Genomic DNA, 55773 nt, shown 5'->3' on the forward strand with positions numbered 1-55773 from the left:
ACATGGAACGGGACACGGGTCACCCCTGTGGGTGACTGCACTCTCGACAACAGCCACCGGACGTGAGATTCGATGCAGCCCCACTCAGATCAGTGAGACTCGTCCAAGCTCAGCGAGACGGGACAGACAGACCGACAGGTTGTCGATCTTCGCTGAGACGAAACCCCATCGGTGCAGCTTGCCTGAGACCGCATCAACCTTCATTGAGACAGGTCAAGGTGAATCGCCCCACATGCCGAGAACGGGCGCGATCCGCGACCCCCGCGACGACGACGTCCGGCACGCCCTGGAGGTCTACGCCGGGCAGGGCGGACGGCTCTTCGCCCCGGAGCTGGTCGGCATGGGCCCGGACCCGCGGCCCCGCTGCGGACGGAGACCCTCGACGCCGCGCTGGCATGTACCACCGGACACGTCGACCGCCTCGGCCGCCGCGCGACGCCGCCGCGGCGCAGGCGGTGAGCCGTTCGGCGTCGGCGGTGGGGTTGGTCTGGAGGGTGTCGACGTCGGGGTGGCCGGCGTCGAGGACCCGGCGCTGGTAGACCTCCTGGTGCAAGGGCGGGAGGCTGCGCACGCTCTCGGCGCCCCAGAGCCGGATGGCGTTGTGGCGCCAGTTCTGGATGGCCGTGCGGGCCTCGTGGACGGCCTTCACGTAGTTGTGGTGGGCGGCGATCCAGTGGCTGTTGGGCGCCGTGTCCAGGGCTTCCCAGCGGGTTTCCACCAGGTGCAGGGCGCGGTCGCGCTCCCGGCGGGTGGCGGTCTCGTCGGCCGCTGCCGGTGCCCGGAGGTTGTAGAGCTCCAGCACGCGCTGGAGGCGGACCAGCTCGCTCTCGAACTGCTGGACCGGGCAAGGGCAGGAAGTTGCTGAACCCAGCCGAGAGGGACCGGTCTCCGCGCGAGCTTCCGGTAGGTCCAGCCGCCGATGTCGTGCTCCTCGGCGAGCGCGCAGCCGGTGGTTCGGTCAGTCGGTGTGCGGTTGCGGTTGTGCGGGGTGGGTGTGAGGGGCGGGGGTTGCGGGTCGGCCCGGTTTGCGGCGGTTGGGCCACCAGGCGGTGATGGTGCGGAGGTAGTACTGGCGGTGGCCGAGGTCGTCGTGGCCGTCGGGGTCAGGGGCACCCGGGTCGGCGTTGAGTGCCCGGTGGAGGGCGTCGCGCCTGACGCCGAGGCGGCGGGCGAGGCTTGCGACGGACAGGGGTATGTCCACCGTCGGTGTGTCGGGGCCTGGGGCGTCTGCGTGCGCGGGCGGTGTCATGGCTGGACGTTCTCCTCCTCGGTGTCGGGGCGGTCCCAGGCGTCGTTGACCTCCCACGCTTCGCTGAACTCCTCATCGGCCAGGAGTTCAGCGATGCCGGTGACCTGGCGCAGGCGGGTGACCTCGTCGGGGTCCATGCCGAGGTGTTCGCCGATCCAGGTGTCGGGCTTTCGCAGGCGGGCGAGTTCGAGGACGATCTCGCTCATTCCGTCGACAGTGTGCTGGCCGCGGGCGCGGTTGTGGCGGATGGTGGCGGCCATGCGGTCGGCTTTGCCGGTGCGGTCGGTGTTGACGACGGTGACGGGCAGCCGTCCGCGCACGGCTGCGCGCACGGCCTCGTCTTCCTTGCCGACGCGGTGGCGGTGGAAGCCGTCGACGACCTCGTAGTTCTGGTCGCCGGAGGTTTTCCAGGCGACGACGGGCTGGGTGTAGCCGTCGGCGCCGATGGACAGCTTGAGCAGGTCCATCTCGGGGCCGGCGACGACGTTCGGGTTGTAGGCGTTGCCGCCGACCTGGTCGGCTTCGACCCACAGCACGCAGTCGACGGGCTGGTCGCGTAGCGGGGAGTGCTCGTGCAGGGCCAGGCGCAGCGCGTTGACCGTGTCGATGCGCGTGTCTTCGTCGAGGGCGTCGAGGCGGGCGAACAGGGCGCGGGCGTCGGCGAGGATACCGGCGGCCTCCGCCGGCACCGTGCCGTCGACCGGCGCCGTGCTGTCGCTCTGTGCGGTGGCGGGGCTGGTGCCGGGCGGGGCCGGTGCGGGTTCGCCGAGGGCGTCGTCGAGGGTGGGGGCGGTGGGGTCGCCGGTCGTCATGAGGACTCCTGCGGGTGGCGGGTGAGCTTGGTGAAGTTGGTGGTCTCGGAGACGGTTTCGAAGCCGGCGGCGCGGTAGGCGGCGGCGCGGGAGTGGGTGACCGTGGCGTGCAGGGGCCGGTCGCCGGCCGCGGTGACGGCGGCGGCCACCAGCTCGGCGCGCAGGTCGTTGTTGCCGGGGGCGGTGTAGAGGGACTCCACGGCCCCGGTGCGGGTGACGCCCACGAACCCGGCGGCGCGGCGGTGGCCGTCGACGGCGACGATCCACGTCTTGCCGTCGTCGTCGAACGCCGGGCCGCCCAGGGACTTGTGGACCGCGCGGCTGCCGAACAGCGGCCCCATCAGGGTGTAGAAGCCGCGGTCGGTGTTGGTCAAGGTCCGAAAGACCAGGTCAGACGGTGCCACGGTAGCCCCACTCCCTGCGCTTGATGTCCATCTTTTTCTTGTATGTCTTGTATGCCTCGCTGGAGGCGGGCGGGCTGAAACTCAGGCCCTTGCCGTGGAAATCGTTGGTCAGCAGCATCTTGCAGACCCGCTTCCATGACGGGACGCTCTTGTTCATCGGCCCCTCGTCAGGGATCACGCCGCCCGGATACCCGCGGGCCGCATACCAGTTGAGGAACACGGCGATCTTCGTCCGGAAATGCTCAGCCACCGGCGGCGTCATGTCCGCCAGGAGCCCCTGGGCGTAGCGCTCCCAGGTCAGCCCATCGGGCAATTCGATTTTGATGCGGCCGAGGATGTTGCCGGTCTCGCGGGCGTAGCGGGCCCCGAAGTTGACGCCCTCGACGCGGGCGACGACCTTCGCCCAGGTCAGCGGCTCCAGGATGTGGTAGAGCCACAGGCCCTGGCGCTGGTCGTCGCCGTAGGGCTGGCACAGCCGGGCCTGGTGGATGGAGACCCCCGCCCGGTGCATCAGGTCGTAGACCTTGTTGTACGGCGCCTTGGTCTTGCCGTAGAAGCGCCAGATGTCCTCGGTGCGCCAGTCGTAGAGCGGGTAGGCGTTGTACAGGCCACGGGAGATCCACGTCGTCCACGCCAGGTCCTCGAAGCGGCGCTTGTCGCGCCGCGCGATCGTGCGGTACCGGTTGATGGACTCGTCCGACCGGATGCCGACCAGACACCCCGTCAGCTTCCCGCCGTGCTGCTGGGACAGCCAGGTCCCGAAGGCGGGCACGAACTCCTCGAACTCCATGCCGTAGCGGTAGAAGTCGAAGTGCTCCGGGTCGCTGATGACACCGGGGTGCTCGGGCAGCGGTCGCACCCAGCGCTCTTCCAGGCCCGGCTCCCAGCACGTCCACTCCGGCTGGAACTGCGAGACGGCGTTGCGCAGGTTCAACGGCAGCGCGACCCAGTAGACATCCAGGACATCGGCGTGACGCTCCAGCACGGTGTGCAGGTAGTCGATGGTGTGCTGGTACTGAGCCTCCAGGTCGACGATCAGCACCCCCAGCCGCCGGCCGCGCGCACGGGCCTCGTCGGCGGCCAGCTCCAGCAGGACGCCGGAGTCCTTGCCGCCGGAGAACGAGGTGTAGACGACGGGGAAGTCGGTGAAGACACGCCGGATGCGGCGGCGGGCGGCGGTGAGCACGTCGATGCCCAGCCCCACCTTGGTCTTGCTCAGTGGTCGGGCCACAGAGGCGCCGCGTTCAGCCATGCTTCCACCTCCTCCTTCGTGATCCCGGTGACGGTGCCCTCGGCGGTCGCCCGCAGGAAGACGCGGTGCTGGCGGGTGCGGCTGGTCCAGTAGCACGCCTCGTAAACGGCGTTGGGCCGCAGCACCCACTCGTACTCCGCGCCCCGGCCGGAGCGGTTGGCATGGGTGTAGTCGACCGTCGCGCTCTGGAAGAGCCGCGCGTAGCCGAAGTCGGCGTCACGCCCGGTGAGTTCGGCCAGCCACGGTTTGTCCACGTAGCGCATGGCGCTGTAGACGGCCTTGAAGCCGCCGGCGTCAGGGCGGGCCTCGACGGCCTGGGCGGCCTCGCGGGCCAGCAGAGCGGCGGCCTCCACCCCGGTGGCGACCCGCACCCGTGCCCGGACACGGCCCCGGCGGCTGCGCACGCACTCCAGCACCACACCGACCATCTCCACGTACGTCTCGCTCAGCACCCGCACCCCTGCGGCCTCCAGCGGCACCGGCGGGTTGTCCGGGCGCCGCACCGTGACGGCGTCGAGGTCATCGGTCACGTACGTCTCGGTGCCGCGGCGCAGGTCCACCCGCAGCCGCCGCACCTGCCCCGCGGCCAGCACCGGCTCGTCGCGGGGCTGGCGCACGATCCACGTCGAACCGTCCACCGTCGCCGTCGGGCAGCGGCGGTGGTGCAGCGCGCCGTCGCCCCAGTAGCCCTGCTCGGGCTCGGTCAGCTCACCGCAGTCGGCGCACCAGCCGGAGGAGAGGTTGGGCGGGCCGGCCGGAGCATCCAGAGGGCAGCCGTCGTCGTGCGCGGCGCGGTAGCGGCGGCCGGTGACTTCCTCCGGCGCTTCCAGGAGCAGCGCTACGCCCTGGCCGCGCGCCACCCACCGCCCGCACAGCAGGCAGTGCTCGCTGCGCCGGTTGGGGCGGATCACCGCGGGCCGTGGCGGGCACGTGCCGGGCGTGTGCGCCACACGGGTCGTGCCCCAGGTGTCGGTCTGCAGGCGCCCGGCGCCGGCGGCGACCTCCTGGCGGCAGTTCAGGCACCGGCCGGCGTATGCGTTCGCCGCCGGGTCGCAGCGCAGCGCGCGGTGGGCGCGGGCGTCGGCGGGCAGGCGGCGGCGCACGAAGTCCACCACCCGCTTGCCCAGCGGCGACTTCAGCTCCCACTCCTTGACCGTCTCCAGCTCCCCCGTCCCGGCCCGCGTCATCCGCACCTCCCAGCGCTCCGGGAAGGCATCGACGACCAGGACGACCGCGCCGACCGGCACGTCGTAGGCGACACCCGGCGACAGCCACGCCCCCTCGAAGGCATAGGCGTCGACTCCTGCGCCGACCGAAGTGACCAGACGGCGCCACGCCTTGCGGGCACCGTCCGGCAGGGCGGGGGCGACCAGGACGGTCCGCTCCCCGCCGCTCGTGCGAGGCGGCGCCAAGGGCCGCGCGGCCGTCGTGCCCGTCATCGCGTCACCGCCACGACGGCGGCGATCTGCATGCTCATAGCTCTCCCCGGGTGGGTGTCCGCCCGCGGACGACGGGCGGTGCCTCGACGCTCCGTACGGTACGCGCCCCCACCGACAACTCGCAACAAGTGTTGCGAGTTTCAGAGAAAGGGAAGCCGGCCCGGGAGAGCGTTGTCGAGGCACCCCACCGGACCGGCACCCCCATCCTCCCCCAGCACCGCCACCCCGCACCCACCACCCGGCGTGAACGCGGCCAAAACCCGCACCCGCACCAGGCACGGGCCCTACGGTCCAGACATGAACGACGCGACGCAGTGGGTATACGGATCGGATCCGCGCCAAGGACCAGAGCCAGGGCACGAATACCGCGAACTGACAGGCGGCGGCCCGCTCGACGGCCAGTTGCTCGACGTCACCGGCTGGAGCACCGACGCCCTCGGCCGCGGCGCCTACCTCATCACCGAGGACGGCGCCTTCGGACCAGGAGGCCGCGCTGACTACGCACCGCCCGGCGGCGACCCGACCGCGCCCTGGAGGTGGGAGGGCGACGTTCCGTAGCCCCTCCACGAACGTCGCCACCGGCGAAGGTCGGCACCCAACATGGGTGCCGACCTTCTTCGTTCTCCCTCGCCGTCCTCGGCTGGGAGCAATGCTCCCGCTACAACTCGCTCCGACTGGCTTACGTGCCTTACACCTCCTGAGCACCCCAAATAGCCTTCGACGCGTTGCGTCACCGGCCTTGAAGAGCGCACGGCGCCCCGTCCCTGGCACGGCGCGGTACGGTCGTGGGGAAGGGCCGGAGGCATCAGCACTACCTCCGGCCCTTCGCGTGGACCGCGTCAGGCGCGGGTGGGGGCGATGTAGTGACGGGTGGCGACCATCAGGATCCCCATCGCGGCGAACCCGAGGAGGGGGCCGGCACCGCGGACGACGTAGACAGCCGCGCCGTCCAGGTGTGCGCCGAGGATCTGCGTACCGATGACGGCGCCGCCCACGAGGGCGAGGCCGACGGCCACCAGGAGCGTGAGGCGGACGCCGACGGGCATCCACGCCGGGCCGCGGGACGGCCCGAGGCGGGTCTTGACGTGCGCGATGTGGGTGGTGATCGCCTCGCGCTCGGTGTCGCTGACGGTGGCGGGGACGTGGCCACACGAGCAGTGGGCGGCGTAGCGGGCGGTGCCCTCGGCAGTCGGGGCGCCTTCGGTGATGACGATGCTCGGGAAGTGCCGGCCGTCGTCGATGGCGAAGCGCTTCAGGTTCATGGGGTTCCCCCGGATGCAGGTGAGTTGGTCAATTCTTGCTTGCCTGAGCCGTGTTGGTGCCTCCACCCTGACACGCAACTTCATCAAGAACAAGTGGAGTTCTGTGAGAAGTTGAATGCCCAGGTGTAGCACTGACTGCCGGATGCCGCTCAGGCGGCGCGGCTCCTCCGCTCCCGCGGTCAGAACCGAGCCGGCGCCGTCACCGTCCCGGCCGGTGACGTCCGCCCTCACTTCGGCTGCGGGCCCACACGCTGCGGGCGTGGACCGACACCGGGGTCGGCTCTCCTTGGTCGGTCAGCTCCCAGCAGCCCTCCCGCATCGTCCAGGACAGGTCGCCGGGGCCAATCCCGTCGGTGTACATCTCCAGCACGTAGGCGTCCGCCGCAGCCAGCTGCGCCGCGGCCAGGTCGGTGTACGGCTCACTGCCCTCCCACGACGGGTTGTCCTCCCACGACGGCTCGAAGACCGTCCCGGCCGCCGCAGTTGCTGCTTGCGGGGTCACCATGAGCGCGAGCGCGGCGGTCACCGTGCCGTGAAGCGTGGTGCGGACAGGTACGCCGTGGCGGCGGGCGACGTAGATGAGGTAGCGGTTGCGTTCAGGGTTGGGGCAGTCGGTCGGCGCGCCGAGCACGACCTTGCCACTCGCCACGTCTAGGCCGAATTCCACGTTGGTCGTCATGCCCGGCAGGGTGCGCAGGTCGCGGGGGATCCAGAAGAGGATCGCGGTGGCCGCGGCGCGGGCGGCGGTCTCCCAGCCGACCTGGTCCTCGTAGCGGTCGGCGCGCTGTCCGCCCCGGGACTCGGGGCTCAGGACGGTCAGCTGCTGCTCGCCGGTCCACTGGGCGGCGAGGGCCTCGATGGCGGCGGGCCGCCAGGACGGGACGGGGGCGCTCTTGTCCGGGGTGGGGCCGGCCAGGAACACGGAAGGGCCGCTGGGGAGGGGTTCGCGGGCCATGACCAGGTTGACGGTGTTCACGGGCGGGCTCCATTCTGCGCGGTTCGGGCGGTGTGCTGCGGGGTCCAGGGCAGGGGCAGGCCGTCGTCGGCCTGGCGGGGTACGACGTGGACGTGCAGGTGGAAGACGGACTGAGTCGCCACCTCCCCCTTGCTCGTGATGATGTTTGCGGCGGGGTGCTCGGCCATCAGCTCGGCGGCGCGGCGCATCACCGCGGCGGATACGTCCGGGTCGGTGCCGGCGTCTTCGACGTGAACGCGCGGCAGGACGAAGACGTGGCCTTCGTTGACTCCGCCGCTGCGCGGGCGGACCGCGAGGGCGTCCGGCCATTCGCGGACGATGACGGCCGGGGCCTTTCCGGCGGCGATGGCACAGAAAACGCAGTCCTTGCCGGGCCTAGCAGCGGCAAGCTCGTGGTCTTCGTTGTTCACGGTGTCTCCGATTCGATTCGCCGGTCCGGGGCCGGCCAGGACAGCGGCCGGCCCGGACCTTGGTGCGGTTGGTGCTCGAAGCCGTCCGCTGCGCCCGGCCGCCGAGTGGCGGCCGGGCGCGGGGTCATGCGGTGGTGTTCCGCTGGTGCGGGATGAGGGGCCAGTCGCTGCGGACGCTGTCGGCCTGGTGCTCCTTGCCGGGCGTGCGGCGGAAGTAGCCGGCCAGCGCCTCGGCCTGCTCCCGGGCCCACTGCATCTGGAGCTGGTGCAGCTGATCGAGCGGGACGCGGGACAGGTCGGGGAACGTCTGGCCCATCCGCCAGACGATGCGGCAGGCGGCGAGGGCGTCGGCGTCCGCACGGTGCGCTCCGCCGTGCTCCACGCGGTAGTGCCGGGCGAGGTCTTCGAGCTTCCGGCTGCCCCGGCGGAACTGGTCGAGGTGCTTGTCGAGGACGCGCGGGTCGACCACCGTCAGCTCCCCGCCGACGGCGTCTGCCAGGGGCTGGACCCCGTGCCGGCGGGCCTCGCGGTCCAGCAGCGTCAGGTCGAACACCGCGTTCATGACGATGACGGGCAGCCCGCCCCGGGCGGCGGCGGTGACCGCCTCGACGACCTCGGCGACGACGTCGGCGGCCAGGCGGCCATCAGTGCGGGCTCGGTCGGTGGTGATGCCGTGCACGGCCGCGGCGGCCTCGCTGATCTCGATACCGGGATCCGCGAGCCACGTCGCCGACTCGGTGGGCTGCCCACCGCCGCACTGGACAACGCAGGCGGTGACGATACGGTCCGATTCGAGGTCGACGCCGGTGGTTTCCAGGTCGACGCCGCACAGGCGGCCGGTGTGCCAGGTCACAGGTCATCTCCTTGATGCTTGCCAGCGTTGTTGCGCAGGGCGGCTGCCCGGCCTTCGTACCCGGGCCCGCTTCCCGGCGCGGGTGCTCGCCGCGCCGGGAAGCGGACCGGTGCTCTCAGGTCCTGCCCCGAAGGCACAGGTCGCAGTGGGGTGACCGCAGTCGAGGCCGTGCATGCGCTCGGTGGACTGCGTCCAGGCGTAGCCGTGACACGTCAGCCGGTGATGTCGAAGACCAGGCCGCTGGGCGCCACGGTGAGGACGGTGGCGCATCCGTCGCACGTGTAGTCGCGGTACCCGTGCGCCCGGTCCATTGCAGCCATGGGCTCGTCGCAGCAGCCGGGCGTGGTGTCGAGGCCGAGGTCGTCGCCGATGGACAGTTCGAGGCCGTGGGTGTTCGGTCCCATGAGATCTCCTTTACGGGCAGCTGGTCAGGCGCAGGAGGCAAGCTCCAAGTCGCCTGGTCAGTAGGACAGTTGGTGATTCGTTCAGGCGGTTCGCCTGGCGATGGATCCACCATGACACATAACTTCACCAAGAACAATACAACTTCAACGAGAACATGAATGCTTCGGCAGATATCTCTGGGAAACTCCGCCGCTTGGAACCAACGGCCGGGACCTGCCGCGTCTCCCCTGCCGGCCCGCAGACACGTACGGGCCGGGAATGCTGACGGCCCCGCAGGCGGGGCCGTCAGGTAGTGCATGACTGCCAATCAGTCGTCGCTCCTGCTCTTCTTCCTGCCCTTGCTCTTCTTGCTCTTGCCCTCCGTGGCGATGAACCTGACGCCGGGAGCGATCATGCGGGCCTCCCCCTCAGCGCGGGTGGTCTCGGTGTACGTGCCGTCGGGACCGGTAACGGTGCGCTTGCGTGTCCAGCCCATGCCCGTTTCTCCCTCGCTCGTGGATGTGCGGTCGTGGTGCGGATCGCCGGCCGGATCGGGGTGTGAGACCAGCCGCCGGGAACGGACGTTCGTCAGCTCAGGCCGGTCAGGGCCAGGGCGGCGACGGCCAGGGCCGTCAGGTGCGCAGCCTGATCGACGTGGGCCAGGCCGCCGTGTTTGACGAAGTCACGCTGGCCGGTGGTCTCCATCCACCAGCGCACCGGCCACCGGCGGTCGATGACGGCGTGTGTGCCGCCGATCCACAGCAGGCCGGCGGCAGCGGCCGGGACGGTCAGCGGCAGGCCCAGGACGAGGACGCCGAGGGCGAGGGCGACGCCGGTCGTCAGCACGTGCGTCCCCGCATGGACCAGGTTCGGGCCCCACCCGTGGTGGTAGCGGCCGGGATTCTCGTCCGTGTCCCCCTCGGTCCAGCCGGCCTTGCATCCGGCCTGGCGATCGGTCTGGAAGGGGTAGTCGCTCAGCAGGTGCGCGACGTACATCAGGATGAATAACGATGGGAACATGGGGTTCTCCTCCGGTGTCGAGCTGGCGGGAGGCGGGGCGGCCGGTCGGTTGGCACTGCGGGCCGCTCCGCAGTTCAGCGGTTGTTCTGGGTTGCGCCGGCTGCTCAGGCGAAGCGCTGCGCAGCGGTGGCCATGAAACGGTCGGCGGCCTCGATGGCGGACTCCCGGCGGGCGTCGAGGTCGACGGCGCCGCGCAGCGCGTAGGCGGCGCGGGCGGCATCCTCGGCGGCCGGGGCGAGCGCCGGCACGAGGATCGACACCAGCGCCTTGGGCCCCTCAATCGAGGAACGGGTGGCGTGCGACTCGGCGCGGGCGGCAGCGACGCGGTCGGCGCCCGCGCCGGTCAGGCGCAGGTCCTCACGCACGGCCATCGCCCGGCGGTGAGCGGCCACGGCCGCGGTGAAGGCGACAGCGGCCTCCAGCTCCTTGTCCCGACGGGCATCGTCCCGCTCGCCCTCGCGGGCCGTGCGGGCGGTGCGGTGCTGGAGAAGCCCGGCGACCACCGCGCCGAGCAGCGTGCCGGCGACGGCGATCAGGGTGCTGACCATGAGTCTCCTTCGGTTGTGTGGGGCCGCTGACGTCCCGGGCAGCAGCCGAGTGCCCCGGGCCGGATCCGATCCGGCAGCGTCACGCCTGGTCCGGGGCTCCAGGTCAGCCCCGGTCGCGTGTGATGAGGCGGACGTCGGGGTCGCCTTGCAGGTCTTCGGTGCTGCGGGTCCAGTCGGCCCAGGCCGCGACCTCGGCGGCGGCAAGGAGCGCGCCGGCCTGGGTCGGGAAAGCGGCGAGCACGAGGCCCTCGTAGTGGCCGATCCGCCACGGGTAGGCGTCGTCCTCCTCCCGCGATTGGCGTCCTTTGAGGCGGTTCGCCTGCCGGTGGATCCACCATGACACAAAACTTCACTGAGAACAAGATTACTTTACCTAGAACAAAAAGGCTTCACTGGCCAGATTTGGGCTACCCTGTGAGGATGGCTATTCCCGAGAAGGCGCAGCTAGAGGCCCTGGAACTCGTCGACGAACTGGGCAGGAAGCGGGCGAAACTTCTCGCCGACGCGGACGAACTGCTCCCGCAGATCAAGGAGGCGGTGCTACGCGCGGTGCAGCTCGGCGCCTCCCGCTCCCGCGTCCAGGACCTCAGCAGGGTCAGCCCCGGCCCCGTCTACCGCTGGTACCGCGAGGCCGGGCTGGAAATGAGGAAGGACAAGACAGACGACGGCGAGACGAACTGACGCCCTCTCCGTCCGGCCCGCCTTGCCGTCCGGACGCCGAAGGAACGGGCAGCGCGGCCAGCCCCAGAACCACTGCGGGCCTGTACCGGTCGACCGGTACAGGCCCGCTTCATCCTTCATGTGCGTGGAGCTGGCTCGGACTCCATCCGGATCCGGATGGAGTCCGCGTCCTCGGCCGGATCCGCAACCCGGCCGGGAGTGCCGACCGCTACCGTGGTTATGCATCACCCGGCTAGCCGCGTACTGCCGGTCGCCGCTCAGTCCGCGCCCACGCAGCGGACACCCTCGATACGGGGGCGGCCAAGGTCTCCTGGGGCCCGCGTAGATCACTGCGAGTGCGCCGTCCGTCGTCCTTCTGCGGCCCCTGACGTACGGCCGGAGGAGCGTGGGTCTGTCCGGCTGGGAGACGTCATGCCGAAGAAGCAACCGACCGCAGCGAAGCGGGCCCGCACCGCCGCCCGCACCGGCGCCAAGTACACCGCCGCCCGCCGCGAAGCGGGCGCCCACCACCGCCTTCCGCCCCACATCGGCCTCTTCGACGACCAGACACTGCCCGAGGGCGAGCGCATGGTCGTCGACTGCCTCCGGGCGCTCATGGCCCAGGGAGAGCAGCTGGCGGTGCGCATCGCCGAGCCCGATCCGGAGGTCGTCGATGCGCAGCTGCCGGCCGCGGAGCGGGGTGTGAGCCCGCAGTGGCGGCGGTGGGCGTCGGTCCAGGCCGCCGTCGACGGGTACGTGCTGCGGGAGACCCAGTACGGGCCGAACCGCTCCGGCTACACCCAGGCCAGCCGCGGGCCCCGCGTGCCGGTGCCGGTGCGCGCGGCCGACGGCACCGTGACCGTGGTGGCGATGCCCGAGTGGGCGTGGCTGCACGAGGGCCGGTGGATCTGGGCTCACACCGGCTGGCCGCTGGAGTCGCCCGGCCGGATCGTGGACCCGCCGCAGGAGTTCGCGCCGGCGCCGGCACTGCGCTGGCAGGTCGCGGTCTGGCTCGACCTCGGCGGAGGGAGAGTGCTGGGCGAGGACTACGGCGGCAGCACCTCCAGCTGGCAGACCGTCGGCTGGTGCGCGAGCCGGGCCGACGCCCGCCAGATCGCCCGCGCCTACACCACGCACCGCGGCCCCTACGCCCGCGCCGACGTCGTGGAGCACGGGACCGACAATGGTGTCGTCTCCCTCACCACGGACACCTACCTCCCGGCGCCGGACGCTCCCGAGCGCCCCCGCGCCTGCCCCGCCCCGGGTCCACGCCCGGCCTCCCCCGGCCGGTCCGAGATCCCCGAACCCGCCTGGCACCGGCGGCAGGGCAATCCTCCGGACTCGTCGCTGACCGTGTGGACCACCGCCGGCTGGCGCACGCTGGTGTGGACCGACTACCAGACCGCGAACATCGCAGCCATGCTCGGCATCGGTGCCGGCGGCCCGTACCCGTGGGCGGAGAGCTGGGGGCCACGTCACCCCGACCGGGACCTGCACGAGTGGACCCAGGAAGGCCGCAAGCTGCACGGCCAGTTCCCCGAACCCAGCTTTCAGGAACACACGAACTTCATCGACGCCGCGCGCCGTACCAGGGAAGACGCTCTGGTGGCCGCGCTCGCCGAACGGGGCGGCCTCACCCCCGGCCAGGCCGCCGCCCGTCTGGCTCAGGGCGGCCAGACGTACCGCGAGGTCCTGGACGTCGGGCAGGCAGCCATCTCCCGCGCCCTCCACCCCACCCGCCGCGCCCTGCCCCAGGGCCCCGAGCGCACCGCGATCCGGCACGCCCTGGACGACCTCACCGACCATCATCTGCTGCCCGCCGACGCGGAGCGCCTCGCCAATGAGCAGTTGGACAGTGAGGCCGAGGCGGACCGCCCGCCCGAGGTGACCGCCTGGTGCCGCCGGGCAGTCGCCGAGTACATCGCACCCGCCCCCGACACGGACGCCGTCTGCCGCCGAGCCGCCACCCGCTGAGCTGTAACCAAGCTCCCCGCACGGCAGCGGTCCCGCCCTCCCGCCGGGCCCCTACGTCCGTACAGGGCCCGGCGGTTGAACGGTTGGGTCAGGCGATGGCGGCGCTGCCCACCCACGCGTAGACCAGATACTCGCCGCCCTCCTCCATCGCCGCGAAGGCCAAGTCCTCCACCGCGCCGTAGTCGCCCTCCTCCCACGCGTTCAGCAGCGGCCCCCACCGGTACTCGGAGATGCGCACCTCGCCGGGACCGAGGACGCGGCGGTGCTTTTCCTGCACGCGGCTCTGGTCGAGGGGGGTGACCTGGATGGTGGCGCCGCGGCCGCGGTCGAACTCGCGGCGCACCGCGCGGCGGGCGCCGCCCTTGCGGGCCAGCGTCGCCTGGTATGCCTGCTCGATCCGCTCCAGGCTCGCCGGGCGGGGCCGGCGCCGCCCCTTGGACCAGTCATTCACATCGCGCGGCTTGATGCCGTGCTCGGCTGCTGCCTCGCGTGCCGGGCCGGTCTTGGCGAGCGCGTTGAGGCGGGCGTTGAGCCCGCGGCGGGTCGTGATCGGTGACTTGATGCCGCGCACGCGGCCGGCCGCGGCCTCGTCGAGGAAGGTGCCGATGGCCTGGCCGAGCGGTGTGCCGGTCGCGCCGAGCTGGCCGTTGGGCACGTAGCCGGGGATGCTGGAGCGGCGGGCCCCCGGCCCGCTGGAGCGGGACGCCTCAGGCATCAGAATTCCCCTCATTCTCATCGGTCTTGATCTTCATGTTGCCGGGATTGCTGCCCTCGGTGAAAACCGTCCACGGGTCGCCGATGACGTGCAGTTCGTCGGTGCCGCCGGTGTGCACGATGTCCAGTCCGCCCTTCGCGGCCTTGAAGGCGCGCATGTGCAGATTCATGAAAGCCCTGGAGCGGAGGATATTGACGTGGTCGCGGCGCGTACGGCGGTTGTTGCTGCTGCTCCCGCCGATGGTCGAGGCGAATTTCGCGTACATCTTCTTGATGAGGAAGTCCCGCATTTTGTCGCCGCTCGCCTTCGCGGAAGCGCGCTCGTCACGGAGGAATACGCGGAGGTCTTCGAGGAGGTTTTCGGTGGCGTGCGCGGTCCACGTGCGGTGAATGCGCGGCGCCTCGCACAGGCGGCCCTGCTTGTCGCCCGCGAGGTCGAACAGCCGCATCAGGACCGGGTGCGGGACGATGATCCGGCCCCGCTCCAGACGGTTGCCGAGCGGGTGCGGGAGGTCGGCGTGCTCCCATTCCACGTAGTCGATCTCGTACAGCCCCGAACGGGTTTTACTTTCGCCCTTCGGGCGGTATTCCGACGGGTCGTCAGCGTGCACTCCGCGGTCCTCGTTGGAGGTGAGAGCCTGCAGCGGCAGCCATGCCTTGAACGCGCTCAGATAGGCGCACGGGACATCCAGACGGACCACATCTGCATCGTCCTGGTAACGGTACGGGTCACCGAACTTCGGGCGGGCTTCCCACACTTCGGCCCAGCCGCCGTTGCCGTCCTTACCTCCCGGCGTGAAGCCGTCGAGGGTCTTTTGGTGGACGAATCCCTTCTGGTAGCGGGTGCCCGCCCGGAAAATGTCGAGCAGGTCCATCACCGCCGGAATCGCGGCCTTCTCCAGACGCGCCATGGCTTTTTCCGGGTCGCCCTTCGCGGCCTTGAGGGCCTTCGCGACGACGGCCTCCATCAGCTCCAGTGCCTGCGCGGTCCGGCGCTCCGCAGGCACCGGCTGCACCGGACCACCCACCGCCCGGACCGCCGCAGCGGACTCGACCGGCGCCTCGTCGGCGGGGACTTGCTCCGCGGGGGCCGGCCCGGCCGGGGCCGGCTGCTCGTCGAGGTGGGGCTCGTCGGCCGCGTCCTGGCGCTCGTCGGCGTCGGGCGGCTCTACGGTGGGCGCCATGGATGCCTTCGAGCCCGGCGAGCTTCCCTGCTTCTGCGCACGTCCGCGGTCCGGCGGGCATTGGGTCGGGTGCGGGGTGTCGCGGTCGCTCGTGGCGGCCATGGCCGGGGAGTTGTGGCATTCGGATGCTTCGTTGACGTCCGATGCGGCGGTGTCGCGGGCGGCATCGGCGTTCGAGGAATCGGGGCAGTCGCCGGTGGATGCTCGCGCGTCGCTGGGGCTCCCCGCCCCGGCCTCCCCGGAGAGGCCGTTTACGGCCGTCTGAGCGCCTGCGGCGCCCACAGGTGCCTCCTGGGCCGGAATGGCGCTCCCGTTGCGCGAGGCGGCCGTGTAGAGATCTTCGAGGCGGCGTGCGGCGGGAAGGAACGCGGGGGCGGCCGTGTAGCGGGGGACGTACTCGCGCGGCACGACTTTGACGGTCGATCCGTCGGCGCCTTCGGCAGCCATGTCCACGAACCGGCTGTAGTGACCTTGGAACGCGGCCGTCACGGTCGACGTGGGCCCGTTGCGGTGCTTGCCGACGATCAGGTCCGCCTCCCCCGCGCGGGGGGACTCCTTGTCGTAGGCGTCCTCCCGGTGCAGCAGGATCACCACATCGGCATCCTGCTCGACCGATCCGCTCTCGCGCAGGTCGGCGACCTGCGGCATTTTGTCCTGGCGTAGTTCGGGGCCGCGGTTGAGCTGGGCCAGGGCCAGGACGGGAACGTCGAGTTCCTTGGCCAGCTTCTTGAGTGACCGGCTGATCTGCCCTACCTCCTGCTGGCGGTTCTCGCGCGAGCGCCCGTCGTAGGTGAGGAGCTGGAGGTAGTCCACGACGATCAGGGCCAGGCCGCCGTACTTCTGGGCGGCACGGCGGGCCTTGGTCCGGATGCTCATCACCGTGAGGTCGGGTGAGGTGTCCAGTTCCAGCGGGGCGCCCTGAATAGCGGGCATGGCCTTGGCGACGCGGTTCCAGTGTTCTTCGGTGAGGGTTCCGTCCTTGAGGTGGTGCAGGGGCACGCGGGCCTGCGCGGCAATCAGCCGCTGGTGCAGCTCGCGGCGGTTCATCTCCAGGGAGAAGAACGCGACGGGCCACCCGTGCTTGATGGCACAGGTACGGGCCGCGTCCAGCCCGAACACGGACTTGCCCATGGCGGGGCGGCCGGCGCCGACGATGAGCTGGGAGGAATGGAACCCGCCCGTAAGCCGGTCAAGGTCGGAAATCCCCGTGGGGGCCCCGGTGATGGTGCCGGGCTTCATGTCCTTGAGCGCGTCGATGGCGTCCACGGTGTCGTCCAGCCCTTCGCCGATGGGGGCGAAGTCGTCGGCCGGGGCCTCGTGGGTGAGGGCGAACACGTCGGCCTGCGCAGCATCGACCGCGGCGGCTGCCTCGCCTTCGGCGGTATATCCGCTCTGGGCGATCCGGGTACCGGCCTCGGTCAGCCCGCGGAAGACAGCGCGGCTCCGGATGATCTCGGCGTAGTAGGAGGCATTCGCCGCGGTCGGCACTCGCTGTACGAGGGTGTGCAGGTACGAGGCGCCACCGATGCGGCCGATCTCGCCCGTCTTCGTGAGGTGCGCGGCCAGGGTGATGGGGTCAGCCGGCTCGCCCGCGGCGTACAGGTCGACGATGCCCTGATAGATGATCGCGTGGACGGGCCGGTAGAAATCTCCCGGCCCGGCCAGGACGTCGATGACGTCGGCGATGGCGTCCTTGGCCAGCAACATGCCGCCGAGCGTGGATTGTTCAGCGTCGAAGTCGTTCGGCGGCATCCGGTCCATGCCGGTGCCGGCGTCGGCCGGTACGTTGGACATTGAATCTCTCCCTTGGGATTCGGTGGCGGTGCCCCTGCTCATGCGACGGGAAGGGGCGCCGCCGTTGCGTGCGGGTCGGGTGTTCCCTCGGTGCGGGCCACGACCTGGCCGGGGTGACAGTCCGGGCACGGGCGCACGGCGTCGTTGGTCTCGATCAGCCGCATGGATGCGGACGGGCCGGGGTCCATGCCGTCGTTGCAGCGCCCGCACCACTTCGGCAGCACGGGCCGGGCGGCGGCGTCCGGTTCCCAGCGAAGCCACATCTTCGCGAGGTCGAGCCAGGAGGCTTCCCGCGCCATGGCGACGGCGCACGCTTCGAGCTGGGCGGCATCAGCAGGGTCGTCCCCGTCGACGAGCAGACCGCGGGCGGCGGAAGCGATCCGGCGCCGCGCATCGGCCGGTGCCCGGTACCCGTGCGTCTTGCGGGCGCGAGCCCATGCGTAACCGATCTCGTCGGCACGCTCCCCCGCCTCGGTGGTTTCGTCGCTGCCGGCGGGCGAAGCCTGCCGCGGGACCGGCGGCGCCGAAGGCGCCCGGTCTTGCTTGTCGTCCTGGTGCTCATCGTTCTCTCTCTCCTTCACAGCTCCCGGCGAGGGGGGCTGGGGGGAGAGAGATTCACTCTGAGGGTTACTGAGGGATTGTGGTCTCACTGGTGAGACCACGGTGGTCTCACTGGCGAGACTATTAATGGTCTCACTGGTGAGACCATTGCCCCCCCCTTTGGTCTCACCAGTGAGACCATTGCTCTGAGCTGCAGCGAAGGGGTTCTCGTCCTCGGGACGATCGGTGGGATGGGTGCCGAAGAACGGGTCGCGCGCGGCGCGAAGGGCCTCAAGGTTGACCCAGGTGTCGGACGTGGCCCGGCCGCCGCCCGTGCGCCCCTTGCGGCGGCTGATCAGGAGGTTCCGATCCACGAGCTGCGCGCGCCAGCGCCGGAAGGTGCTCTTCGGCATACCCGACTCGCGCATGAGGCGCTCCTCGCCCGCGAACGTCTTCCCGGCCGGGTCCGTGTGGTTGCACATAGCGGTGAGCACAGCCTTCTCCTGCGCGCACAGCCCGGATGCCTCCAGAACGAGAGCAATGTGCTGGACGCTCACGCCGCCACCCGCCGCTCCGCAGAGGACAGGTCCGCTTCACACGCGTCCGCGCCCGCGGACTCCGAGTCGAGCGCGGAGTCCGGGACCGCAACAGGAGCCTTCGCTGCCTGACGGCTCACCTCTGCGAGATGGTCGTGATGGTCGTGCAACGCCTTCCGCCAAGTGCGCGGATAGCCCCCCCGCATCCACTCGCTCTGAGCTCGTTGCGCGCCGCACAGGCCGTCTGACCTGCTGCGCTCTGCACCTCTTGTACTGGTGCTCTCCGGAGAGCTCTCCGCAGCTCGTACCTGCGGGGACTGGTGACTCACGTGTCTCCTTCTGAGCCACCGCCAGAGTGATCATGGGCACAGGCACTAGAGATTTCTCCCCAGTCCTGCCGTACACTCGGCGATGACTCTGCTAGGTCACGCGAACCCGTTTCCCGGACTTCGACCCTCTGAGGCTTCGACCCCTCTGAGGACCCGGGAGCGGGTTTTCGCGTGTTTACAGATCTTGTTTTGTGGTTCGTGCAGCCTACGGGGTTACCACCTCCGAAGAGATGGCGTGTCTTCGATCAGGACTGAGGGCTCGGGCTCAGGGACGTGGACCAGCGGAGGATTGTCGTTCCCCCTGAAATCTTGACCGCCACTTCCACGACCCGGCCGTCCTTAAGGACGACCGTGCGGACAACCTGAGTCACGACGACATCCTTCGCGGTGAGCCCCAGGGCGGTCTTCTCTGACTCAGTTGCCAGCCTGGAGGTCACCTCCTCCAGAACGTGGTCCTGAGCCACCTTCAGCCGTTCTGCTGCGAGTTCGCGCGACCCTCCGGTCGTCACGGGCTCGGTCAGCTCTGGTGTCGCGGCCACCACGTAAGCCGGGTAGTAGGAGCTGCTGACATGGACCGGTGCGCCATTGCGGCTGACGAGCCGACGTCGAACATGCACGGGCGTGCCGGGGGCTACGTCGAGCCTCGGCGCGATCAGCTCATCGGCACCGACGGTGCCGACCTCCAGGATGCGAGAGGTCTCGCCTGCACCGAGCGCCTTGCCCGTTGCCTCATGCAGGCGGACGCGAGCTTCGATGTTGCTGCTGGCCGGCCCCGCGACGATCGTTCCGATGCCCGCCTGAGGGAGGGTCAGGCCCTCCAGCTTGAGCTTGCGGAACGCGCGGTTTGCCGTTGTTTGGGCCACGCCGAACTGCTCACAGACCTTCCGCAACGACGGTAGAGCGTCGCCCGGCTTAAGTTCCCCGGCCTGGATCTGCTGGCGGTAGTGCGCGGCGATTTCCGCGTATCCGACTGCCTCGGGCATACCGACTCCCCTCGGATTCTCGGGCTGCGCTCTGAGGTTCGAGTGCAGCAGTACACCACGAAGGGTAAAGCATGTGGTGTTCTATCGCTACCACTAGCGTGATGAATCGCTAGTGGTCTACTATGGTTCTCGGCGCAGCCCGCTGCAGTACTGGACGGGCGCTGCCCTTGGGTGCGCACACACCCAGAAAGCAGTAGGCCCCGGCGCGCACACGCCGGGGCCCAAGACCGACCCATCTGCCTGAACAGAAGGGACCGATCCATGATGGATCGTATCGATGTACGCCCCGCGTCTTCACAGGCAGGGCCGCTTTCGGCCCAGTCCGCTGAGCGTCTTGACCGGCTTTTCCGCCTCTACCACCAGCAGCTGACCGCCTTCACGGACACCCTGATTGCGGACTCTGCTAAGGCGGAGGACGTCGTGATGGAGGTCTGGCTGCGGGCCGCTGCTTCCCGCCGTCCGCTGCCGGCCGACGACGGCCAGGCGTATGCATGGCTGCGGGCCGTCACCGCCCGCGTGGCGGTCGACCCGGACGTGGTCGAGCTGCCGACTGACTGGACCACGACGTCCGCCGGGCTCCCGACCACCCCGTCGGCCGAGGACGCCGCCCTGGCCGGCCTTGTCCTCCAGAAGGTCCGGATGGTCGTGCACGCCGCCCTGGACACGCCCGCTTCCTCTGCTGCCGCCCGCGAGGCGCGGGTCTCGGAGGTGGCGGCATGACCAAGTCCGAGCAGGAACAGGCGGCTGCCGAGGCCGCCGAGGCCGTCAAGGCGGCCGAGGACATGCGCCGCCAGGCCGAGGAAGAGCTTCGTCGTCACGGCCAGGCCATGGGGGGTGTGCGATGAACGACCTGGAACTGCTGTGGGAAATCGCCCGTCTACGGGCGGACCTGGACCGTCTCATCCCTGAGCGGCTCCGAGCCGCAGGTCGGTCGCAGCCCGTTCCGGCTCCGGCCGGGCGGCGGGGGCCGTGGGGGAAGGCCCCGGAGTCGATCGCGAGGGGCCTGCGCCGGCTGCAGCTGGCGCAGCCGGTGACGGACGGACGGCTGGCCGAGCAGCGGCATTTGCTGGATGCGGATGCGGACACCTGCATGCCGCTGCCCGGCGTGCAGGCTCTGCGGCACGACCGCCGTGCCGTCGAGGAGGACGGCACTGTTCACGCTGCCCGCTACGCCGGGGACTTGTGGTCGTTCACGACGGCCTGCCAGGTGTATCCCGCGCCGGCGGCGGTCCGCATCGAGGCCACGCCGGACCGCGCGGTGACCTGCCGCGGGTGCCGGGCGGCGACGGACGGCAGGAAGGTCGCGAGCGAGGCGGCGAAGGCGGCCGAGGCCGGGGTGCCGCTGACCGCGCGGGAGTTCTTCGCGGTGACCGACTTCTCCCGTCCGTACATCCCGGAGCTGGACGACGCCCCGGACGAGGACCCGCAGGACTGACGGGCTCCCCATCGTCGCCAGCCCTGTCCTTGGGGCTGGGGTCGGTGGAGGGCCCGGACAGTCCGCGCCTGGAGAGGACCTCTTCCACATGTATGGCCAACTCCGCATCACGCTGCTGGACAAGGCGGTGTCCGCTGCCGGCCGGTGCGCCCGGGCGGGGCGCACCGTGGTCCAGCTGGCCACCCGCACCCGCTTACGGCCCACCGACGTGTACGCCGCGCTGCTGACGGCGCGGTTCATGGCCGCGCACGAACTGATCGACCAGGCCGCCGAGCTGACCGCCGAGGACCCCGAGGCCGAGGTGGTCCAGATCCGCCAGCCGCTCTGGTTCGGCGCCACGACGATCTACGACGAGGAGACGCACTGATGAGCAGCAGCACTCCGTACAACTGGGCGGCCGACAACGGGTTCAGCAAGCCGGCCGCTTCCTCTACCCCGCAGCAGGCGCGCCCGGCGGGCCCGCAGGTTCCGCCGTCCCGGCCGCGGCCCGCCTCCGGTGGTTCGGGCGGTTCGGGTGGTTCGCGGACGACGCACCGTCAGCGGACGTACAACAAGTCGCGGGTCTACAACCTCAACGTCGGCGGCGTGGGCGGCGCGGCGAACGGCAACGGCGGCGGCAATGCCGGTTCAGGGAACGGCGGCGGGAACGGCACGGCGGCCGGGAACGGCGGCTCGGCGTCCGGCGGCGGGGCGGCGGCGGACCGTCACCAGGGTGACCAGCTGATCCACAAGATCGAGCGGATCGAGTTCCGCTCCGACAAGGACATCCTGGCCCTGGCCAAGGCCATCAATCACTTGGGCCGCGAACTGCACCTGATCCTGGGGATGCGCGCCGAGGAAGTGAACGGGGTCCTCAGCACCTACAAGGGCAAGTGGTACACCTTCGGCGCCAGCAGCCGGGTCAAGGCCCGTCTGGTCTCTGCCCACCTCAAGGTGTCCGCGGAAGCGGCGAAGGCGCTGGGCGTCGGTGCGTTGAAGATGGCGCACGCTTTCGACCGGCACTTCGTCAAGCCCGAGCAGGAAGCCAAGCAGCAGCGCCGCGGCCAGAAGACCCGCCCGAGCTTCACGATCGGGGACTGACATGGACGGGTGCGACGACCTGCCCGAATGCATCTTGTGCGGTGCCCCCGGCGGCTACCCGTACTGCAACGCGGCCTGCAAAGAGGCCGACCAGGACTACCTGCCCGACGACTACGAGGAGGAGTGATGAGCCGTCGCAAGAGCGTGAACACGCAGTCCACCGGCGCGGAGATCGTGCCGGTCGGCAAGGGCGGAGTGGCTGGCTACCTGGTCGGCCGGGTGCTGCCGTACGTCTCCCCGTGGGCCGGCGCCGCCGTCCTGCCGCCGCTGGCCGGGCTGGCGACCAACACCATGTGGGGCGATGCCCCGCTGTCGGCCGGGCTGGCCTCGGCCGCCCTGGCAGTCGGCGGCACGGCCCTGTCCGCCGTGACGTGGAAGAGCGCCGGCAGCGACAGCAAAGTCGGCCGCTTCCGCCGCGCCCAGGCCACCGCGAGCGTCGCGGCGGGGATGGGATGGCTGACCTGCGCGACGGCCGCCGGCCCGTTCGTGCACCCGGTGCTGGACTTCTGGCTGCTGGGCGGCGGGCTGGTCGCCGCGAGCTGGAACGTGCGGCAGCTGATGCGCAACGGCGGCCCCGCCGAGGCCGCCGAGAGCGGCGACAAGAACGGGCTGGGCGCCCTGGCGCAGGCGATCGGCCTGGAGAAGGTCCGCGTCAAGGACGCCAAGGGCTCGGGCAAGGGCACCGTCTCCGCGCAGCTGGCGGTGGAGCCGGGAGGAACGATCGAAGCGGTCCAGGCGACCACCGGCAAGGTCGCGGCGGCACTCCAGGTCCCGCCGTCCGGCGTCATCGTCACCGCGGATGCGGAGGACGCCTCCCAGGGCACCGTGTCGCTGCGGGTCGCCGACCTCCTCAAGGACGGCGTCCCGTTCGCGATGCCGCGCGAACTGGGGCTGCTGCCCACCGCCGAGATCCCGCTCGGGCTCTATGCCGACGGCGAGGTGTGGGCGATCAACCCGTTCGCCGCGGCGATCCTCCAGCACGTCCTGGTGATGGGCGTGACCGGCGCCGGCAAGTCCGAGCTGCTGCGCTCGCTGGTGGCCCACCTGGCCACACGCCGGAAGATGAGCATCTTCCTGGTGGACCTGGCCAAGGGCCGGCAGACCGTGGGGCACATCGCCGACGGCATCGACTGGCTGATCCAGGACGCCAAGACAGCCAAGCGGATGCTGCGCGCGCTGCCGGCCGCCATCAAGGCCCGTGGCGACCAGCTCGCCGAAGAGGGCCTGGACCAGTGGACCCCGGACTCCTCCCTCAACGCCCTACTGGTGTGGATCGAGGAGGCGGCCGACGTCGCCGACTTCGACGAACTGGAGGAGATCGCCCGCAAGGCCCGCTCGGTGGGCATCTGGCTGGGCATCAGCCTCCAGCGCGCCACCTGGACCAACGTCTCCACCGACGTACGCGCCAACCTCCAGGCCACGATGTGCTTCGGCGTCAACGAAGCGGGCGATGCCGGGTTCTGCCTCCCGGACCGCGTCACGGACGCGGGCGCCGTTCCGGCCTGGGGCTCGGACCGCCCCGGCTACGCCTTCGCCACCGGCATGGGCATCCCGGACGCCCGATGGACGACGGAGGTCCGCTCCGGCCTGACCGAACGCGACGTGCTGGCCGGCCTGGTGGCCGCCGCCGCTCCGTACCGGGATCCGCTGGACACCACGACCGCCGCCGCGCTCGGACAGGCGTACGAGCAGCGCGCCCACCGCGGCACCAACCGCACCACTCCGGGCGTGCAGAGCGCAGCTCCGGCTCCGATGACCGCTGCTCCGGCCACGCGGAGCGCCACTCCGCCCGCCGCCGCAGCGGTTCCGGGAGTGCAGGATCCCCACTCCGATGACGGGATGGACGACGCCATGGACGACACCTTCAGCGAGGCCGAGCAGGTGGAGTTGCAAGACACCTACGACGAGGTGATGGGCGCCATCCCCGGTGACCCCGAGCCCGATGCCGACTACGCCCACCTCGTTCTGGAAGACGACGTCCCCGACGCCGACCCCGACTCCGGCATCGAGTTCGCCGCGCCCGCCCGGCCGTCGACCGAGGAGGCCCGCGAAATCCTCTACGGCGAGATCGACGGCTGGATGCACAGCCAGCGTCTGGAGTTCGAGCCGGCCGACCTGATCCCCGCCACGCTGGCCGCCGGCCGCAAGCGGCCCTGGCTGCAGGGCGAGCTGAAGAAGCTCACGGAGCTGGGTGTGCTGCGGCACGACGCCCACGGCGTCTACACGATCGTCGAGAGCCCCTTCGTCCCCGCCTGACCGTCACCGATGGTGACGGTGTGACAGTCACGGCCGGGCCTGACATTTGACTGTCAGGCCCGGCCAGGGCCTAAAGGGAAGTCACAGGAAATCCCACGTGACAGGCCCTGACAGCGGCCCTGACTGTCAAAAACACCGCTCTGACACCGGGCCTGACAGTTACTCACCGTGAAAGAGGAACATCATGTTCCAGCACCCCCAGCGGCCCCCCGCAACCCCTCCCGCGGGCGACGCCGAGTCCCACGTGGCGGCCCTGATCGGCGCCGTGGAGGACGCCTACCGGCCCGCCCCGGCCATGCCGACGGTCTACCGCGACACCAGCCCGCTCCCCCTGACCGGCACCGCTCCCCCCGTCGCCCAGCCTGGCCAGCCCCCGATGAGCCAACGCGCCACCGACGCCAGCGGCCTGATGCTCGCGGCCGGTGTGGCGTCCGTTCCGGTCGGCGGCTCCACGGCGCTCGTCCTGTGGGCGCTGGGCCAGGTCGACCCGGTGGTCCTGGCCCTGGCCGGCGCCGCCCCCGTCGCCCTCCTCATCGCCCTGGCCCGGGTCATCAAGCACACCAAGGCCGCCTCCCAGGACACCCCCGCCGCCCACCACCACTACGCCGGGCCCGTCCACCAGGAACACCGCCAGGTCACCACCACCACGCGCGGCGTCATCGCCCGCACCACGAACGGCGGGTGAGCAGGTGCGCTACCGAGGCCAGATGCCGACCGCGCTGCTGCGCGATGACGCGATCCGCCCCACCGAGTACACACGCTGGGCCGACGCGCACAAGCGCTTCGCCCGGCGGGAGAAGGACGCGTCCATCGTGGCCGGCCTGTGCGAATCGATCCCCCGTCAGGGCCTGCAGACCCCGATCACCCTCGGCATCTCCGACCGCTGGGGCGACGTGTACGTCACCGACGGACACCACCGCGCGGTGGCGCTGATGACCCTGCGCGCACCTCGGTTCCCGTTCCACTGGTACTGGATCGGCGACCGCAGCGTCCGCATCGAGGACACCCCGTTCCCCTACCACCTGCTCGGCCTGGAACCGCAGCCGTGACCACGACAACGGGCCGGGAGATCACACCTCCCGGCCCGCCCCGGCCGCCCGGAAGGACAACCATGCAACACCCCACAACCTACCCCTCCCTCCTCACCACCGGCGGTCCGCCGCCCGCTCCGGACACACCACCGCGCACTCCGCAGACGCTGCCGTCCGCTCCGGACACGTGGGGCGGCGCTCCGCGCAGCCGTTCGGCACGAGAAGATGCCGGGATGAACCCGATCGACGACGTCCTGACGCCCGGCCAGAGGGCGGCCACCCAGGGGGCCATGGCCGGGGCCACTCCGGAGACGGCCCCGGCCACTCCGCCCGGCCACGAGGCCACTCCGGCCACCGGCAAGGGCGCTCCGGCCATGGGGCGCCTGGTTGGCCAGAGGTCGGCGACCGCGGCCACCCTCCCCCCGTCCACGGATCCGGCCACGACCGACGCAGCCCCGGCAACCCCGGCCACCGAAGAGGAGGACCAGGCCCCTGCGAAGACGGGCTGGCGCGCGGCCCTGGTCGAGTGGCTGCTCCTGGCAGTGGCCCTCGTCGGTATGCCGCTGGTCGGCACCATCGGATTCGCCGCCTCCTACACGACGCTGAAGGAGTTCGCCGCAGGCCACGGGTTCGGCCCCACCCTGGCCTGGTGGTTCCCGATCGGGATCGACGCGTCCATCGTGGCGCTGCTCGCCGCGGATCTCGTGATGGTCCGACGCGGCAAAGCCTGGCCAGTGCTGCGCTCCGCCGCACACGCCATGACGCTGGCCACGGTCGTTTTCAACGCCGCTGACGGCCTCGACACCACGGCCGCCGGCAGCGTCTGGGCCGCACTCTGGGCGAACCCACTGCGTTCGGTGTCGCACGCGGCCATGCCTGTCCTGTTCATCCTCGGCGTCGAGGCTGCCCGGCACCTGCTGGCGACCGACACCGTGGCGGACCGGATCCCCCTGCACCGCTGGATCCTCTCGCCGCTCGCCACCCCCGCGCTCTACCGGCGGATGCGCCTGGCCGAGGTGCGGTCCTACCCGGAGATGGTCCAGCGCGAGAAGGACCTCGCGGGCTACAAGGTGTGGCTGGGCCAGAAGTACAAGGGCGACCTGTCGCAGGCGACCGAAAAGGAACAGCTGCCGATGACGATGGCCTCCCGCGGCTACACCGTCACCCAGGCACTGGAACTCCCCGCGCAGTGGGAGGCAGCGGCCGAGCAGCGGCGGGCGAAGGAAGCCAAGCGGCAGGCGGACGCGGAGGCGGAGCAGGCGAAGCAGCAGGCGGAGGCAGAGGCCGAGCAGGCGGAGCGCGATGCGGAACTGAAGATCACGAAGCTGCGGGCAGCTGCGCGCGTGGAGGGCGCCAAGCACCTGGTGGCCGCCGAGACCGGCACGGCGGCGGCCGAGTCGGAGGCCGCCACGGTGCAGGCACAGGCGAAGGCGGAGTCCGTCAAGGCGCAGGCGGAGCGAGAGCGCCGGGCGGCGGAGCGTCAGGCGCAGGCCGAGGAGGACGTGCTGGAGTCGGCGGAGATCATGGCCGCCCGCCGTCAGCAGGCGGAGGACGACGAGGAGAGGGCGAAGGCGGAGCACCGGGCGAAGGCGGAACTCCTGGCGGCGAAGGAGAAGGGCCTGAAGGCGGAGCGGGTCGAAGCGGACCGGCTCAACGCGGTAGCGGAGGGGAAAGTTTCCGAGCAGAAGGCGGCCGAGGCCGCCGCGAAGGCAGCGGAGGCAGCGCTGCAGGCGGAGCGGGACCGGGCCGCTGCGTGGCAGGCGGAGTGCCGGGCGGTTGCGGCGGAGGACTACGCGCGGCTCTCCCCTCGGGAGCGCAACGAGCGCCGGATCGCACGGATGCTCCTGGCGGCCGGCGCCGACCCCCGCGAACCGGACGCCGAACTCGTGCCGCTGAAGGACGTCATGCAGGAGCTGGGACTCAAGCAGTCGGCCGCGGGCGACATCCGCGCGGCTGCCGTGCAACTGCTGAAGGACGGGTACGTACCCGACGAGGTCCTGGACGGCTTCCGCAGCTGACCAGGTACGCGACGACGGCGGGCGGCACCATAAGGTGCCGCCCGCCGCTGCGTTGGGGAAACATCAGCGAACCTCTCACCTGCGGGTATGTGGCAGGGTAAGCAACCGGGTATCCAGCGGCGGCCGGTGATCCGTACCTGGCCGGAGTGCACTGCCGAGGTGGCGACGGCCACGCAGGGAGCAGTCGGAGGGGCGCTGGTCGCGGTCGCATGCTCGGCGCCCAACTGCCCGCAGAACGCGGTGACGAGGAAGCGCTCGCCGTGTTCTGGGCGGGCGGAACACGGCGCTGTCGACCTCCTGAACGGGATGCACGGCCTGCGCGCCGCCATCGGCGACACGGCCGGAGGAAGGCACTGCCGGCCCTGGGCGCTACCCGTCGCTGTCGCGGCACTTCCGGACCGGCGGCGGAGTGCCGCGTACCCGAGCGGAGCACACACCCCTCCAGCCGGAGCGTTCGCCGGGCGCCCTGCGGGGCGGCGGAGCGGGGAGCCCGGCACCGCTGCCCCCCCCGGAGCGGACGGTCCATCCGCGACTCCGGAAGCGACTTGAGGGAAACGCTTGATCGCTGACCAAGATCGTTCTTGCCCAATTGGGCAAGAACGATCTTGGTCGGGCTGGACGGTTCGTGTCCGACCGGAGCACGCCGATCGGCCAACGCTCTTCGAGCGCTTCCTCTGCCGCTGCGGTGAGGTCGCGCAACGCTTTGATGACGGCCGGGCCCGAGGGGTACATGTACCGGTGTGAGCAGACTCCAGTGGCCGCGCATCGTGGACCGCGCCGCCGACATCGTCACCAGCTACGACGAGGTCGGCAGCTGTACCCTCCGCCAGGCGTACTACCGGCTCGTCGCGGCGGGTCTGATCCCGCACACCGCACCGACATACCGGCGTCTGTCCGCCCGTCTTGCCCAGGCCCGCCGGGAGGAGCGGTTCCCCGAGCTCATCGACCCGTTACGCGAGGTCCACGCTCCGCCCGCCTGGCCGGACGCCGGTGCATTCCTCCGGGACGCGCCCGACTGGTTCGGCCTGGACCGGACCGCCGGCCAGACGACCGCCCTGTACGTGGCCTGCGAGAAGGACACACTGAGGGCTCAACTGACCGGCTGGGTAGATGTGCTGTCTCCGGAGGTTGGTGCCGCGTCAGCGGCGGGTGGTGGCGCGGCGGCGGACGGTGTCGGGGAGAGTCTGGCTGCGCCAGGCGGCGAGTCGGGTGTACGCGGGTGAGAGGTCCGCGCTGATGCCGACGCGTCCGAGGGCCTTGGCGGCCGCCGCGGTGGTGCCGGTGCCGCCGAAGGGGTCCAGGACGATCCCTAGCGGCGGGGCGTAGCCGAGGATGAGCCGCCGGGGCAGGGCCTCAGGCATGGCGGCGAAGTGCCGGGCATCCTCCAGTTCGGCCGGCAGGCGCAGCGGGGTGGTGGGCACGGTCCACACGCTGGGCAGACGGGCGTGCTCGGGATCGTGCCAGTACCGCGGTCCTCGGGTGAAGTGGAAGACGGTCTCGTGGGCGCGTGCGACGCGGTCAGCGACGGACTCGGGCATGGGGTTGAGCTTGTGCCAGATCATCTCGGCCCGGTGCACGAGTCCGAGGCGGTCCACGGCGCCGATCGCGTAGCGCCACGGCAGGCCCAGCAGCGACTTGTTCGGCACGGTGGTGGTCACCTTGTGGCGCTTGGGCGCTATCTGGGATCGGCCGCGCTTGCGGTCGTGCTCGGAGCCTGCGCCGCACGCGCCGCCCTGGACGGCTCCGCTGGGGGCACCGACGTACTTGTCGCCGAGCAGTACGAACATCGAGCCGGAGGGCTTGAGGACGCGGGCCCACTCCGCGGTGCACTCCCACATGGCGTCCAGATACGCCTCCGGCGAGGGCTCGCAGCCGATCTGCCCCGGGAGGTCCTCGCCGGAGCCGCCGTAGGAGCGCTGCGCGAAGTACGGGGGTGAGGTGACGATCAGGTCCATCGATGCGTCGGGCAGCGGCAGGGCGCGGGCGTCGGCGAGGACCAGGTGCGCGGCCGCCATCGCCGGGAGCGCCCGCCGGCGCCCCGCCTTGCGGGCCCGGTAGGCCCGCGCCCGGCAGGCGTCGTTGCAGTAGCGGGCCGGACGTCCGCGCCCCCGCGTCGTCGCCTCCGTGCTCGTGAGGAGTGGCGCCCCGCACCCCTCGCACGCCGGTTGGTCGGCTGCTGTCCCCACGTTCCTCCCCCTCCTGTAAAACGTGACGGCAACAGGCCGTCTACCCGTCACGAAAATACCGTGCTGGAACGCCTTTTCGTGATGCGTTCTCGGTCCGTTTCCGTCACGAAATGGCCATCGTGGGGACATCGAACGGGACTGGGTGGTCCGCACAGCCTGCTGGAGCCACGTGGAGCGCGTCCTGCTTACACACGACCAGGTACGCGAGCACGAGCTGCCCGCAGCTACTGGGAAGGCCGGCGACCCGCGTTGGCTAGCGTTCGCGGACCGGTACGAGCTCGACCCCGGCCAGCCGGTGCAGTGGGAGGTCGAGGCGCTCGACCCGGCCGAGCTCCAGCGCCTGGTCCTCGACGCTGTCGCCCTGTACATCGACAACGCCGTACTCATCGATCGCATCGCGGAGGAAGAGCGGCAGCGTGGCTTTCACCGAAGGGTGGGCGGGGCCCAGCCGTTCGCCGAACGGCAACCATGACGATTTCGGGTGACCGCGCTTGCCTTGTCCGGCGTCTTCGCGTGGGTGGCGTCCGGCGCGGGGTGCGCTCGATCGCTGACCAAGATCATTCTTGCCCAATTGGGCAAGACCCCCAGACCCCGTACGGGTGACGCACGGAGCCCTACCACGGCCGCCACCGGCGCGGGCACGGGCTCGCTGCCCGGTCCGGGGTGCCGGTCTGACTATCGTCCCTCCCATGACAACAACAGGACTCCCGGCCGCCGACTGGCTCAGGTACGGGCCGCTCCCGTTCGCCGAACGGGGCATGACCCGCATCATCGTGATGTGCAATCAGAAGGGCGGCGTCGGCAAGACGACGACGACCATCAACCTCGCAGGCTCGCTCGCCTCCTTCGGGCTGCGCGTCCTCATCGTCGACGGCGACCCCTCCGGGAACGCTACGGACGCCTACAAGATCGAGATGCTCGACGAGGACGAGGGCGACACGCAGGTCACCTGTCTGCTCGGCGGGAAGGACCCGCACCCGCTGGTGGCCAGGCCGTTCGAGAACATCCATCTCCTCCCGGCCAGCATGGACATGCAGTTCCTCCCGGCCCGCCTCCGCGAGCGGGGTAACGCGCTGCACACCCACCGCAAGATGCTCGCCCGGTTCCAGGGGGAGTACGACTACATCCTGCTCGACACCCGGCCGGCCATCGACACCGACACCGACTCCATGACCGCCGCCTCGGACGGCGCCATCACCATGGTCGACGTCGACCGGTGGGCCATGAAGGCCGTCAACATGCAGCTCGCCCAGCACGAGATGATCATGGAGGAGCTGGAGCGCCAGGACTTCACCGAACTCGGCCTCGTCATCAGCACCGCGAAGGGCGGCTCCGGACGGTTCGACGCCGCGGTCCTCAACAACCTGCGCAAGCACCCCGACCTGGCCAACCTCGGCGAGGTCCCCTACCGCGGCGCCGACCTCAAGGAAGCCCGCGCGATGGGCCAGCCCGTCCAGATGTACCGGCCGAAGTCCGACACCGCCGGCTTCTTCCGCGACATCGCAGTCAAGAGCGGGATGGTGCAGGCAGCATGAGCAACAACTGGGGCGAAGAGACAAGCTGGGAATCCGCCGGCAGCTCTGGTACCAAGGCAGCCGCCAACCGCCTGTCCAGAGGCAGCCGCACCACCGAGCAGGAACGCGAAGCCGCCGTCGAGTCTGCCGTCAAGGACGCTGTTGAGGAGGCCCGTCCCGGCCTGCACAAGATCCCCGACCCGGTCGAACCCGCCGGGGAAGGACCGCTCAGCCCCGAGGAGAAGGAACGGTTCCAGCTCTGCAACGAAGGCATCGACCTCGGCAACACCGCCTGGTTCATCCAGGGCAAGGCACTCGACACCACCGCCACCGGCCGCCTCTTCCGGGAAACCCCCCACAAGCTGGAGCCCGAACGCTGCTACCGCACGATCGAGGAATGGGCCCCCCTGGAGAAAGGCATCTCGCTCGGCCAGTGCAGCAAGCTGCGCGCCGGCTGGGCGATCGGGGAAGTCCTCGCCGCCCGCGGCTACATCACCAACCCGGGCCAGGTCCGCGAGATCGTCCCGGTCCGCAACGCCTTCAACCTCAACGCCGCGGTCGCGGTGTACGTCCTGGTCGCCGACGCCGCCGGGGCGGACAAGGTCACGGCCGAACGCCTCCGGGACACGGTCAAGATGCTGCCGGGCGACCTGGAGCTCGACACGGAAGAGGACGTCGACGTCCTGGCCAAGACCATCAAGGGCGTGCTCGTCGAGGAGACGCAGCCCTCGGCCTCGCGTGCGATCCCGCCTGCGGTGACGCGAGCCGTCGAGAAGCGGTCCGTCGCGCTGGCCGACGCCCTCAACCGCCCCCGGATCCCCCGCTCGGAGGTGCAACTCCACCTCATGCAGGCATTCGCCGACCTGGACGACCCCACCGTCTACGAGGCCGTCCTCAAGCGCATGCAGGCAGCGGAGAAGGCCGCCAAGAGGCGGAAGTAGGCGCTGCTACGAACACGTGGAGGCCCGGCCAAAGGGAGTGGCCGGGCCTCCACGGGCGTGAAACTGGTCTGCAGCATACGGCAGGTGCCCCGCCGGGAAGCGGTCAGCGGCCCGGCGGGCAGCTGAAGCGCTGGGCGATTCAGCACCCGCACATCAGGTGTGCGGCAGTGGGCAATCAGTGATTCGCCGCAGAGTCGGGTTCCGTGCAGGTAGCTGCACCGCCCGCGTCAACCCCAGGCTCCGGTATGCGTCCTGCCGGGTGATTGGGCCCCGGAGAAGGGCGTCTGCCTACTCCGGATGGGGGACACGGTGTCAGTCCCCCTCCCTACCGTGCGCGCCATGACCTACCTCACTCTGCCACCAGCGGACCACGCAACGTGCCCGCACTTGTCCCCTGGGTGCGTGTCTTCGAGGACAACGCCGGGTTGGGAGCTCTGACCTGACGCCATGGCACACAGTGTGTTCCACAAGGAACTCGGTGCGATCAACCTCTCCGAACTCGACCTCAACGCCCGGGAAGACCAGCTCCTGTGGGAGGCGTTGTACGGCAAAACAACCAAGGGCGACCTGGCATGCCTGGAATGCCGGGAGCGCGATCCCGGCTGCCCGCAGTGGATGTTCCTGCGGCTGTGGAAGGGACGCCCCGTCGCAGTCCACTACAGCACCGGCCGACGGCACTCCTCGGCCCCGGAAAGCCCTCGACACCAAGCCCTCAAGGACCGCATCGCGCGGGCAGCCGAGGCCGCCGGGTTCTCCGCGGAGCTCGAAGCCCGAGCACCCGACGGCCGACGACGCACCGACGTACTCGTCCACGGCGAAGACGGACTGAAGCTGGGGTGCGAGATCCAGCTCTCCTACGCAACACCGCGAGCGGTCGTCAAGCGCAGCGACATCGCCCGCGCCGATGGACTCAGCCCGCTGTGGACCACCGACGACACGAGCGCCCCCCTCATCGAACGGGCGCCGTGGGCCCGCATCGACCAGATGCCGTTGGAGGCGTTGTCCAGCGGCAACGCCCTCCTGGTCCGCGGCGGCGTCAAGGAGCTGAAGCTCAAGAAGTGCGACAGCCGCAATCCCCTGCCCTGCCCGGACCGCGGCCACGGGCGCTGCAACCAGTGGCACGGCACCTGGGCGCCCACCCTCGGCATGCACCTCGACCGGCTCGTCGCCGTCACCGCCGCCAACGAATACGTCCCTCTCTACCTTCCCGCCCAGCCCGGACGGCGCAGCCGGGCGTCGCACATGTGGGTCACATCCCAAGACCGTGGCAGGTACCTGGACACCACCACCGACGAACTCGCCGATCCCCAGCCAGGCACCGTGGACGACGATGACCCCGCCGAGCCGGAACGGCTCGCCCTGAGCCACGAGTGCTCCTACCAGCAACGCCTGGACAAGGAGCAACGCGGCAGCGTCTCCAGGGACACCGGCGCCCTCATGTCCGCCGGCATCACCCTGCGCGAGCCACGACCACCTACCCCGCACCGGCCCCCGGCAGCACACATCGGACTGCACGACGTTCCACCATCGAGGCCGAGCGAACCGCTCACACCAGAGGCTCCATCGCTCCGCTCTCCTCGCAGCCTTCAGTCGCCGCAGGACCACCGGGCCGTCGCGGCACTCTTGGGGTGCGCGCCAGGCCAGGTCGGCCCATGCACGTCGTGCCGAGAGCCGGCATGGCGGTACGGCCCCGGAGCAAGCCCACTGTGCATCTCATGCCGAATGCGACGGCAGTCCGGCCCACTTTGCGGTAGGTAACCGCTGCCGGCGGGCAGCTGAAGCACTGGTGCGGCTGAGCGGGAGGCGCCGGCCGCTTGTGCTCAGCCGTTCATCCGCCCCGAGACGGGCGGGCATTCGAGATCCGTCCGGCCTGTGGGGTTCGGGAGAGCGCAGGGCCGGGCTGCGGTATCGCGTACGGACACGACGGACAGCCGAAGGCATCAGCGCTGCGTAGCCCCCGCCCGGACGCTGCTGCCGCTGCGGATGCCCGCGCGGTGCAACCCTCCTTTCCAGGTCGATCGTCTTTGCGAATTCACGTGATGTGTTCGATGTCATTTTCGAGAGCGTCAACACGTTCGCTGCGCGAAAACTCCCGCACGATCGAATGGAATTAGCCATTCAGTTCCACCCGGTGGCGGCTCGTAGTACTTTCCGCCTTCTCTCCGCGCGGGCCCGTCCTGCGCGGAACTATTCCCGGGGGAGGACTTTCAGTGGCAAAACGAATGGGCGTCGGGCGGAGCGGGTGGCGCACCAGCGCGAAGCACAAGATGCTCAACCAACTGATCGGCGAGGAGGTCGGAGCCAGCCGTAACCTGCGGAAAGCGCCTCTCCGCCTCGTGTGGTTCGACCTCACGGCCGGCGACGCCCACGTCCCCGAAGGCGGTGAATGGCACCGGAACTGCTCCCCAGGACTGCTGGCTTACCACGCCGCGCAATCCATGATCCCGGTGGAGGTGTACCTCCACGAACTCAACCCCGACACGTTCCTGCGCCTTCTGGCCAATCTCGACGAACAGCTCCCCGCGTTCGGATACATCCGAATGGATGAAACCACCTGGCGATCGGAACGCGCGGTCATCCGCGTGTCCAACATGAGCGGCAGCGACGCCTCGATCAGCATGCTCCGCTCCACCGACGCCGTGTTCTTGATCAACGACCCCAACGCGATCACCGAATGGGCGATGCGCCCGACGTTCTCCCGCGAGATCGCCGACCGCAACGTCGGCTACTTCCGCGGCCTGACGACCATGGGCTGCAACGCCAGCGGCCTCAAGCGCAGCAAGGACACCCGCCGCGGCCGCATCGAGCTGTTCGACCGCATGGCCCTCCTGCAGAAGAACCTGCCGCCCTACCGCGACCTGTGCTTCGCCGCCATCATCCGCGACAAGGACCAGTGGGCCTACCTCATCGAGACGTCGGACAAATGGCGCCCGAAGACCGAAGACCTCGTCCGCCGTGCCTTCAAGAAGCACGGCCGCGACGCCACGGTCACCTGGCACCGCACAGAGTCAGCGCTGTTCCGGGGCGACATGTTCCGCCTGTTCCTCACCAAGGCCGAACTCAAGGGCATCCGCAGCCGCGAAGACGAATGGGTCGCCGCCAGCCTCGACGACCGCATCGACATGATCAGCACCTTCGAAGAGACGCCCCCGCCGGCAGAACCCGAGCAAATGACCTTCTGGTCCAACGACGATGACGAAACTGAGGAACAGCCCGCATGAGCAAGCTCGGCCCCTTCCAGATCCACCCCTTCGCGGACGTCTTCCCCCTCATCGAAGGCGACGAATTCGACGACCTGGTCAGGGACGTCAAAACCCACGGACTGCGGGACAAGATCATCCTCAACCACAACCGCACCGTCCTCATCGACGGCCGCAACCGCTACCGCGCCTGCGACGCCGCCGGCGTCGACGCCGACTTCGAAGTCCTCCCCAAGGACTTCGCGGAATCCGCGATCTTGGATCTGATCGTCTCCAAGAACATCGCACGCCGACAGCTCAGCGCCGGCCAACGCGCCTTTCTGGCTCTCGAATACGAAAAGGCGTTCGCAGAGGAAGCGAAGGAATCACAGCGTGAATCGGCGAGGCGTGCGCGTGAGAACGCAAACGCGCAGGTCACAGGCGCGCTGATTCGGGCGGATCCGCCCGAATCAGCGGAGGACGCCGAGGAACGTCGCCCACGGGCAAAGGCAGCCCGCGCTGTTGGTGCCTCGCCGCGGGCAGTGCAGCGGGCGAAGGCGGTGGAGACCTATGCCCCCGAGCTGGTGGAGAAGGTCCGATCCGGGGAGATGCCGCTCGACCAGGCGGACAAGGAGGCCCAGCAGCGGCGGCGGGCGATGCCGGAGAACGCGCCGTCCGAGAAGCCCGGGAAGGTGATGCTCACCCTGCGTACCCATGATGGAGCGGAGGTCTCTTACCCCCGGCCCGGGGGGAAGCCGACGTTCAACAACACGAGCGACGGGGAGGGCATCTCCTGGGCGCAGTGGTCCTGGAACCCCGTCACCGGCTGCCTCCACGGCTGCGACTACTGCTACGCACGCGAGATCACCCTGCGCTTCAAGCAGGTCAACCCCGCCGGCTTCACGCCGCTCTTCCACCACGAGCGCCTCGGCGCCCCCGCCAACACGAAGATCCCCGAGCAGCACCGCGACGACCCCTCCTGGCGGCGCGTCTTCGTCTGCAGCATGGCCGACCTGTACGGACGGTGGGTGCCCGACGCGTGGATCTACGAAATCCACGACGTGATGCACCACAACCCCGACTGGGACTACCTGCTCCTGACGAAGTTCCCCGCCCGCTACACCAAACTCGACCTGCCGAAGACCGCCTGGGTCGGCACGAGCATCGACGAGCAAAAGCGCGTCCGGATCGCCGAGGACGCCTTCCGCAAGATCGAAGGCGTCAAAGTGAAGTGGCTGTCCATCGAACCGCTCAAGGAACCCCTGGAGTTCTCGGACCTGTCGATGTTCGACTGGGTCGTCATCGGCGCGCAGACCGAGACCCGCCAGGAAGGAGGGCTCGTCCCGGCCTTCAGCCCGCCCTTCGAGTGGGTGGCCCGCCTCGTCGCCCAGGCCCGGGACGCCGGATGCCGCGTGCACCTGAAGCCCAACCTCGTCAACGGGAACCCGGGCATGAAACTCCCCGACGAGTACCCCGCCTGACGCCTGTCGGCGCTGCACGGTACGTGGCGCCGGCCTGGGCCGGAAGAAGTTGCTGCGGCCCGGCCATCTGACGAAATCCCAGCTCGATGACAAAGATGCTCTAGGGGGTGGTCGCCGTGGCTCGACCATGGGTGCGCCGCAATGTCGGCGAGCAGCGGTTATGGGTCTGGATGCCGTACCAGGGAGGATCCAACCGCCGCTGGATTCTTGAAGAGCTGGGCGCGCGGGTCCGTCCGGAGTGGAACAAGCCGGCCGGGCGGTGGGAGATCGCCCGGCCGCACCTGTGCGTCCTCACCGGCGCGCTCGCCGAGCGGTTCGGCGAAGTCGACGTGTACCTGCAGTTCGCGGCCACCGAGCGATGCGACACCCGCTGCCAGGAGGCGCAGGGCGACGACTGCACCTGCTCCTGCATGGGAGAGAACCACGGCGGAGCCGCGTACTGGCGCACCTGGCTCTTGGTGGGGGACACCACCCTGGTCGACGGCGCACGTCGCGAGCGCCACCTCCGCATCCAGGCCAGCCAGCGCGCGGAGTCCCGGATTGGCTCCAGCGTTCCCTGAGGCGGGCGGCTGACGGTCCGGTGCAGCCGGCGCCTGCGGAGCACCGGACCACGCAGGCGCTGGAGCTGATGGAAGCCTTTTCCGCTCGCGCTCGGCGACCGCTTCCTTTACGCCCCGGCCTCTTCGACGAGTCCGCCTCCGCCAAGCCGCCCTGACGGTGTGTCCGTGCGTCGACGCGGTATTCACCGGCGGGTACTGGACCGTTCCGAGAAGCTGCCGTCCGGCCAGTCGTGCGCGGTCCGGACCCGTTGTTGAACAAGATCATTCTTGCCCAATTGGGCAAGACCCACGCATCTGCCCGAAGCGCGGCGACCGCTGGCATCCCGAGACCGTCCGCCGGATGCTCGCCGCCGCTGGCGGCAAGCCGCTGCTCCTCCACCCCCGCAAGACGCCCTGACGGATGACCCTAGACTCACGAGGTGAGCACCCCCCGCCGTCCGCTCGGCCCCGGCCCGCAGACGCCCCTGACGACGGCACCGGCGCTGATGTCGACCACTGAACCCCGCCGCCGCGTGAAAGCCACTCAGGCGGACCTGCATACGGGGCCCTTGAGTCAGTTGCAGCTTCCTGACCTGGATCAGCTGAGGGCCGAGGGAGTCCTTGGCACCACGGTCCTGGGAGACTGAGACCGTGAGTACTCCACGCCGCCCGCTCGGCACCGGCCCCCGCCCCACCTCCACGGAGGCCCGAGAGAGAGGACGCACCGTCGCAGAGCGAGCTGCCGCCGAACCCAAGACTCCTGTTCGCTGGGCACCGGAGCAGGCACTGCACACCGTTCGCCGCCCGCTCGGCGCCGGTCCGAGCCCCGCTGCCGAAGGCCAAGCCCGGTAACAACGCGCTGTTTCGAGCGGCTGTCCCGCACCGAGCGCCGTCGAGCTGGACGTCGAGCGTGTCGTGCAGCCCGGCCGTGGGTGCCCAGGCTCTGTAATCCTCCGTGGCGTCGCAGGTCGCAGCGGTCGGGTTCAGCCGCCACTGCCACCCGCGGTTGTCGCCGAACCTGCCTTCACCTGTGGGTACGTGGCGTGGGTAAGGGTTCGGGTATCCGGGCTGCCGCCGGGTATCCGCCGCTGATCGGCTCGCGCGGGCAGTGCCACGCCGTCCGGCAACCGCTCTCGGCCTCTCCGTGGCGAAGCCGGACTGCGCGGTTCATCCTCCGGTGAGCAGCCCGGCTGCCAGCGTCCCGACGATGAGGAAGGGGCCGAAGGCCAGGGTGCTTTTGCGGTGCCGCCGCCGGATGAGCAGGACGACCGCCACCATGGCGCCCAGGAGGTAGCTCAGGACGAGCGCGAGTATGGCGGCCTGCCAGCTGTGCCACCCGAGCAACGCGCCCAGCGACACCGCCAGTTTCGCGTCGCCGAGCCCCATTCCGCCGAGTGCGAAGAGGACGAACAGGGCTCCGGCTGCGGTGGCGACGGCCAGGGCGCGTGGCAGGCTGCCGTGTTCGCCCCGGGAGGCGGCGAGGGTCAGCAGTGCGAGCGTGCCGACGGCGGCCGGAAGCGTCAGCGCGTCCGGGAGCCGGTGGACGGCGCTGTCGATCAGGAGCAGCGCGGAGCCCAGCAGGGCGATCCAGTACTGGGCGGCGCCGTACCAGCCGGTCGCGCCGCCGGCCGCGACGGCGGCGAAGGCCGCCGCTGTGGTGACCTCGGCGAGCCAGGCCGGGCAGCGGCCACCGGGCGCCGGCAGCACCGCTCGCCGGCACCATGTCGCCCCGCGGGCCGGCGGGGCGCAGCCGGGGCAGGTGACGGCGGCCGGGTCCGCGGCGGGGATGGCGAGCGCGACGACGGCCGGCCGCAGCGCGGCGCCGGCCACAAGGCCGGCCAGGGCGGCCAGGAGCAGGTGCATCAGGCGGACTTGCTCAGCTGGGACAGGATGGCGGCGGTGGCTTCCTCCATGTCGACGCCGAGTTCCATGTTGAGGCGGTCCAGCCGTTCGGCGGCCCGCTCCAGCCCCGTGTGGTCGCCGAGCGCGGCATACGCGCGGAACAGGACGCGGTAGAGGTTCTCCATTTCCGGGGCCGCGTCCAGGCCCTTGGTCGCCGCCCACAGCGCACCGCGGGGATCCCGGGCGGCGAGGCAGTGCTCGGCCAGGTCGGCGGCGGCGTCCACGATCGCGGAGATCATGTCCTGGGCCATGTGCTCGGCCCAGGCGTAGCGGCGGCGGTCGACGCTGGAGAAGGGCCGGCCCCGCACCAGGCCGAGCGCGGCCCGCAGGTGCCCGGCTGCGTGTGGGCCGGGGGTGGCGGCGGTGTGGGTGAGGTGCTGGAAGCGGTGCCAGTCGCAGGCGACGGTGGGGGCCATGGCGTAGCGGGCGTCGCTGGAGGTGGCGATGCGCGGCAGGTACGGGTTGCCGTCGTCGTCGGTGCCCAGCCATGTCCGCAGGCGGCTGACGGTGGCGTTGCGGTACTTCAAGGTGGCCTCCCGGCCGGGCCACATCGCTTCGTCGAGGGCGTGGTGGTCAAGGCCGGGGTGCAGCACCAGCCAGGCGGCCAGCTCGATGCTGGTGCGGCGCCGCTTGTTCTCGACGGTGCCCCTCGCGCCGTCGACATCGACGGGCCCCAGCACCAGCACCGCCGGGTGCGCGCCGTAGGCGTCCTCGTCCCCGCCTTCCGGCACAGACACGGGTACGGGCGCGGCGGACGGCGGGTTCTCGGTGAGGTCGGGCGGGGCGGGAACTGCCGGGACACCGCCGCCCTCGGGGGGCGTTGTCTCCGGTTCCGGTGCGGCAGGAGACGGCGCCTGCGCGGCAGGCCCGCCGGGCGCCTGCGCCGCCGGCAGGGGCGCCTCGGCCTGGGCGGCCGTGGAGTCGGGGGCGTCGTCGTAGACGGCGAACTGCGCGAGGAGACCGGGCACCTGGGCCGGGCCCGCCGGCTCCGTCGCCGCCGCGTGGTCCGTTGTCGGCGCACAGTTGTCTGCGAGGGCCGGGGGGAGGTCGGGGACGGCCCGCGGCGCCGTGGCGGCGGACTGCGGGGCCGCGACGTCGTCGGCGCGGGTGGTCGCCAGCACCTCCAGCGCCTGGGCGTAGTGCTCGTCGCTGAGGGACTGGACGCTGCACAACACCTCCACCGCGGTGCCGGGCAGCACCCACGCGACCGGTCCCGCGGCGACATCGGCACAGACCACCTGCGCCCCCTCGGGCACGTCGCTCTCGTCGCCCGTGGTCACCAGGGCGGTCGCGGACCGCGGCTGAGCGTCGATCACCTGCCGCACCGCCACCAGGTCCTTCTGGCTGTCCGGGGTGTCGAGGTTGCCGGCGAGGACGACGTGCGTGCTCCACGCGGCTGCGGTGTCCACCCCGGTCCGCGCCCGGTGCATGCTCCCCGCCTCCAGCACGGCCAGGGCACGCTGCTGCTCGGCGTGGTGCACCCGCAGGGCGCCGAGGGCCTCGGTCAGGCCGGCGCAGGCGCTGACCCGCTCGGGCATCTCCTCCTGCAGCCCGGGAGCCACCTGGCCGACGGGGACGACGGTGAGGTGGTCGGCGAATTCGCTGGCGGCCAGTTCCAGAGCGATCGTCCGCAGGACACGGTGCCGGTCGGGCCCCGTCAGGTGCAGATGTCCGACGGCCTCCAGGTCGACCAGGACCAGATGCCCGCGCTCGTCCCACCCCAGCGACACCAGCGCCGGGTAGGGCGCCTCCACGTCGTCGCACTGCCCTGTCGGCAGCAGGCCGGCGCCGCGCGTGGGGCAGCTCCAGCGCTGCGGGGTATCGGCGGTGAAGGGCGGCACGGGGTCGGCGGGCGCGGTCAGGTGCAGCACGATGTCGCTCGGGCCGATCACCGCGGCGGACAGCGGGGGCAGTTCCCGTCCGGTCGCGGCGAGGTGGACCGCGGCGGTGCGCAGGGCCCCGTCGAGCATGGTGGTGTCCAGGGCGGCCTCGGCGGTGCGCAGGTCCTGCTCGGTGGCGGCGGCCTCGTCCTGGGGCAGGGCGATGCGGTGTCCGCGGTGGCGGCGGCGCTGTTGCAGGATCCGCCGGGTGGCCAGGGCGGAGAGCAGGGCGGCGGCCAGGACGCCGCCGCCGATCGCGGCGATCGTGGCGATCGTGGCGGGGCTGACCGCCTGCCGCGCGGAAGCGGCGCCGACCGGCGTGCCCGGCGCGGGCGTTGCCGGCTTCGGCGAGGGCGCGGCAGCAGACGGCGCCGCGTCCGGGCCCGCCGCGGGCCCCTCGGCGGGCGGTGCCGACGACGGCGCGTGCTGTTCTCCGCTCTGCCCGCCGGACGCCTCCGTCGCGGCCTTGTCCCCCGCACCGTCCGGGTCCTGCCCGTGGTGCTCGTGCGGGGGCGGCGCGGTGTCGCCGTCGGGGCCGGAACTCTCGTGTGAGTGTGCCTTCTTGGGGTCGTGCGCGTCGCTCTCGTGGTGGGGCGGGGCGGGGTTGGCCTGCGGGGGGAGGGTGAGGTGTTCGCCCGGGTAGATCAGGTCGGGGTCGTGGACGGTGTCCTTGTTCGCGGCGTAGAGGTCGGGCCAGCGGTCGGCGTCGCCGAGTTTCTTGCCGGCGATGGCGGACAGGGAGTCCCCGGCGGCCACCGTGTACGTCGCGGCCTGCGCCTCGCCCGTTCCCGCCTCGGGGGCCGTTTCGGCGGAGGCGGGGGTGGCTGCGGCGAGTTCGGTGCGGACGTGCGTGCTGGCAGGGAGGTTGACGACGGTTCCGGCGGGCAGCGTCGCGCTGTGCGGCAGGTGGGGGTTGAGGGCGCGCAGTTCGCTGTGGCGCCGCCCGTCGCCGAGGTATTGCTCGGCCAGGTCCCACACCGTCTCCCCGGTCGCGCCGACCACGTGCCGGGGCCCAGTGTGGGCGGCCCGCTGCTGCGCGGGGACGTGAGGCGTCGCGGGGCCGGGCGTGGCGGTGGCGGTGTGGCTGACGGCGGTGGCGGGGGTTGCGGCCAGCGCGGTCGCCGAGGGGATGGCCAGCAGGCCGCCGAGCAGGACCGCGGCCAGGCGCTGCGGTGCGGCAAGACCCCGCACGCGCGGCGCGGCGCGGCGGCGCAGCAGGGCGGCGGCCTCCACCAGCAGGGAGGCGACGAACCACGCCCACAGCACCCAGCACACCAGGGTGAGGGCGGTGAACAGGACCTGCCCGCCGTCATCCGGCGCCATCAGCGCGTCCCCGACCTGACCGGCCGTCGGCAGGCCGGCGGGCAGCGTGCCGATGCGCAGCAGCGCCAGCGGCAGTCCGGCGACGAGGGCGGCCAGGGCGGCCAGGCTGCCGGCGGCGCGGACCAGGGCGAGCGGCCAGGGGCGGCGTGCGGGGGCGTGGGGGAGAGGCATGTCAGTCTCCGACCTGGTGGACGAGCTGGGCACTTCCGTGCCCGGTGACGGGCAGAGTGGTCAAGCCGGCACCGGTGAGCAGCAGGCAGTGGTAGGTGTCGGCAACGGTCACCTCCAGGCGCGTGCCGCCGCCGGCGACGGTGACGGTGCCCTCGACGCCGGCGGTGCGGAGGAAGGAGCGGGCGACGGAGGCGGCGGCGTCGGGGTCGACGACGACCGGCCCGCCGGGGATGGCCTGGCCGGCGTCGCTCTGCTGACCGCCCGCCCGCGCCGCGGCATTGGCGACGTCGTCGGCGTGCGCGGACGCCTTGAGCTGGCCGCCGCCGTCGACGACCAGGGCCAGCAGGCCGATGAAGACCACCCCGACCATCAGCCAGAAGAGGGTGGCCGAGCCCCGCTCAGGATCCGCAGGGCGGCGGCGGGCCAGGGTGCGCAGTGCGGTCAGGTGGGGGCGCATGTCACTCCGCGCGGTCGGCGTACTGGTCCAGCGCACTGGTGGCGGTGGCGGTGAGCGTCTTGGAGCCGGGCAGCCCCGGCACCGTCAGCTGGGAGAGCGGGATGGTGCAGGTGACGGTGGCGCTCACGCTCGCGGCCTGGCCGGGCGGTGCGTTGAACGCGCCGGTGTCGATCCGGACGCTGCTGCTGGTGCAGTTGCGGTCGTCCTGGCGCAGCGAGGCGTGCGCGGCGGCATGTCCGCGGGCCTGGGCGGTGTCCGCGTCGGCGGCCTGCGAGGCGGCGCGGGCCGCGGAGTTGGCGGCGTTGTCGACGCTGGAGTCGAAGAGGCCGGCCAGGCCGTAGGCGGCGAGCAGCCCCAAGAACGGCAGCAGGAACGTCACGCAGATGACCGTCTCCAGGGTGTAGGTGCCCCGGTCATCCCGCCACCACAGCCCCCGGGCGCGCAGCATCGTCGTCACAGCCCCGCCTCCACATCCCAGCGCTCGACCGGGACTTCCGCGCTCTTGGTGACCTGCGGCGTCCAGCCGGGCACCAGCGACAGGCTGCTGCCGGTGACCGTCACCCGCACCCGGTCCGCACTCGATCCGGCCGTCGAGACGACGGTGCCCTTGATGAGGTGGACGCCGGCGAGCCAGGTGCGGGCACGGTCGGCGCCGTCGCCGGGCCGCGCCTGATAGGCGGCGCCGGCCGTGGCCGCCTTGCGGGCGGCGGTCAGCGCCGCCTCCTGCGCCAGATACCACATGCCCAACTGCAGCCCGGCGCACAGGATCAGCATGACGGCCGGGGCGATGATGGTGAACTCCAGCGTCCCCATCCCCTCATCGCCCCGCCCGCCCGCGCCCACGCTCGTGCACCGGGCACGCCACCGCTGCCCCCCTCGTCGCCACATCTCAGAACGAGCTCTTGAAGGTGTTCATCAGCGAGTCGAACTTGCCGTTGAAGGCGACACCGAAGGCGGTGGCGGCGACGATGAGGACCGCGCCGATGATGAGTTTCTCCAGCGTCTCCAGGCCGGCGTCGCTGCGTGCCCCGGTCATGCGGGCCACGCAGGTCAGCCAGCGGTCGGCCAGCCGCGAGCGCAGAGTGCGCAGGGTGCGGGCGGTGTGTTTCACAGGAAGTCCCCCTTATGCGGACGAAACGGTGATCGGTGACGGTGGTGGGTGTCAGGTGCTGATGAGGGTCTGGAAGAGCGGGAAACCGAGGGTGGCGAACAGCACGACGAACAGCACCGTTCCCGGCACCACGCTCTTCTCCGAGTCGGCGTTGGCCTCGGCCTGGACATCGGTCTGCAGCCGCTTGCGCAGCGCCTTGGCCTGCGTCTCCAGCGCCGCGATGATGGAAGCCCCCTCACCGCCGGCGTGCGCGAACGTATCGGCAGGGCCCGCGAGTTCGGGGACGTCCAGCTGCTCGGACAGCGCCTTGAGCGCATCCCACGGCGGCGTACCCGACAGCCGGGCCTGATCCAGCACCGTCCGGATGCGGGTGTAGACGGGCCCGTCTCCCACGGCCGCCGTCTCGTACAGGGCCCGCTCGGCACCGGAATGCGCCCCGCGCTGCAGACGGGCCCGCTCCATCAGCGAGGCCACCGCGTAGCGGTACTCCAGCCGCAACTTCTTCGCCTTGCCGCGCACGTTGGTGTCGGCGGACACCCACATGAGTGCGCCGAACATGACCGAGACGAACAGCGGCATCACGAACGGCAGGTGCACCCCGGCCAGGGCGGCCAGGGCGAGGGCCATCTGCGGCATCACGAACCCCCCGGCCGCGCCGATGACCTTGTCGCCGACGTGCTTGGCCGCGGAGATGCCCAGCAGGTCGAGGTCCTTGCGCGGGACGCCGATCCGCGCGCCGGCCGATCCCAGCACCCGTACGCCGACCTGCTCGGTCCACCGCGCACTGCGCGAGGCCCCCGAGCCCTGCTGCGGCGGCAGGGCCGCCGCGGTGGTGTTCTCCAGCCGGTCGAGGACCGACCCCAGATCCGGACGGGAGGGCAGCAGCTCCCGGACCACCACGAACGCGCCGCCGCCGATCATCGCGCCGTACACGGCACTCGCCATCGAGATCATCAGACGCCCCCCTGCCCGGCCGCCGCGGCGCCAGCCTGCTTGCCCTGCTCGTCCAGCCCCGGCCCCGGCTTCGGGTGCAGGAGCCGTGGTGAGGACCGCACCGCGCACAGGCGCCGCAGCCACACCAGCGCCCCCACGAACCCTGCACCCATGAGCAGCAGCCACATCTGCCCGCCCGCGGTGCTGTAGACGGGGCCGAAGCTGCTGCCCATGGTGAAGCCCATGACCAGCACGATGATCGCCACCCAGCGGGTCTGCGTGCGCACCTTTTGCCGGTCGGCGTCCACGGTCCGCAGCGACGCGGCCTCTTCGGCCGTCAGGTCGGACAGGGACTGCAGGGTGTCGACCATGCCGCGGCCACGGTCGCGGATGTGAGTGAGAAAGACCAGCACCACGTTGTCGACGGCGCCGTCGCCGAGGTCGTCGGCGAACGCGCGGTAGGCGGTCTCCGCATCGACGCCCATACGCAGGCGGGCCTCCAGCGTGCGGACCGGTTCGTGGATTTCGGCGGGGACCTGCCGCATGGCGCCGCTGATGGCGGCCTCCAGGGTGTGCCCGACGACGTGCGCGCCGGCCAGGTGCTGCAGCCAGCGGGCCAGCGCCTCCAGGCGCACGATGCGGCGGGTGGAGGTGACCGAGGGATGCCAGATCCACGGGAACCCGGCGATCACCCCGGCGGCCAGCAGACCCTGCACCGGCTGGGCCGTCCAGATCCACACCCCGACCATGGCGACGCCGGCGAGGGTGACGATCCACCGGTAGCGCTCCGCCCACGCGCCGGGCAGCGACGCGCACACCCGCTGCCACACCGAGGCCCGACGCACCCGCCCCCGGACCGGCCCCGGCAGCGGCCTGAAGGACCGCACGCACATCACGACGCCGACGGCCATGAGCAGGCCGCACAGCGCGCCGAGCATCCCCAGCTGTCCCAGACTCATCGCCGCACCAGCTCCATCGGCCGCGGCCAGCGCCCGAACTGCGCCTCGGCCAGCCAGCGTTTGTCGAACCCGACGTCGGCGAGCTCCTGCAGCACCTCGCCCGTCGGAAGGTCCCGCGGCACCCCGCGCGGATCGCCCCCGCCGGGTGGGGCGAAGACGTGGCTGAAGGCGGGCCGGCCGCCCTCGCCGGGGGTGACCTGGAGAATGTCGGAGACGTAGCGGTGGCGGCGTCCGCCGATCTGCGTCTGGTCGGTCTGCCGGATGAACACCACGAAGTTCACCGCGTTGGCGACGAGCTGGTGGGTGGAGTCGACGTCCATGCCTGCGCCCTGGCACAACTGCACCAGCCGTGGCAGGACCAGCCGCGGATAGGCGGCGTGCAGCGTGCACATGCTGCCGCGGCCTCCGGAGCTCATCGCATCCAGCATCGGGACGACCTCGGTGGACCGGACCTCACCGACGACCACCCGCGTGGAGAGCATCCGCAAGGTGTGCGGATACATGTCGGCGATCGTGATCCGCCCGGTCTCCCGACCGTCCTCGCCGACCTCTCCGTTGCCGGCGCGTTCCTCCATCGCCAGCACATGCGCGGCCACTTCCGGGTCCTCGTCCAAGAACAGCTCCCGGTCGCTCTCCAGCGTCACGATGCGCTCGCCGGGACCGACCTTGCGCACCAGCGCCCGCAGCAGCGACGTCTTGCCCACCCCCATGTCCCCGGCGATCAGCACCGTCTGCCGCGCGGCCACCAGCCCCTGCAAGAACGCGCTGATCGCCGGGGAGAGCGTGCCCCACCCGACCATGTCCTCCAGGGACGCGCTCATCACCCGGTGGCGGCGGATCGCCATGGTCGGCCGGCTCGTCAACAGCGTCGCCGCGACCCGGGAGCGGTCCGGCAGCCGGAAATTCACCATCGGGCTGGCCGGGTTCAGGATGCGGTCACCGTGACCTGAGCGGACCGCGAGCCGGTTGATGAGCGCGACCAGGCTCTCGTCGTCGTCCGCCACAGGATCCACGCGTCGGGTGGCCCTGTCGAAGTAGTCCACCCACACCCGGTCGCCGTCGACGACGATGTTCTCGACGCTCGCGTCCTCCAGGTACTGCTGCAGGGGCCCGGCCTTGAATAGCGCGTTGATGATGGCCTGCCGCACCGTCTCCAACTGCACCGGACTCAGCGGCGCCGCCTTGCGGGCATGCTCGACCGACCAGGCCGAGACCCGCTTGGCGACCAGAGAGCGGGCCAGCTCCAGCTGGTCCTCGGCACTCAGCCGCGCCTCGCTGCCACGCTCGTGCTCCACCAGGTCCTGCGAGACCGCGTCCTGCAACTCCCGCACCACGGCCCGGGAAACCGGCAGCACCCCCGGCAAGTCCGCCAGAGAGCCGGCCCCCGACGGCCCGGCCGGTCCCGGCCTCGGCGCCTTGCCCAGCGGCACCGGCGCGGCCTCCGCAGGAAGCACCCCGGGCCGGCTGGGCCCGCCGGGCAGCCGCTGCGCGAGGACGTCCTTGAGCATCCCGGAGAACGGAGAACCCGCCCCCGAGCCGTTGACGTCAGCCACCGAGCCTCACCTCCTGGCGCGGAGCGGTCAGCCGCTGCACCACACTGGCCACCACCGGAGAGGACACCGCAGGCGCCGGAAGCTGCATCCGCAGACGCCGCGTACTGGCATCCACCCCCACCGCGCGAGCGGCCTCCCGGGCCCGCTTGAGCAACGCCATCGACCCCGGCTTCTGACGGGTGGTCGCGCCGTGGGTGAGCAGCCGCGCGGTCTTCTCCTCCCACGGCAACGTGCCCACCACCGGTATCTGCAGCCGCCGGTGAATCTCCGCGGCCGGCACACTTCCCTCCTGCACCAGCAGCAGCCGCAAGGCGTCCGCCCCCGTACCGCGCTCCTCCAGTTCCCCCTGCAGCGCTCGGGCGACGGGAAGCGACTGTGCCACCGACGTCAGCGTCGTACGGACCACGAGCACCACCAGGTCGGCGCGGTGCAGCAACGGGCGCGGAGACAACGACGGATGCACCCCGCCCGGCTCGATGACCGCCCGCCCCGCGTCGACGACCACGTCGTACCCGGCGTGCTGGTCCATCGCCTGCAGCAGCAGTCCCAGCGGCTCCCAGGTCTGGGCGAGCGCCGCGGCCTGCAGCGGATCGGTCAGCCCCGGCAGCCACAACCGACTGCCGCCCTCATCCAGACGCCGCAGGTGCGCCTCGAACGCTTCCGCCAACGCCCCTTCGCGGTCGGCCTGCGCCAGATGCCACAGGCCGACTTCACCGCCCCACTGCCCCATGCCGTAGCCCGTACGGACGGAGCCGCCCTTCGGATCAGCCTCCGCCAGCAGCGACGGCCGCGGCCCCGACAACGCCATCGCCAGCGCCGCCACCGTCACCCCACTCGCATGCGCCGACGTCAGCGCCACCACCGGCATCCCGCTCAGCCCTTCGCCGCGAGCACGATGGCCACCCGCCCCGTCGCCGCCCGCGCAGCCAACTGCGCACCGTCCGCGGAGGTAACAGCGACCTGCACGACCACCGCACCGGACGCGTTGGGCGAGCCGACCTTGACGACCTGCGCCCGCAGCTCATCAGGAGCGGCCCCCTTCGAGATGCTCTCGTCCTTGCCGGGCGTCGAGACGACCTTGACCTGATCACCGGGGGCGAGCGCATCTGCGGGCGCCGCGCCGCGCTGCACCTCGACGGCCACGAGGTCCTGGCCCTCGGGCAGTGCCTTGCCTCCGTGCACTTGCGAGTCGGCCAGCAGCTCTCCGCGGTGCAGCGGCGCTGTGGCCCGCCGCCCGATGATGCTGTCCTTCTCGCTCGCCTTCACCGGCGAGATCGCCGGATCCTCGGGCAGCGCCGCGGTCGTCAGGTCCGCGGCTGTGATCTGCTGCCCGGCCGGCACATCCCGGGCCACCGCCAGCACATCGACCCGGTCCCCGGCACTGCGCACGAGCATCGAGGTGCCCAGCACCCCGACGAGGGTGACCAGCACGCCGAGCACCAGCGTGGAGCGCTTGCGGCGCCGGGGCGCAGGACCGGCCGCGATCGGCGTCTCAGGCCGCATCGGCGGCGCGCCGGTGGGAGCAGGGATCTGGGGGGTGGGGTTCTTCACGCGCCCGACCTTCCGTCGTGCGGTCCGTCAGTTGAGGACCTTGAGCTGGCCGATGGTGACCTGGGTGCGGGAGCGGCGGGTCTGGGTGAGCTGCCCGCTCTGCCCGCCGCCGCTCCAGTCGATCGTCCAGGTCGAGGTGGCGGTGACCGGGTACTTGTCGCCGGGCTCGTCCTTGGATGAACGGCGGTAGTGGTGTCCGCAGTCGGGGGAGGTCTTGTTGCCGTAGGACGGCTTGTACGGCGTCCCGGCCGTCGTGCAGGTGACGGTATGGCCATCGCCCATGTCCCACACGATCTTCGACACCTTCGCCGTCGCGGTGACCGTGACTGCACCGGCAGTAGCCGACGCCGAGTTCGGCCCGTACGCCTCCGCCGTCTTCGCCGTCCACATCCACACAGGCAGTCCCACCAGACCCGAACCGCCGGGCTTCGGCACGATGCCGATCTCGGGCCCCGACAGACGCATCCGGTCCACAGCCTGCTGCGTCAGAACGGCCGGGTCGACGGCCTTTGCCGGCGGAGACTTCGCTGCCCAGAACGTGCGGGTCGCCGCGCCGAGCCCGCCCGCGGAACTTGCGGCGTCGAAGGCGCATGTGCGGCTGTAGACCGCGCCGTCGCCCGGCTTGTGGCCTGCCCACAGTCTGCTGTTCGCAGGCGGCTGCTGGTCCAACGGCGCCGTCGTGCAAGGGAGGGGCACTTGCTTCTTGTGCCCCTCCCTTGCCACGGAGCTGGGGCGTGACGGTCCGGATCCGGGGCCGCCTGGCTTCCCCGGAGAGGCAGCGCATACGGAGAAGTACGACGAGGCGCTGGCACAGTCACCATTACCGACGACAGGAGCGTCGTCGGCTGCCACTGCGGTGGTGACGAGAGCTGACCCCAGGAGGACAAAGACGGCGCCAGTGAGAGCCAAAGTGCGCCTCAGCAGCTGAGCTGCTGCGTATCGACCTTCAGGATCATCCACTGCTTCCCCCACTTTTCAGCTGAGACCACGGTGATGTACCGGCCGAGGGCTTGTTTCCCCCGGGCCACTTCCTTGCCGGTCTTCTTCTCGACCTGCTTCCAGTGCGAGATGTCCAGGCAGTCGGTGATGGTGGCTTGCGGCACCTTCTTCTCCAACGTGATGGAGGTGACCTTGGCGCTGCTCTCGGGTTTTCCTTCGGTGACCACGCCGAGTCTCTTCAGGCTCGCGATATCGCCCTCAGCCCGGGATAGCGCATCGGCGGTTGCGTACTTCTTCAGGTCGGTGCCGACGACGCTGGCATGCGCGTATGCCTTGGCCTGCTCCGTCCAGAACTTGCTGTAGCTGTCGAGCACTTCCTGCTTGCCGGCCGCCTGAGGGTCGAGGCTTTCCACCGGTGATGGCTTGCTGCCAGTGGTCTTGGTGGGCGTCGGCTTGACGCCGGTGCCTGCTGAGGTACTGCTGCACGAGGTGGCCGTCAGCACGATGCCGCCGACGATAAACAGCGCGCACACCCTGTTTCGGATCGACGTCCGGGTCCGCGTGGTCCGCATCGGGTTCCCTCCCCGTCTACCGGCTGCTTTCCCGGTGTTGTCCGTGAGTCGTTGCGTTCCAGGTGCCCGCCGGTGGGGCGGTTATGAGCCATCCGGGTGGCTTGTCCTGCACCTTACAGGCGAATTAGCAAACCATGAAGTTTGTTTCTGGGGAGGGGCGTCCATATCTGTCGGATCGACGCAAGTCGATCCGACGCCGCGTCACCGGCCGTTCTCACCGCTGCACGACCACCACGGCGCTGCGCCCTGACAAGGCACTGATTCTGCCAGTTCACGGACTCCAGCATCAGATGAGCCAGCGGAGGGGCCGGAATTCGCCGAAAGATCGTCCCGGCCCGGGACGCGGTCGGGGCGGGCGTCGTCGGCGAGGAGGTCTTCCATCGTGCCGAGGCCGCCGGTCTGGTGGTGCCAGCCGGCCAGGACCTGCCGGACGATCGAGCGGGCCAGCAGCCGGTAGTCCTCGGGGCGGTTCTCGCGTTCGGACAGCCAGGACAGGTGCCGGGTGTGGGTGTGCAGGGCGACCATCTCGGTGACCAGCGGCCCAGCGGCAATGACAGGCGGACGACGTTGGCGCAGGTGTCCTGGTGATGGTCGGGGAACGCAGTGATGTCGACGACCGCGAGCGTGGGCTCGGCCGGTGCAGTACGGATGCGGCGAAGGAAACGGAACAACGGAATCTCCAGGCTCAGGCCGCGGTAGCGGCGGGTGCACGCAGCAGGACATCGGTGGGCTCGGCGTCACCGAGAACGGGCATGACGATCGGCGCGAACGGCCCGTGCCGCTGCAGCTGGTCGAGGGTGGTGACGCCCGCCTTGAGGTCGGCGGCGGCCGGTTGCAGACGGGCGTCCGCGGACGCCAGGGCCCGCAGATCATCGGCCCGCTTCGCCAACTGGCCCGCCGACGCCCCGTCCAGCACGAGCAGGACCCGAGGGAAGGACGGGTAGCGGGCGCGCCATGCCTCCCGCCGGTACCCGCCGCCCGCTGTCTTCGACCGGCTGCGGCCCGGGGGCGGTTGAGGGATGTAGCGGGCGTAGCGGGCGTAGGCGTGGAGCTTGGCGGCCAGACGGGCGATGCTCATCGTGGCCCGGTCGATCTCGCAGAAGAACGTCAGCAGCATCCGCTGCCGCTCGCCTCCGCCGTCGGTGGTGTGGACGTAGCGCAGCACCGCGTCGGGCACGAGGAACGCTTCGTCGCCCAGCCGGCTGTCGCCGTCGCGGACGCGGTGGGCGAGTTCGGGATCCCAGTCCAGCGGCCCGCACTCGTCGCCCAGGCGCCGGGCGTGCTCGACGAAGGCGATCCCCATGGTGTTGACCGCCAGGGTGTGCTCCTGCAGAGGGCTGGCGGCGGCGTCCTCGGTCATCCGATAGGCCCGCGGTGTCAGCTCGCCGCCGCCTTCGACGACCTCGCACCCCGTCGCGGTGACGTACCACAGGAGTTCACCGGCGCGGCTGCTGCGGCGCACCGACGCGTCCACCAGGCCGCGTGCGTGCAGGACCTCCAGCTGCCGGCGCAGGTAGCGGGTGGACGTCGCTGCCGGACGCAGGAGCTGCGTCAGCTGGCCGGCGGTCAGCAGCCGGTGGCGGTAGAGCACGGGCAGGACCTCCTGCCCGAGCGTGGACAGCCCCCGGTCCGTGAGGTCCAAAAAACGCGGGCGCGGCATGGCGCCTCCTTTCGGTAAGCAGGTCGTCAGTACGGGCGGAGGGTGCGGACCACGTCGCCGCCCTCGTCACCAGCCGGGCGCGGCTTCGAAGTCCGGCCGGTGACGAGGTGGTCGAGGATCGCGTCATCGAGGCCGCGCTGGACCTGGAGGATTTCGCCGACGGTGCGGCGGCCCAGGTTCGTGTCGATCGCCGCATCGAGCGCCGGCAGGCCCGCCTCGTTGCGGTAGTCGGCGAAGACCTCGTCGACCGGCACCCCGCGCACCCGGAAGGGCGTGGTGCGCCTGCCGCGGAGCATGACCGACTGGATGTACTCGTACTTGTCCAGGCCCAGCACCGTCTCCGGATCGATCCCGGGCAGGCGCCGGGTGACGAACCCGGCCTCGTCGAAGTCCGCGGCCGTCGCCGACAACAAGCTCTGGTTCTGCATGAGGGCGGCCCGGGTCTCGGCGGACAGCCGCATCGCCATCTGCGTCATCCCCATGAAGCGCACCTCGAACTTGCGCAGCTGCTCCAGGATCTTGGCGATGTGGCCGTGGGAAGCGCCGTCGACCGCGGTCAGTTCATCCGCCCAGGTCCAAAACGGCGCCAGGCCCTCCACCGCGGTGTCGATCCGCGACATCCCGGCCCGGAACAGGTCGAACAGCAGCAGCGCCGTGACCAGATCGTCGCTCTCCCCGGTGCCCGACGGGCACACGAACACGATCTGCCGCTCGTCCATCGCCCGCCGCACGTCATACGCGGAGCGCGGCGAGCCCAGGAACGCCTTCAGCGACAGCGAGTTGTCCATCCGGTAAAGGGCGTTGGTCACCGGGTTGCGCGCGGAGGCTTCCATGTCGGGGAAGGACCGGCGCCAAAACGTCGCCTCCTGCGGATCCAGGACCGCCAGCACCGCCTCGCGCCACTCCTCGTCCTCCAGCAGGGTGCGGATCTGGAAGACGGTCGGCTGCAGCTGCGGATGCCCGGTGCTCACCAGGTGGTGCGAGAGGTGGGCGAGCGTGCGCGCCGCGCTGGACAGGATCGTCCGCGCACGGGTGGCGTTCTCCCCCCAGGCGTGGGCGGAGGCCACCGCACCCACCACCGAGCCGACGACGTCCTGGACCTCCTCGACGGCCCGGCCCTCCATCGACAGCGGGTTCCAGCACGCCATCCGGTCGTCCATGGCCGGCCGGGCCAGATTGACCTCCCACACCCGCCCGGCGACCGCCGGGTGTGCCAGATAGGGGCGGGCCCGCTGCCACGCCGCGCCGTGCGGGTCGAGAAACCAGCACCCGTCACCGGCGTAGGCACGGGCCAGGCACTGCACCAGCCCCATCTCCGTCTTCCCGAAGCCAGACTTGCCGTAGAAGGCCCCGAACAGGACATCGGCCGTACGGGCCCCGGCCAGGCGCTCGTTGCCGTCGGGGCCCGTCACCAGGCCCAGCGGCAGCACCTCGCGCTGCCCGGTCCACGTCGGCAGCGCGGCCGGCGCCGGCGGGACGACGCCGCCGCACCGCGCCACATTCGGGGCGCCGCAGCGGGCGGTGGGCGGCTTGAGCAGCCCGGCGATCTCCTGCCACGTCACCCACTGCCGCCTGCGCGGCGCGAAGTCCCCCCGCTGCAGCCGCCGGTCGAAACCCCGCCGCAGCCACCACACGTTCGAGTAGCCGCGCCACAACCCCCGCTTCGGGCCCACCGGCACGAGGCGGTTCTCACCGCTGAACGCCTCCATCGCCGCCATCACCTGATGCAGGCGAGCCTGCGCCTGCCGCGGATGCCGCGCCACACACCGCACCAGCACCTGAGCGGCGAACACCTCCGCGCCGGGGGTGAACTTCCCCACGCCCTCGGACAGATCGCTCTGCCGCGGCACCCGCACCGGGCCCTGCCCCACCCCCGGGCCCCCGGCCCCGCCCAAGCCGCCGCGCAGCACGTCCATCACGCCGCCGCGGCCCCCCGAACCGAGCTGCTCGCCGTACGCGGACGGACCCCGCCGGGTAGCACGCCGCATCAACACCCGCCGCCGCCGCGCCACCTTCGACCCCCGCACCGGAACCAGGTCGACGACCAGCTCGGCCTCCTCACCCGCCTCGGTCCGCACCTGGGCGAAGACCGCCGCCAGATGCTCCAGAGGATCGGGATCCAACCCGCCCTGACCCAGCGGACGGTGATCCGGACCGGACAGCACCAGCTCCGCCCGCGCCACGTAGCGCGGCCCGCCCGGTCCCCGGCCGCCCCCGGCCTCCCGCTCTTCCTCCACCTCCGCGAAGTCCGAGGGCTTGGCCAGGTCGACGGCGCTCACCACGAGCCACCTCGCTTCAGCGGCGCGGCGTCAGCGAACCGGACGCGGCGCTTGCGCTCGGCGCGGGTACGCGGGGCGACGACCTCCACCCGCCGGTACCCGGACAGCCGCAGCACCCCCGACCCCCGCTGCGGGCCCTCCCACCAGTAATGCAGAACCCCCTCGTCCCCGGCCGCCACCCGCACCCGGACGGCAGAAGCCCGCCGCGGAAGGAACCCGCTCGCCGCGCGCACACTGGCCAACCGCCCCGCCACACGCCCCACTTCGGGCAGCTCCGGATCGAACGTGGCCGCCGGCACCAGCTCCACGCACGTACGGTCGTCCAGCTCCCGTACCGCCCACCGCCGCCACCACACCGCGACCGCACCCCACACCACCACCACGACCAGGGCCGCGAGACCGAGCCACCACAAGCGGGCCAGGCCGGCCTCCAGCAGCATCCCCAGCCAGTTCCAGATTTCCGACGTGCGCGGAAGGACGTTGTTCATCCTCGCCCCCGCCCACTCGCGCCGACCCCGTGCGGACCCATGGGTGCCTCCTCATTGAGGCGGCACCGTGCCGCCTCAACGAAGAGAGGGGAAGCAGATCGGCCCTGATGTGACACGGGCCTCAACTTTTTTCTGCACCCTTCGGTGCGGCGGTCACATCCCCTCGACGCGTTGGCCCCCACGTGCAGGGCGAGACCTTCATGGTGGGTCCGGAGCAGTCACCCATATGACGGGTCCGGTTCAACGCCGCGATGATCGACTCCGTGCGCCGGACGGTTGAGCCGATGCGGACGCTGGAGTGGGAACTCACCGGAACCCACCCGAGCGACACCGAGTGATTCGAATCTTTTGGCGGTCCGGCTCGTTAGGCCAAAAGTGACTACCGACTTCCTGGGGCGGCCCGTCGCCGACCTGCTGGCGAACACCGTGACCTTTGCCTGCCAACTCTGCCCCTACCTCGGCCCCTCGTTCCGCGTCGGCACGGAGCTAGCGGATGTCCTGGCGCCGGTCGGCGCCCATGTCCGCGAGCAGCACCCGGATGCCGGAGACGTCGAGTCGTACCCGAAGGTGATCTACGGGTACGTGGACGGACTGACCGACGAGGTCCTGCTGCGGGTCAACGCGCGGCGGGCGGAGAACCCGTACGGCGACGGGACGACGTGCGAGCCGGGATGCGAGTGCGGCGCCTGACGCTTTGTCGGCGGAATCGTCTGGCGAACTTGTCGGATTCTTCAGTCGGAAGGGCCCGATTGGGCCACGCCGACAGATGTCTCGGACGGTCGACCTGCGGGTATGTCCCAGCAGGCGACATGCTGGCGACAGAATGGTCGGACAGCGACAAATGAAATCGGAACCTACATCTAGCCGACGCGCCGGACATCCCAGGCGTAGTGCTCCCAGTACCCGGCCAGGCTGATCACCTCGACGGATTTTCCCGGCCGGGGCGCGTCGATCATGCGACCCTGACCGGCGTAGATGCCGACGTGCCCCCAGCCGTCCTTGTTGAAGACGA

The 55773-nt window shown here is 71.0% G+C and carries 59 protein-coding genes and 1 pseudogene (1 of these 60 only partly in view); 21 read left to right on the forward strand and 39 right to left on the reverse strand.

Annotated elements, in window-relative coordinates; translation table 11 throughout:
• Positions 1 to 193 precede the first annotated feature (193 nt).
• From LIU39_RS23690 to LIU39_RS23715, 6 genes are all read right to left on the reverse strand, one after another.
• Positions 194 to 802: a hypothetical protein gene (locus tag LIU39_RS23690; protein WP_227048878.1), complete on the reverse strand. Its 609-nt coding sequence runs from the start codon at positions 800 to 802 to the stop codon at positions 194 to 196.
• A gap of 156 nt (positions 803 to 958) precedes the next feature.
• Positions 959 to 1249 carry a hypothetical protein gene (locus tag LIU39_RS23695; protein ID WP_227048879.1) on the reverse strand — a complete coding sequence of 97 codons (291 nt, stop codon included), beginning with the start codon at positions 1247 to 1249 and terminating at the stop codon, positions 959 to 961.
• Complete coding sequence (locus tag LIU39_RS23700) at positions 1246 to 2061, reverse strand: IbrB-like domain-containing protein (protein ID WP_227048880.1); 816 nt, start codon at positions 2059 to 2061, stop codon at positions 1246 to 1248. The genes LIU39_RS23695 and LIU39_RS23700 overlap by 4 nt, the downstream gene beginning before the upstream one ends.
• Complete coding sequence (locus LIU39_RS23705; protein WP_227048881.1) at positions 2058 to 2465, reverse strand: hypothetical protein; 408 nt, start codon at positions 2463 to 2465, stop codon at positions 2058 to 2060. Before LIU39_RS23705 ends, LIU39_RS23700 begins: the two co-directional genes overlap by 4 nt.
• Entirely contained in the window at positions 2452 to 3717 is a 1266-nt protein-coding gene (locus LIU39_RS23710; RefSeq protein WP_227048882.1) for a phosphoadenosine phosphosulfate reductase, read from the reverse strand. Before LIU39_RS23710 ends, LIU39_RS23705 begins: the two co-directional genes overlap by 14 nt.
• The gene (locus LIU39_RS23715; RefSeq protein WP_227048883.1) at positions 3681 to 5156 is read right to left on the reverse strand and encodes a hypothetical protein; all 1476 of its coding nucleotides are present in this window, start codon (positions 5154 to 5156) and stop codon (positions 3681 to 3683) included. The genes LIU39_RS23710 and LIU39_RS23715 overlap by 37 nt, the downstream gene beginning before the upstream one ends.
• A gap of 297 nt (positions 5157 to 5453) precedes the next feature.
• Here LIU39_RS23715 and LIU39_RS23720 point away from each other — a divergent pair, with 297 nt between their 5' ends.
• Positions 5454 to 5714: a hypothetical protein gene (locus LIU39_RS23720; protein WP_227048884.1), complete on the forward strand. Its 261-nt coding sequence runs from the start codon at positions 5454 to 5456 to the stop codon at positions 5712 to 5714.
• 281 nt (positions 5715 to 5995) lie between these two features.
• Here the strand turns inward: LIU39_RS23720 and LIU39_RS23725 are convergent, their stop codons facing one another.
• From LIU39_RS23725 to LIU39_RS23765, 9 genes are all read right to left on the reverse strand, one after another.
• Complete coding sequence (locus LIU39_RS23725; RefSeq protein ID WP_227048885.1) at positions 5996 to 6418, reverse strand: hypothetical protein; 423 nt, start codon at positions 6416 to 6418, stop codon at positions 5996 to 5998.
• Positions 6419 to 6617: 199 nt separating this feature from the next.
• Entirely contained in the window at positions 6618 to 7394 is a 777-nt protein-coding gene (locus tag LIU39_RS23730; protein ID WP_227048886.1) for a nucleoside 2-deoxyribosyltransferase domain-containing protein, read from the reverse strand.
• On the reverse strand, positions 7391 to 7804 hold the full coding sequence (locus LIU39_RS23735; protein ID WP_227048887.1) for an HIT family protein: 414 nt from the start codon (positions 7802 to 7804) through the stop codon (positions 7391 to 7393). Before LIU39_RS23735 ends, LIU39_RS23730 begins: the two co-directional genes overlap by 4 nt.
• Positions 7805 to 7928: 124 nt before the next feature.
• On the reverse strand, positions 7929 to 8657 hold the full coding sequence (locus LIU39_RS23740) for an exonuclease domain-containing protein (RefSeq protein ID WP_227048888.1): 729 nt from the start codon (positions 8655 to 8657) through the stop codon (positions 7929 to 7931).
• A gap of 212 nt (positions 8658 to 8869) precedes the next feature.
• Positions 8870 to 9061 carry a hypothetical protein gene (locus tag LIU39_RS23745; RefSeq protein ID WP_227048889.1) on the reverse strand — a complete coding sequence of 64 codons (192 nt, stop codon included), beginning with the start codon at positions 9059 to 9061 and terminating at the stop codon, positions 8870 to 8872.
• A gap of 308 nt (positions 9062 to 9369) precedes the next feature.
• Positions 9370 to 9537 carry a hypothetical protein gene (locus LIU39_RS23750; protein WP_227048890.1) on the reverse strand — a complete coding sequence of 56 codons (168 nt, stop codon included), beginning with the start codon at positions 9535 to 9537 and terminating at the stop codon, positions 9370 to 9372.
• A 92-nt stretch (positions 9538 to 9629) separates the two neighbouring features.
• Entirely contained in the window at positions 9630 to 10061 is a 432-nt protein-coding gene (locus tag LIU39_RS23755; RefSeq protein ID WP_227048891.1) for a DUF3307 domain-containing protein, read from the reverse strand.
• Positions 10062 to 10165: 104 nt separating this feature from the next.
• Positions 10166 to 10609, reverse strand: a complete 444-nt coding sequence (gene kilB / locus LIU39_RS23760; protein WP_227048892.1) for a plasmid transfer protein KilB — start codon at positions 10607 to 10609, stop codon at positions 10166 to 10168.
• A 103-nt stretch (positions 10610 to 10712) separates the two neighbouring features.
• Positions 10713 to 10952, reverse strand: a complete 240-nt coding sequence (locus LIU39_RS23765; RefSeq protein ID WP_227048893.1) for a hypothetical protein — start codon at positions 10950 to 10952, stop codon at positions 10713 to 10715.
• Positions 10953 to 11029: 77 nt separating this feature from the next.
• Between LIU39_RS23765 and LIU39_RS23770 the strand changes: the two genes are divergently transcribed.
• The gene (locus LIU39_RS23770; RefSeq protein WP_227048894.1) at positions 11030 to 11290 is read left to right on the forward strand and encodes a hypothetical protein; all 261 of its coding nucleotides are present in this window, start codon (positions 11030 to 11032) and stop codon (positions 11288 to 11290) included.
• A 411-nt stretch (positions 11291 to 11701) separates the two neighbouring features.
• Positions 11702 to 13243, forward strand: coding sequence for a hypothetical protein (locus tag LIU39_RS23775; protein WP_227048895.1), 1542 nt, complete (start codon positions 11702 to 11704; stop codon positions 13241 to 13243).
• An 88-nt stretch (positions 13244 to 13331) separates the two neighbouring features.
• Here the strand turns inward: LIU39_RS23775 and LIU39_RS23780 are convergent, their stop codons facing one another.
• The 4 genes and pseudogenes from LIU39_RS23780 to LIU39_RS23795 form a co-directional block, all read right to left on the reverse strand.
• Positions 13332 to 13958, reverse strand: a complete 627-nt coding sequence (locus LIU39_RS23780) for a transcriptional regulator (protein ID WP_227048896.1) — start codon at positions 13956 to 13958, stop codon at positions 13332 to 13334.
• A 1624-nt stretch (positions 13959 to 15582) separates the two neighbouring features.
• Positions 15583 to 16977, reverse strand: a pseudogene (gene dnaB, locus LIU39_RS23785) (replicative DNA helicase); the annotation flags it as partial.
• Positions 16974 to 18032: a hypothetical protein gene (locus LIU39_RS23790; RefSeq protein WP_227048897.1), complete on the reverse strand. Its 1059-nt coding sequence runs from the start codon at positions 18030 to 18032 to the stop codon at positions 16974 to 16976. The gene LIU39_RS23790 and the pseudogene dnaB, both read right to left, overlap by 4 nt.
• Before the next feature lie 553 nt (positions 18033 to 18585).
• On the reverse strand, positions 18586 to 19323 hold the full coding sequence (locus LIU39_RS23795) for a GntR family transcriptional regulator (protein WP_227048898.1): 738 nt from the start codon (positions 19321 to 19323) through the stop codon (positions 18586 to 18588).
• Positions 19324 to 19584: 261 nt separating this feature from the next.
• On the opposite strand from LIU39_RS23795, the gene LIU39_RS23800 reads away from it, so the two are divergent.
• From LIU39_RS23800 to LIU39_RS23840, 11 genes are all read left to right on the forward strand, one after another.
• Positions 19585 to 20043, forward strand: a complete 459-nt coding sequence (locus LIU39_RS23800) for an RNA polymerase sigma factor (protein ID WP_227048899.1) — start codon at positions 19585 to 19587, stop codon at positions 20041 to 20043.
• Entirely contained in the window at positions 20040 to 20168 is a 129-nt protein-coding gene (locus LIU39_RS35020) for a hypothetical protein (RefSeq protein ID WP_264483172.1), read from the forward strand. Before LIU39_RS23800 ends, LIU39_RS35020 begins: the two co-directional genes overlap by 4 nt.
• On the forward strand, positions 20165 to 20758 hold the full coding sequence (locus LIU39_RS23805; RefSeq protein WP_227048900.1) for a hypothetical protein: 594 nt from the start codon (positions 20165 to 20167) through the stop codon (positions 20756 to 20758). Before LIU39_RS35020 ends, LIU39_RS23805 begins: the two co-directional genes overlap by 4 nt.
• An 88-nt stretch (positions 20759 to 20846) precedes the next feature.
• Positions 20847 to 21125 (forward strand): hypothetical protein, encoded by a 279-nt coding sequence (locus LIU39_RS23810; protein WP_227048901.1) that lies wholly within the window; start codon positions 20847 to 20849, stop codon positions 21123 to 21125.
• Positions 21125 to 21838 carry a hypothetical protein gene (locus tag LIU39_RS23815; RefSeq protein ID WP_227048902.1) on the forward strand — a complete coding sequence of 238 codons (714 nt, stop codon included), beginning with the start codon at positions 21125 to 21127 and terminating at the stop codon, positions 21836 to 21838. The genes LIU39_RS23810 and LIU39_RS23815 overlap by 1 nt, the downstream gene beginning before the upstream one ends.
• Position 21839: 1 nt before the next feature.
• On the forward strand, positions 21840 to 21965 hold the full coding sequence (locus tag LIU39_RS35025; protein ID WP_264483173.1) for a hypothetical protein: 126 nt from the start codon (positions 21840 to 21842) through the stop codon (positions 21963 to 21965).
• Positions 21965 to 24094 carry an FtsK/SpoIIIE domain-containing protein gene (locus LIU39_RS23820; RefSeq protein ID WP_227048903.1) on the forward strand — a complete coding sequence of 710 codons (2130 nt, stop codon included), beginning with the start codon at positions 21965 to 21967 and terminating at the stop codon, positions 24092 to 24094. Before LIU39_RS35025 ends, LIU39_RS23820 begins: the two co-directional genes overlap by 1 nt.
• Before the next feature lie 184 nt (positions 24095 to 24278).
• Positions 24279 to 24779, forward strand: a complete 501-nt coding sequence (locus LIU39_RS23825; RefSeq protein ID WP_227048904.1) for a hypothetical protein — start codon at positions 24279 to 24281, stop codon at positions 24777 to 24779.
• A 22-nt stretch (positions 24780 to 24801) separates the two neighbouring features.
• Positions 24802 to 25143, forward strand: a complete 342-nt coding sequence (locus tag LIU39_RS23830; protein WP_227048905.1) for a ParB N-terminal domain-containing protein — start codon at positions 24802 to 24804, stop codon at positions 25141 to 25143.
• Between the two features lie 215 nt (positions 25144 to 25358).
• Positions 25359 to 27143: a DUF2637 domain-containing protein gene (locus LIU39_RS35030; RefSeq protein ID WP_264483174.1), complete on the forward strand. Its 1785-nt coding sequence runs from the start codon at positions 25359 to 25361 to the stop codon at positions 27141 to 27143.
• Positions 27144 to 27883: 740 nt separating this feature from the next.
• Positions 27884 to 28366, forward strand: a complete 483-nt coding sequence (locus tag LIU39_RS23840; protein ID WP_227048906.1) for a hypothetical protein — start codon at positions 27884 to 27886, stop codon at positions 28364 to 28366.
• On the opposite strand, the gene LIU39_RS23845 is transcribed toward LIU39_RS23840, so the two are convergent.
• Positions 28283 to 29329, reverse strand: a complete 1047-nt coding sequence (locus LIU39_RS23845; protein ID WP_227048907.1) for a DNA-methyltransferase — start codon at positions 29327 to 29329, stop codon at positions 28283 to 28285. The genes LIU39_RS23840 and LIU39_RS23845 overlap by 84 nt on opposite strands.
• Before the next feature lie 253 nt (positions 29330 to 29582).
• The gene (locus tag LIU39_RS23850) at positions 29583 to 29756 is read right to left on the reverse strand and encodes a hypothetical protein (RefSeq protein WP_227048908.1); all 174 of its coding nucleotides are present in this window, start codon (positions 29754 to 29756) and stop codon (positions 29583 to 29585) included.
• A gap of 262 nt (positions 29757 to 30018) precedes the next feature.
• Between LIU39_RS23850 and LIU39_RS23855 the strand changes: the two genes are divergently transcribed.
• The 6 genes from LIU39_RS23855 to LIU39_RS23880 all read left to right on the forward strand — a co-directional run bounded on the left by LIU39_RS23855 (position 30019) and on the right by LIU39_RS23880 (position 37004).
• Positions 30019 to 30864, forward strand: a complete 846-nt coding sequence (locus LIU39_RS23855; protein ID WP_227048909.1) for a ParA family protein — start codon at positions 30019 to 30021, stop codon at positions 30862 to 30864.
• Positions 30861 to 31784: a hypothetical protein gene (locus LIU39_RS23860; protein ID WP_227048910.1), complete on the forward strand. Its 924-nt coding sequence runs from the start codon at positions 30861 to 30863 to the stop codon at positions 31782 to 31784. Before LIU39_RS23855 ends, LIU39_RS23860 begins: the two co-directional genes overlap by 4 nt.
• A 447-nt stretch (positions 31785 to 32231) precedes the next feature.
• Positions 32232 to 33542 (forward strand): competence protein CoiA family protein, encoded by a 1311-nt coding sequence (locus tag LIU39_RS23865; RefSeq protein WP_227048911.1) that lies wholly within the window; start codon positions 32232 to 32234, stop codon positions 33540 to 33542.
• 452 nt (positions 33543 to 33994) lie between these two features.
• The gene (locus LIU39_RS23870; protein ID WP_227048912.1) at positions 33995 to 35005 is read left to right on the forward strand and encodes a hypothetical protein; all 1011 of its coding nucleotides are present in this window, start codon (positions 33995 to 33997) and stop codon (positions 35003 to 35005) included.
• A complete protein-coding gene (locus LIU39_RS23875) occupies positions 35002 to 36444 on the forward strand; it encodes a DUF5131 family protein (protein WP_227048913.1) in 1443 nt (480 codons plus the stop codon). Before LIU39_RS23870 ends, LIU39_RS23875 begins: the two co-directional genes overlap by 4 nt.
• A gap of 116 nt (positions 36445 to 36560) precedes the next feature.
• Positions 36561 to 37004 (forward strand): hypothetical protein, encoded by a 444-nt coding sequence (locus tag LIU39_RS23880; protein ID WP_227048914.1) that lies wholly within the window; start codon positions 36561 to 36563, stop codon positions 37002 to 37004.
• Positions 37005 to 38150: 1146 nt separating this feature from the next.
• On the opposite strand, the gene LIU39_RS23885 is transcribed toward LIU39_RS23880, so the two are convergent.
• From LIU39_RS23885 to LIU39_RS23965, 17 genes are all read right to left on the reverse strand, one after another.
• On the reverse strand, positions 38151 to 38846 hold the full coding sequence (locus LIU39_RS23885; protein ID WP_227048915.1) for a prepilin peptidase: 696 nt from the start codon (positions 38844 to 38846) through the stop codon (positions 38151 to 38153).
• Complete coding sequence (locus LIU39_RS23890; RefSeq protein ID WP_227048916.1) at positions 38846 to 42259, reverse strand: LysM peptidoglycan-binding domain-containing protein; 3414 nt, start codon at positions 42257 to 42259, stop codon at positions 38846 to 38848. Before LIU39_RS23890 ends, LIU39_RS23885 begins: the two co-directional genes overlap by 1 nt.
• Position 42260: 1 nt before the next feature.
• On the reverse strand, positions 42261 to 42716 hold the full coding sequence (locus LIU39_RS23895; protein ID WP_227048917.1) for a TadE/TadG family type IV pilus assembly protein: 456 nt from the start codon (positions 42714 to 42716) through the stop codon (positions 42261 to 42263).
• A gap of 1 nt (position 42717) precedes the next feature.
• On the reverse strand, positions 42718 to 43164 hold the full coding sequence (locus LIU39_RS23900) for a hypothetical protein (protein ID WP_227048944.1): 447 nt from the start codon (positions 43162 to 43164) through the stop codon (positions 42718 to 42720).
• Between the two features lie 5 nt (positions 43165 to 43169).
• Positions 43170 to 43529 carry a TadE family protein gene (locus LIU39_RS23905; RefSeq protein WP_264483175.1) on the reverse strand — a complete coding sequence of 120 codons (360 nt, stop codon included), beginning with the start codon at positions 43527 to 43529 and terminating at the stop codon, positions 43170 to 43172.
• Positions 43530 to 43605: 76 nt separating this feature from the next.
• Complete coding sequence (locus LIU39_RS23910; RefSeq protein WP_227048919.1) at positions 43606 to 43827, reverse strand: hypothetical protein; 222 nt, start codon at positions 43825 to 43827, stop codon at positions 43606 to 43608.
• A gap of 51 nt (positions 43828 to 43878) precedes the next feature.
• Positions 43879 to 44772, reverse strand: coding sequence for a type II secretion system F family protein (locus tag LIU39_RS23915; RefSeq protein WP_227048920.1), 894 nt, complete (start codon positions 44770 to 44772; stop codon positions 43879 to 43881).
• Positions 44773 to 44780: 8 nt separating this feature from the next.
• Positions 44781 to 45719 (reverse strand): type II secretion system F family protein, encoded by a 939-nt coding sequence (locus tag LIU39_RS23920; protein ID WP_227048921.1) that lies wholly within the window; start codon positions 45717 to 45719, stop codon positions 44781 to 44783.
• Positions 45716 to 47272, reverse strand: a complete 1557-nt coding sequence (locus tag LIU39_RS23925) for a TadA family conjugal transfer-associated ATPase (protein ID WP_227048922.1) — start codon at positions 47270 to 47272, stop codon at positions 45716 to 45718. The genes LIU39_RS23920 and LIU39_RS23925 overlap by 4 nt, the downstream gene beginning before the upstream one ends.
• Positions 47265 to 48140 carry a CpaE/TadZ family protein gene (locus LIU39_RS23930; RefSeq protein WP_227048923.1) on the reverse strand — a complete coding sequence of 292 codons (876 nt, stop codon included), beginning with the start codon at positions 48138 to 48140 and terminating at the stop codon, positions 47265 to 47267. Before LIU39_RS23930 ends, LIU39_RS23925 begins: the two co-directional genes overlap by 8 nt.
• Before the next feature lie 5 nt (positions 48141 to 48145).
• Positions 48146 to 48823: an SAF domain-containing protein gene (locus LIU39_RS23935; RefSeq protein WP_227048924.1), complete on the reverse strand. Its 678-nt coding sequence runs from the start codon at positions 48821 to 48823 to the stop codon at positions 48146 to 48148.
• A gap of 27 nt (positions 48824 to 48850) precedes the next feature.
• A complete protein-coding gene (locus tag LIU39_RS23940) occupies positions 48851 to 49492 on the reverse strand; it encodes an ATP/GTP-binding protein (protein WP_227048925.1) in 642 nt (213 codons plus the stop codon).
• A gap of 248 nt (positions 49493 to 49740) precedes the next feature.
• The gene (locus LIU39_RS23945; protein ID WP_227048926.1) at positions 49741 to 50334 is read right to left on the reverse strand and encodes a hypothetical protein; all 594 of its coding nucleotides are present in this window, start codon (positions 50332 to 50334) and stop codon (positions 49741 to 49743) included.
• 201 nt (positions 50335 to 50535) lie between these two features.
• The gene (locus tag LIU39_RS23950) at positions 50536 to 50859 is read right to left on the reverse strand and encodes a hypothetical protein (protein ID WP_227048927.1); all 324 of its coding nucleotides are present in this window, start codon (positions 50857 to 50859) and stop codon (positions 50536 to 50538) included.
• A 160-nt stretch (positions 50860 to 51019) separates the two neighbouring features.
• Positions 51020 to 51994 carry a replication-relaxation family protein gene (locus LIU39_RS23955; protein WP_227048928.1) on the reverse strand — a complete coding sequence of 325 codons (975 nt, stop codon included), beginning with the start codon at positions 51992 to 51994 and terminating at the stop codon, positions 51020 to 51022.
• 26 nt (positions 51995 to 52020) lie between these two features.
• Complete coding sequence (locus LIU39_RS23960; protein ID WP_227048929.1) at positions 52021 to 54273, reverse strand: type IV secretory system conjugative DNA transfer family protein; 2253 nt, start codon at positions 54271 to 54273, stop codon at positions 52021 to 52023.
• Entirely contained in the window at positions 54270 to 54761 is a 492-nt protein-coding gene (locus LIU39_RS23965; protein WP_227048930.1) for a hypothetical protein, read from the reverse strand. Before LIU39_RS23965 ends, LIU39_RS23960 begins: the two co-directional genes overlap by 4 nt.
• A gap of 375 nt (positions 54762 to 55136) precedes the next feature.
• On the opposite strand from LIU39_RS23965, the gene LIU39_RS23970 reads away from it, so the two are divergent.
• Positions 55137 to 55451, forward strand: coding sequence for a hypothetical protein (locus LIU39_RS23970; RefSeq protein WP_227048931.1), 315 nt, complete (start codon positions 55137 to 55139; stop codon positions 55449 to 55451).
• A 170-nt stretch (positions 55452 to 55621) separates the two neighbouring features.
• Here LIU39_RS23970 and LIU39_RS23975 read toward each other — a convergent pair whose 3' ends face one another.
• On the reverse strand, positions 55622 to 55773 hold the final stretch of the coding sequence (locus LIU39_RS23975) for a C40 family peptidase (protein WP_227048932.1). It continues 820 nt past the right edge of the window; the window shows 152 of its 972 coding nt (coding positions 821-972); its start codon lies off the right edge, out of view; the stop codon is at positions 55622 to 55624.

The sequence above is a fragment of the Streptomyces pinistramenti genome (assembly GCF_020564935.1).
Taxonomy (GTDB): domain Bacteria; phylum Actinomycetota; class Actinomycetes; order Streptomycetales; family Streptomycetaceae; genus Streptomyces; species Streptomyces pinistramenti.

Bases quoted from the DNA above. Each gene is read 5' to 3' on its own strand.
- LIU39_RS23695 (WP_227048879.1), bottom strand. From the start codon at position 1,249: ATGACACCGCCCGCGCACGCAGACGCCCCAGGCCCCGACACACCGACG.
- LIU39_RS23700 (WP_227048880.1), bottom strand. From the start codon at position 2,061: ATGACGACCGGCGACCCCACCGCCCCCACCCTCGACGACGCCCTCGGC.
- LIU39_RS23710 (WP_227048882.1), bottom strand. From the start codon at position 3,717: ATGGCTGAACGCGGCGCCTCTGTGGCCCGACCACTGAGCAAGACCAAG.
- LIU39_RS23715 (WP_227048883.1), bottom strand. From the start codon at position 5,156: ATGACGGGCACGACGGCCGCGCGGCCCTTGGCGCCGCCTCGCACGAGC.
- LIU39_RS23720 (WP_227048884.1), top strand. From the start codon at position 5,454: ATGAACGACGCGACGCAGTGGGTATACGGATCGGATCCGCGCCAAGGA.
- LIU39_RS23725 (WP_227048885.1), bottom strand. From the start codon at position 6,418: ATGAACCTGAAGCGCTTCGCCATCGACGACGGCCGGCACTTCCCGAGC.
- LIU39_RS23745 (WP_227048889.1), bottom strand. From the start codon at position 9,061: ATGGGACCGAACACCCACGGCCTCGAACTGTCCATCGGCGACGACCTC.
- LIU39_RS23750 (WP_227048890.1), bottom strand. From the start codon at position 9,537: ATGGGCTGGACACGCAAGCGCACCGTTACCGGTCCCGACGGCACGTAC.
- LIU39_RS23755 (WP_227048891.1), bottom strand. From the start codon at position 10,061: ATGTTCCCATCGTTATTCATCCTGATGTACGTCGCGCACCTGCTGAGC.
- kilB (WP_227048892.1), bottom strand. From the start codon at position 10,609: ATGGTCAGCACCCTGATCGCCGTCGCCGGCACGCTGCTCGGCGCGGTG.
- LIU39_RS23770 (WP_227048894.1), top strand. From the start codon at position 11,030: ATGGCTATTCCCGAGAAGGCGCAGCTAGAGGCCCTGGAACTCGTCGAC.
- LIU39_RS23775 (WP_227048895.1), top strand. From the start codon at position 11,702: ATGCCGAAGAAGCAACCGACCGCAGCGAAGCGGGCCCGCACCGCCGCC.
- LIU39_RS23780 (WP_227048896.1), bottom strand. From the start codon at position 13,958: ATGCCTGAGGCGTCCCGCTCCAGCGGGCCGGGGGCCCGCCGCTCCAGC.
- LIU39_RS23795 (WP_227048898.1), bottom strand. From the start codon at position 19,323: ATGCCCGAGGCAGTCGGATACGCGGAAATCGCCGCGCACTACCGCCAG.
- LIU39_RS23800 (WP_227048899.1), top strand. From the start codon at position 19,585: ATGATGGATCGTATCGATGTACGCCCCGCGTCTTCACAGGCAGGGCCG.
- LIU39_RS35020 (WP_264483172.1), top strand. From the start codon at position 20,040: ATGACCAAGTCCGAGCAGGAACAGGCGGCTGCCGAGGCCGCCGAGGCC.
- LIU39_RS23805 (WP_227048900.1), top strand. From the start codon at position 20,165: ATGAACGACCTGGAACTGCTGTGGGAAATCGCCCGTCTACGGGCGGAC.
- LIU39_RS23810 (WP_227048901.1), top strand. From the start codon at position 20,847: ATGTATGGCCAACTCCGCATCACGCTGCTGGACAAGGCGGTGTCCGCT.
- LIU39_RS23815 (WP_227048902.1), top strand. From the start codon at position 21,125: ATGAGCAGCAGCACTCCGTACAACTGGGCGGCCGACAACGGGTTCAGC.
- LIU39_RS35025 (WP_264483173.1), top strand. From the start codon at position 21,840: ATGGACGGGTGCGACGACCTGCCCGAATGCATCTTGTGCGGTGCCCCC.
- LIU39_RS23820 (WP_227048903.1), top strand. From the start codon at position 21,965: ATGAGCCGTCGCAAGAGCGTGAACACGCAGTCCACCGGCGCGGAGATC.
- LIU39_RS23825 (WP_227048904.1), top strand. From the start codon at position 24,279: ATGTTCCAGCACCCCCAGCGGCCCCCCGCAACCCCTCCCGCGGGCGAC.
- LIU39_RS23830 (WP_227048905.1), top strand. From the start codon at position 24,802: ATGCCGACCGCGCTGCTGCGCGATGACGCGATCCGCCCCACCGAGTAC.
- LIU39_RS35030 (WP_264483174.1), top strand. From the start codon at position 25,359: ATGAACCCGATCGACGACGTCCTGACGCCCGGCCAGAGGGCGGCCACC.
- LIU39_RS23855 (WP_227048909.1), top strand. From the start codon at position 30,019: ATGACAACAACAGGACTCCCGGCCGCCGACTGGCTCAGGTACGGGCCG.
- LIU39_RS23860 (WP_227048910.1), top strand. From the start codon at position 30,861: ATGAGCAACAACTGGGGCGAAGAGACAAGCTGGGAATCCGCCGGCAGC.
- LIU39_RS23865 (WP_227048911.1), top strand. From the start codon at position 32,232: ATGGCACACAGTGTGTTCCACAAGGAACTCGGTGCGATCAACCTCTCC.
- LIU39_RS23875 (WP_227048913.1), top strand. From the start codon at position 35,002: ATGAGCAAGCTCGGCCCCTTCCAGATCCACCCCTTCGCGGACGTCTTC.
- LIU39_RS23885 (WP_227048915.1), bottom strand. From the start codon at position 38,846: ATGCACCTGCTCCTGGCCGCCCTGGCCGGCCTTGTGGCCGGCGCCGCG.
- LIU39_RS23890 (WP_227048916.1), bottom strand. From the start codon at position 42,259: ATGCCTCTCCCCCACGCCCCCGCACGCCGCCCCTGGCCGCTCGCCCTG.
- LIU39_RS23895 (WP_227048917.1), bottom strand. From the start codon at position 42,716: ATGCGCCCCCACCTGACCGCACTGCGCACCCTGGCCCGCCGCCGCCCT.
- LIU39_RS23900 (WP_227048944.1), bottom strand. From the start codon at position 43,164: ATGCTGCGCGCCCGGGGGCTGTGGTGGCGGGATGACCGGGGCACCTAC.
- LIU39_RS23905 (WP_264483175.1), bottom strand. From the start codon at position 43,529: ATGGGGACGCTGGAGTTCACCATCATCGCCCCGGCCGTCATGCTGATC.
- LIU39_RS23915 (WP_227048920.1), bottom strand. From the start codon at position 44,772: ATGGCGAGTGCCGTGTACGGCGCGATGATCGGCGGCGGCGCGTTCGTG.
- LIU39_RS23920 (WP_227048921.1), bottom strand. From the start codon at position 45,719: ATGAGTCTGGGACAGCTGGGGATGCTCGGCGCGCTGTGCGGCCTGCTC.
- LIU39_RS23930 (WP_227048923.1), bottom strand. From the start codon at position 48,140: ATGCCGGTGGTGGCGCTGACGTCGGCGCATGCGAGTGGGGTGACGGTG.
- LIU39_RS23945 (WP_227048926.1), bottom strand. From the start codon at position 50,334: ATGCGGACCACGCGGACCCGGACGTCGATCCGAAACAGGGTGTGCGCG.
- LIU39_RS23950 (WP_227048927.1), bottom strand. From the start codon at position 50,859: ATGGTCGCCCTGCACACCCACACCCGGCACCTGTCCTGGCTGTCCGAA.
- LIU39_RS23955 (WP_227048928.1), bottom strand. From the start codon at position 51,994: ATGCCGCGCCCGCGTTTTTTGGACCTCACGGACCGGGGGCTGTCCACG.
- LIU39_RS23965 (WP_227048930.1), bottom strand. From the start codon at position 54,761: ATGAACAACGTCCTTCCGCGCACGTCGGAAATCTGGAACTGGCTGGGG.